This is a genomic window from Pedobacter sp. UYP30, assembly GCF_040547165.1.
Taxonomy (GTDB): domain Bacteria; phylum Bacteroidota; class Bacteroidia; order Sphingobacteriales; family Sphingobacteriaceae; genus Pedobacter.
This window is the reverse complement of sequence record NZ_JBEPPD010000005.1, coordinates 57,672-114,641: the sequence shown is the minus strand read 5'-3', so window position 1 is coordinate 114,641 and position 56,970 is coordinate 57,672. Positions and strand designations below refer to the sequence as shown.

Sequence of the window (56,970 nt, the reverse complement as noted above, 5' to 3'; positions counted from 1 at the left end):
TGGGTTATGAATTATCAATTATGGGTTTCGGGAGCTTTAGTCTTTGGTCTTTCTGCTTTAGTTTTCCTTACCCCTTAAACCAAAACCATTTGGCCATTTCTTTAAAGCTTGCTTTTTTGCCATACATCAAAATACCCACACGATAAATTCTTGCAGCAAGCCAAACAGTAAATATAAACCCGAGGATTAGAATGCCCATAGATAAGGCAAGTTGCCAACCCGGAACCCCATAAGGTAAGCGTACCACCATGGCAATTGGAGAGGTAAAAGGAATCATCGAAAGCCAAAAGGCAATGTTTCCATACGGATCGTTGGTTACCACACTTAGAGAAAGTGCGTAGCCTAACAAGAGCGGCATCATTACTGGCAACATAAACTGCTGCGTTTCTGTTTCGCTATCTACCGCAGATCCTATTGCGGCATACAATGCGCTATAAAACAAATATCCCGCAAGGAAATAAAAAATAAATACGGCGGTTATTTTTCCCACATCCAGACCAGCTAAGCCAGCTTTAAAATCGCCCATTGGTCCAGCGCTTGCCTGTAAATTTTGTGCCGCCGGGTTTACGCTACTTACCTGTGCAGAAGTGGCAATTTTTTGAACATCATTCTTATCTACAAAAACGCTTACCGCTAAAGCAGAAATGGAAATGGTTAATATAATCCACAGCAGAAATTGGGTCAAGCCAACCAAGGCAATGCCTATTATTTTCCCCATCATTAGTTGAAAAGGTTTTACGGAAGAAATGATAATCTCTACAATTCTGCTGGTTTTTTCTTCAATAATGCCCCTCATTACCTGCACGCCATAAAGTGTAATGAACATAAACATAAGCACACCTGCCACAAACGCAATAATGGTACTAGCGCCAGCGCTGCTGCTTTGTTCTTTGCCGCCCTCGCCAATTTTCTTTGTGTCGATGCTGATGTTGCTTTTTAGATTGTCTAAGGTTTTTTGAGAAATGCCCGATTGTTTTAATTTGTAGTTTCTAATTAAGCCCGCAATGGCATCTTCTACATTGCCATTTAAAGAAAGTCCACCTTGTTTTATGCCAATAAGCTGTATGCCTGTTGGTTTGTTAACATCGAAATTTGGCAGGTACAAAATATAATCAAAACCACTTTTCTTTATGTTTTTTTTTAATGTTTCAAAAGGCTCATCTACATAGATAAACTGTAGGTTGTTGGTCGAAGTTAAATGTTCTGTCAGTGTTTTGTTCTGGTTTATTACCCCAATTTTGTCGGTTTTATCTTTAATGCCTGTGTAAGAGAAATAGATAATCATTCCGTAGAAGGACGCAAAAATCAAGGGCGTTAAAAACGTCATAATAATGAAGGATTTTTTCTTCACTCTCGACAGGTATTCTCTTTGTATAATGAGGGAAATTTTGCTCATGACTTAGTTTTTTACACGTTCAATAAAAATATCATTCATACTCGGCACTATTTCTTGTAACCTGTTTATGCTAACCTTGTCTATCATTACCTCGAGTAAGTTATTTGCGGTGTAATTTTCGTGCAGTTGTAGTTTTACTCTCGTGCCAACGGGCAATGGCAACTCTTCCAATACGTCGAAAACAGCGTTGTTCTCGAAATGGAAACTTCCAGAATATTCTACAAAATAAGTATTGTTGCGGTACGTGGCCTTAATTTCATCCACATTTCCATCTAAAATCTTTTTAGCGTTATGGATCAATGCAATGTTGTCGCAAAGTTCTTCTACACTTTCCATTCTATGGGTAGAAAAAATAAAGGTGGTTCCTTGTTTGTTTAATTCTAGAATTTCGTTCTTAATCAACTCGGCATTTACAGGGTCGAAACCAGAAAAAGGCTCATCTAAAATTATAAGTTCGGGGTTATGCACTACGGTTGCCACAAATTGCACCTTTTGTTGCATGCCCTTGCTCAGGTCTTCCACCTTTTTGTGCCACCAATTGCCCATATCAAGTTTTCCAAACCAATATTTAATCCTTTTTGTCGCTTCCGCGGATGAAAGACCTTTCAATTTGGCCAGATAAAGCGCTTGTTCGCCAATTTCCATTTTTTTATAGAGTCCTCTTTCTTCTGGCAGATAGCCAATTTTGTTTATGTGGGCTGAGGTTAAGGGATCTCCGTTAAAAAAAACAGTGCCGCTATCTGGTGCAGTGATTTGTGTAATTACTCTAATAAGAGAAGTTTTGCCTGCTCCATTGGGGCCGAGCAGGCCGAAAATTTTGCCCGTTTCTACCTTTAAACTAACATCGTCTAAAGCGGTGTGATTGGCATACTTTTTTACAATGTTGTTTACTTCTAACATAAATTTTTCTCTGCTAAATGCTGATATTAATAAAGCCGAAACTTAAATCAACCTAAACTTTTATTCCCCTTAACATTTCTCTTTTTCCTGGCGCTCCCGCCAGTTTTTCAATGGTAAGTCCATTCCGTTTCAACGCTCTTTTTAGATTGCCAGTAATGGCATAAGTTACAAAAATACCGCCTGGTTTCAAAAAATTGCAGGCTTTGTCAATCAATTCGTCTGTCCACATTTCGGGTTGGTGCTGCACCGAAAAGGCATCATAATAAATTAGGTCATATTTATCTATGGTATTATAATCTTGCAGTTTGCCTGCAAAAATAGATAGGCTACAGTTTTGGCTGAGTTGCTGTTTATCAGTTAATGCTAAAGGATAGGCTTTGAGGAAAGCGTTCCAAATCTCGTTAGAAAAATACTGATCATATTCGGTCTTTTTAATGAGTTCTATGGGAAGGGGATAGGCCTCCAAACTCGTAAAATTTAGTTTTTTTTCAGCTGCTTCAGCGCTGGCCATGCTCAACAAAAAGTTTAAGCCCGTTCCAAAGCCTACTTCCAAAATAGAAATATCTTCTAATTTTTTCATTGCCAATGCTAAACCTGCTTCTATAAAAACATGTTTACTTTCTTGCAGCGCACCATGTTTGCTGTGGTAGTTTTCGCCAATAGAATCGTTAAAGATGGTGTTTGATCCGTCTGCCGTTTGGATAATGGTGTTCATTTAATCTGTTGTTTAATTTTTTCACAAGATACGTGTTGCTCTGCTAGCTGTTCAGCAAATCATGCTAATTTTTTATATTTGATTTAAAATACAAATACGATGAATATTGAAACACTAAGGGAGTTTTGTCTAAACATGCCCGGTACAACCGAAGATGTAAAATGGGGCAACTTATGTTTTATGGTAGAAGATAAGATTTTTATCATGATAAACTTAGAGGAAGGAAGCCGGTTTTCGATAAAATGTGATGTGGAAGATTTTGACGGATTAACGGAGCATCCTGCAATCAATCAGGCTTATCATCTCGCGAAACGGCACTGGGTCCAGGTAGAGCATTTTGAGGAGTTTGATGACAGAAGAATAAAACAGTTAATTTTGCAATCTAGGCAATTGGTTCTGGCAAAACTTTCGAAAAAAGTGCAAGAGAAATACGCGGGCTTATAAGAAGCGTTTTTGTTAAACGATAGTTTTATAAAATTACTGATTTTGGAGTAATTAGTCTTTCCTGTATGGGCCTAGAAATTTGTCTCCGTTAAAGTGTACTAAGTGATCAGGGTTGTCTGCTATCCAAACTTCCGTTTCCCAAGCTATTTCCGTCATAAATTGTCTAAATTTTGAACGATTTAAAAATGCAGTAACATATACAATGTCAGCTAGACAATTTTTAGTAAGCTGTTGAAGTTGCAACAGTCGGATTTCATTTATAGGACCGGAAGAATGAACTGCTTCAATTAGGTATAGCCAATTTTTTTTCTTTGAGTATGCAATAACGTCTGGTAATTCTTCGTGTGAAATTTCAAAGAAATTTAATTTTTCTAATTCTTCTTTTTCGAGATACAAATATTTATCAGCAGTGTCGCCAACATACAAAACATTTGCTCCAAATCCATAACGGGGAAGGAAGTCTTCAATAATGGCTTTTTGTAAATCATTATGCTCTCCAGCCGAAAATGTGAGTTGACCGCCAACTGGTAATGTAACTTTAACTTTAGAAATTTGTCGTTCTCTTTTTAGTTTTACATTTAGTGGTTCAATATTTTTTAATCGGTCAGCTACGGATTTTTCCCAGTTCTTTTCCCCAAACTGTCTTATCAATTCTGCGTAGGTTGGGTTTATTGAGTAACCACGAGTTGAATCATTTGTAGCCGAATTTGGACTTGATTGTAGAACCACCTCCGCAATAGTTAATAGCTTCAAATCTTTTCTTCTAATGTCATCATAAGAACCAGGGCTAATATTTTCGCTAAAATATTTGTTTACGAAATTGATAATTTCTCTTGTTTTTAGAGCATACCCACTATTTAAATCTTTTGCAGAAACAAAGTCCCTCAAATTTTTAATATCTCCACTTGCCAAAAAAGAAATAGCCATTTTTTCTAATCTACGAGCCGTGTTGTCTAAAGGAATACCGAATTTATCGAGAATATATAAGGCCGTGTTTATGAGCTCTTGAACTTTTTTTGTTTTTTCTCTAAAAGTTTTTGAATTATCTGGGTTGATATATTGTTTCATTCTCGAAAAATCTAAGTTGTTCAAATTCAGCTATCGGATAGCTCTCGACAGCTGTTCCCATAATATGGTTTTTTATGTTTTTTGCTAAATGGAAAGCAAAATTCGGTGCGACTGCATTTCCAATTTGCGTATATTGATGTGTTTCAGTTCCTTGGAATTCATACCAATCTGGAAAACTCTGTAGTCGTGCCGCTTCACGAACCGTAATTCTCCTTCTCCTTCCATCATTAAGCCTTACTCTGTGCATATCTCCAGTAGCTCCGGCTAAATTTCTACAGGTAAGTGTTCTTGCAGGTCGGTCTAAATACAAATCTCTTGGATTAACGCATTTTGAAGCCTTCTCGTAGTTCGCGACATACCTGTCCATTGATTCTGTGAAGAATTTTGAATTTTCATCAAACTCAAACGCAAATTCCCCTAAAGCTTCGCCTGCTGAAACGACTTTACGAATTGGATTGGGTAATTTTATTTTTTGTTTTGAACCAATCACAATGACACGTTCTCTATTTTGCGGAACTTCATAATTTACGGCATTCAATAAACCATAGTCAATATGGTAATCTAAACTTTCAAGTTCTCCAATAACTTCCCTCAAGTACCATTTATTTTTATACAACATACCACGAACATTCTCAAATAGAAATACTTCGGGGTTGAGTTGTTTTACTGCCGATAAAAAAATCGGGAAGCCATCTCTTGAATCTTCTAATCCAAGTTGCTTTCCACCTACACTGAAGGGTTGACAAGGCGGTCCTCCAATAACGATGTCCGCTTTTGGATAGCTTGATTCAGGTGTTAGTTTGCCTGTTACGCATTTACCTAAAAGATTTTTGTTATAAGTTTTCGATGCATTTTCGTTCATTTCATAGCCAATAGTTTTGAATCCGTTCGCTTCAAAACCAAGAGACAAACCTCCGCAACCAGCAAAAAGGTCAACCACCGTCTTATCTAAATCGGTATCCACCCAAGGTTTAAGTTTATTATTTATCTCTTTCCAATATTCCATAGGGTAAATTTACTAACTTTTATTTTAGCTGTAAGTTTCGATAGTTATGTTTTTTAACTATCGGCTGAGCGCTTTTAATTAGAAACATCATTCCGCATCTCTACTTGCCAGCTCTTTTTTTATCTTGCTTAACGTACTGAAATTTATAATTAAAATGGGCAGCAAAGCAATTGGCAGTACGCTTAACGCAGTAAAGCCTTTCTTAATGGTGTTGTACGTATTTAAGCAAAATAAAAGAAGTAATACACCAGCAAAAATATAAGTTACAGATTTTATAGATTGCTGATATTTTAGCAACTCTTCGTGGCTCATTTGGCTAAGTTTGTCAGTTGGCATTTTCTTTGTTTTTTGTAAGCTCTTCATGTTTGGCAATATTAAACTTGTACATCGCTTCTACATCTACCAATTTCCTTGTGCATTCATCAATTGGTTTTCTGTCTTTAGCCCAAAGATATGGACGAAAGCTGTAAACCTTGTTTCCGTCTAGTTTAGAGATAAATTCGCTCCAAGTCGCCCATCGAAGGTCTTTGTAGAACTTTGAAAGGTTTGAGTTGAAGCAAAACAGCAAGAATTCTCCATAACCAGTACCAAGTGGCTCCCAGTTTAAACTGTTGGGAGCGAGGTAATAGAGGTTTTTTAGGTCTTTGCCAAGTGCGCCATAATTTATGGCAAAAAAGCCGCCAACAGCATCGTCTGCAACAAGTAGAAACCCAGGCTCATCTCCAAAAGTTTTTAAAGTCTTACCTTTATTCCAGCCAGGAACGGTACGAGTTAGCCGCTCATTTCCAGAACCCAGAATGCGTACCCAGCCACTGTCTATTAAAATACCGCCAGTATTAAATACTACGCCGCCTAAGGTAGAATAGGTGCTTATTTGCAGTTGGTAGAGCGCTGCTTTTGCTTCTAAAGAATCTACCGGTAAAACCTGAACTTTGTTTTTAGCAGTAGTAATCCAACGCTGTACAATAGACCATGCAGGATCCTTTGTGTCGACCAAACTATCTAGCCCGAGCATTTTATGCTGGCTAAAGGCACCTGTAGACAAGCTTATTAAGCAAAGTGTAAACAAAAGTTTTGGCATCAAATATCGAACTTTAAAAAAAGAGACGATCGAGAAGCGGGTTTTTAGAGTTTTCATGAACCTGTACAAAGACAAAATTAAGTACACAATCTACAAATAAAAACTAAAAACCCGCATTTCAAAAAAAATCAGCTCAGTTTTACCACATCCTTATGCGGTCTTCTGGCTTTTTATACAACTTGTCGCCGGGCTTTACATCAAAAGCCTTATACCAAGCATCCATGTTTACCGGTGCACCAATGGTGCGATAAGGGCCTGGCGAATGTGGATCGGTTTTGATCATTTGTGCTGCGATTTCTGGTAAAATGTTGCCGCGCCAAACCTGTGCCCAAGCCAAAAAGAAACGTTGGTCTGGTGTAAAACCATCAATTTTTGTCGTGCTTTGCCCTTCTTTGGTTAGCTTAAACGCAGTATATGCTGCGTTAAGCCCTCCTAAATCGCCTATGTTTTCTCCCATGGTTAATTTACCCTGCACATGGATGGTATCTAAAACGGTATAGGCATCAAATTGCTCGCCTATTGCTTTAGTTTTTTCTTCGAATTTTTTTCTGTCTCCTGGAGTCCACCAGTTTTTCAAGTTGCCTTTTGCATCATATTGGCTTCCGGTGTCGTCAAATCCATGACTCATTTCATGACCAATTACAGCGCCAATACCGCCATAGTTTACCGCATCATCGGCATTTGGATCAAAGAATGGGAATTGCAAAATGCCAGCTGGAAAAACAATTTCATTTAGAGTAGGACTGTAATAGGCATTAACCGTAGGTGGCGTCATGCCGAAAAGTGTGCGGTCTACAGGTTTACCCAGTTTGCTTACCATATCATTATACTGCCAAACACTCGCATTTTTGATGTTCTGGAAATACGTATTTTTATTGATGGTTAACCCTTTGTAATCTTTCCATTTGTTTGGATAGCCTACTTTTGGCGTAAAAGCATCCAGTTTGGCTAGCGCTTTTTGCTTGGTTTCTTCACTCATCCAATCTAAACCTTTAATTCTAATGGCAAATGCTTTTCTAAGGTTTACAATCATCTGGTTCATCCGCTCTTTAGCTTCTGGCTTAAAGTATTTGGCAACATAAAGTTGACCAAGCAGTTCGCCAATAGTGCGGTCAGTTTGCGAAGACATTCGTTGCCAACGCGGCGTTTCTATTTTTTGGCCAGTTTGCGCTTGTGTAAAAGTGAAATTGGCGTTAACAAATGGGGAACTTAAAAGTGGGGCAGCATTTTTCAGCACATTCCAACTCAGGTATATTTTCCAGTCTTTAACCGGCACAACATTTAACAAGCTGTCCATACTCGAAAAAAATTTAGGCGTAGAAACCAATACAGTATCTTGCCCGTTGATGTTAAATTGATGCAGATAGCTTTCCCATTTAATGGTTGGCGTTCTTTTGTCAAAGTCTGCTACAGTATATTTATTGTAGGTTTTATAAGGGTCGCGCCTTTCTAGGCGGCTCATCTGGGCAGCTGCAAAATCGGTCTCGATTTTGAGTACAGTTGCAGCTTTTTCCTCAGCAGTTTTCTGGTTACTTCCAGTAAGTTTAAACAGCGTTACCATATAAGTGTTGTACGCTTCTCTAATTTTTTTGCTGCGTGCGTCGTCTTTCAAATAGTAATCTCTATCGGGCAAAGTGGTGCCGCCTTGTCCAAGATTTACCATATTCTTGTTTGCATTTTTTCGGTCTTGGCCAACACTCAAGCTAAAAATACCACTACCAACTCCATCAGTGCGCATATACGCCAGTTGATTTAGAACTCCTTGTAAACTTTTTATTTGATTAATTTTTGCTAAATCGGCTTTGATGGGTGTGTACCCGAGTTTCTCGATGGTTAAACTGTCCATGCCCGCGTTGTAAAAATCGCCAACCCTCCGCTTTAAAGATCCGGCTGGTGTATTTTTTTCTGCTGCTGCTTCAGTTAGTAGTGTTTTTACTGCATTAATGTTAAAATCTCTAAGCTCATTAAAGCTTCCCCATCTAGTTTCTTTTGCCGGTACCGGATTGTTTTTTATCCAATTACCGCTGGCATATTCATAAAAATCATCGCCCGGCTTTACGCTCAGGTCCATGTTGTTTCTGTCAATAAATTTTCTGTTTATCTGCGCACTTGCCGCCGCACAAATAAAAATGATGCCTGCAACTGCTAGGAAGCGTTTTAAATTGTTAAATATCATGTTCGCATTTTAAGTTAGTTTTACTAGCGAAATTTAACAATTTAACGGAACTAATAAGTCAATACAATCTTAAATGTTACTTATTAAACCAATAATAGAGTTTAGAAAGGCCAAGCCTTCTTAGCATCTCTGCTGGGGAAAATAAAGATTTGATAGTTTTCATATCTGTTTTATACCTTTTAGTAACATTAACATTTTTTAACACTTTTTATTGTGCTAATAAGTTTTTGGTTGCTATTTTATATGGTGATTTTGACTTAAAAAAGATAAATATTTTTGGCTTAACTGATAGGTAACTTCGGTAGATGTTCTGTCGAGTTTGTGGATAAATGCAATAAAAAAGCGATCAAATTTGTTTTAACACATTTGATCGCTTTTTATCTTTTTTTGTTCGTTATTATTGTGGAGTGGTTGGCCTAACCTCAATTTTACTTGGTAGTGTACGTGGGTTCATCTTTAGCAAATCTGAAACCATTTGCCCAATATCCTCCGGCTGGATTTTCCAAGCATCGCTAGCTGCATTAGGCTCATGGTCATTAAAGTACGTTGCTACGCTTCCCGGCATAATAGTACTTACCTTAACTCCAAATTTCCTTAAATCTAGCATAATGGATTGTGTAAAACCAGTAAGGCCAAATTTGCTAGCGTTATAGGCAGATCCTTTCTCGAAGAAATTGGTTCCAGCCAAACTAGAAATGGTAATAATATAGCCTTTTGATTTTTTTATTTCCTCTACGGCAGCTTTTACGCTGTAAAATACGCCAGTTAAATTGGTGTCTATAGTGTCTTTCCAAATGTCGACATCCATATCTAAGATAGAGGAAAAATAACCTACACCTGCATTTGCAACTAGCACGTCTATTTGTCCCCATTTTTTTAACACTTTGGCTACGGCATCTTTTTGAGATTGAAAGTCTTTCACATCTGCCGCTAAGGCAAGCACATTTTCGCCGTCGTTTAATTCTTTTGCCGCGCTGTCTGCACTTTCTTGGCTTCTACTAGTTATCGCAACCTTAAATCCATCTTTTAACAATGCTTCGGCAATGCCGAAACCAATTCCTTTACTTCCTCCGGTAATGAGGGCAACTTTATTGTTCATAATCTTTTTTTTTGGATAACAATTGATTCGCGTTTTTGTGTTTTGTAAATGCTTCTATAAAATTAATTACTTAACTGGTTTTAAATGTTATGATTTAAAACCAGCCTTGATTGACAGGTTGTGCTTTTTGATTTTTAAATCGAACACACGTTTTACGTACCTTTGCCGCATGGCTAAAGTTGCTAAACATCGAACCAAAAAAAAGTCACTGTTGCAAAGAATAATAGGTGTTGTTACTAAGATTTTCGTCTATTTTTTGTTGGTGTCCGTTATTTGGGTTTTTGCACTAATGTTTATCAATCCTCCCATTACGTTATTGATGGTTTTGCGAAATATTGAAAGAAAATCGCAAGGAAAACCTTTTAAGTTAGAAAAGCATTGGGTAAAGGTCGGCGATATTTCTGATAACATGAAGCGCGCTGCAGTTTCTGCGGAGGACCAATTGTTTTTAAAACACAATGGTTTCGATGTTAAGGCGCTGGAAAGAGCTTATGAAAATAATGCAAAGGGAAAGAAAATTAAAGGAGGGAGCACCATTTCCCAACAAACTGCAAAAAACGTTTTCTTGTGGCCCGGCAGATCGTATATTAGAAAAGGTTTCGAAGCTTATTTTACGGTTTTGATAGAGCTTTTTTGGAGCAAAGAAAGAATTTTGGAGGTTTATTTAAATGTGATAGAAATGGGCGACGGCATTTATGGCGCAGAAGCTGCTTCGCAGGCCTATTATCACAAAAGTTGTGCTGATTTAACTAAGAATCAGGCGGCTTTGATTGCTGCCTGTTTCCCAAATCCAATTCGGTGGTCGCCAAACAATGCAACACCGTATATCCGCCACAGGCAATATTTAATATTGAGAAATATGAGGAGATTGGGGCCGTTGGGTTTTTAAGGGAAAGTGTTACGAGTTACGGGTTGAGTGTTAGGGGGCTTACCTTTGCTACCTAGCATTTTTGCGCAATATTGATAGATCATGCTTTTGCCAGGTAACCCGAAACTCGTAACCCGTCGGCCTAATCGTGGTCTTTGTTCCATTTTACCTTCACTTTTCCATCTTCATCAATTGCTTTTAAGTGTAGTACAATTCCCCGCATCCTATTTTCTTTTTTTTCTCCTTTTGATAAACCCTTGTCTTTTTTTGGATTTCTAAGTGGCACATCCATCTGAATATTGGTGCCAGAAGTATACCCATAAATGCCCTTCAGATTAACGTTGAGAACACTCGAGTTTATTTGCATCGGCTTTATTTCTACCGTGTTTCCTTTCAATAAAAATGTTCCATCCAAATTCTTCAACTCAATATTAGATAGATTTCGACCGGGAAAAGCAAACTGCGCTACATCTGCAATGGGCGCAAAATCTACCAAGGCTGCGTTGGTTAAGTTGAATACCACACTACCATAAATAGATTTTGGCAAGATTTTTCCGCTGTGCGAAATTTTGCCAGTTATGTTGGCCAATGCAGAAAGATATCCTTTCAGGTTTTTATTGGTAATTGTCTTCTGCCCAAAATTATCAAAAGAATAAAAGAAATCTTTAACATTTACATGGCTAATGGTAGAGTTTAACTTAAAATCATTATACGTCGAGTTTTGAATCAAGTTCCCTTTTACGGCCAATTTTCCACCCGCATGGTTTACGGTAATTCTATTAAAATAGATGCCCAAACCTCTCAGTGCTATGTCGGCATCTAGGTTTGTTGCTGCAAAGTGCTGGTAAATAGCTTTGTCTACTTTAAGGTGTAAATCCATTTGAGACACTTCCAATACGTTGCTTAACTGTTTAGAAACGGAGTTTTTCGATTTCCCCTTGCTAGCCGACTTACGGGCAGTTCTTGGCCCTAAAAGCGGTAAAAATTCATTCAAATACAACTGCGGACTATTAATGTTTAGCTTAACCAATATCTTGTCTGGGTCATTATAGTACAATTTAAGGAAGTTGTCTATCGTGCAATTTAAATTAAGCACGCTCTTTCCAAGTTGCAGTCTACCGTTTGTAATACTTAAGTTATTCTGATTGAAATTTAGGTTGAGGGCACTATTTACGAGGTGTAATTTTCTTGGGACGTAAGTGATATCGGCATTGCTGATATTAATTTTTCCAGAAACTACCGGCTTTGTAAATTTCAAGCTATCTATGTCTGCACGGCAATATAAAAAAAGGTCTGCATCGCCGTTTTTAAATTCAAAATCGTTTGTTCCTAAAGAATTGTTAAGATTTGTTAATGGAAATTTAGAAGTAACCAAACCGGTTGCAATAGGTTTAGTTAAATTTGTTACCAAAAAAGTATCAATTTTAAGAGGTGCGTTAAAATAATTCGCTCGGAAAGCCAATAATTTTATTACCGAATTTTCATCGCCAATAATGCCAGCTGTTGTATCTTTATTGGTGAAATACCCATCAAAATTACAATCAGTTACCTTACCAGACGGGAAAGTTAAAATATTGTTTCTAACCGTTATGGCAACCTTTATAAGCGGGTCTCTGTATTTCCCAGATCCATCATCTACTATATCACCTTTCACGGCAATCGGTTTTTTTATATCAAATTTTAAAAGTTTTTTAGTAATGTTTGGAGAAAGTAAATTCGCTAGATGCTTAAAGAGTACTTGGTCTGCGGTAATATTAATTGCGAAGGAAGGAGTTTTTTCAGCAACACTTATTTTTGCGCCAATTTTAAAATCATCACCACCAATTGTTAAAACTTTTGGCTCTACAGTTAATAATCCTTTTGCCTTACTATAATTGAAAACGATATTCCCTTTTACATCCTTGCCTTGAACAAAGCTGCCTTTTTTAGTGTTAAAAGCCAAAGAATTTATTTTTGTATCAATTTTTAAAGTACCATTCACGCCAGTATCCGGATAGTTTAATTTGCCCTGAAGCTTGTTTACGGCAAAATTAAAAAGTTTATGGTGTTGCTGGTTTTCTATGACGAAGTTTACGTTGTTAAAATCTATATGTTTTATTTCTGGCGATTTAGAGTTTGAGGTGCTGGCATTTACTGGTTTTTTTTTGAAAACATTTGTATTACTGTAGCCATTGCTATCGGTGTAAAGGTAAATTTTAGCATTGTTTAGGGTAATTTTGTTGATTGTTACTTTGCCTCTAATCAAAGAAAAGAGGCCTAATGAAACGCCAATATCTCCTGCATTTATTACGTCATGGTGGTGTTGCTCAATTAAACTGTCACTCAAAACCACTTGTTTAAGAGAAAGAGAGATGCTTGGAAAGTCATCTAGCAAAGTGGGTGTCATACTTGCTACGGTAATTTTTCCGCTAAGAGATTGATTTGCTTTGGCAATTACAGATTTTAGGATAGACGCTTTATTGGCACTAATATAAAATGCGCCGCCAACCCAAATCAAAATAATTAAACCAACAAAAACAGAAATAATAACTAGAGAAACCTTCAGCCAGCGCGCCATTTTTAAACAAATTATACGAAGCAAGATAATACTTTTCTCGCAGTTTTATTTTGATAAAAAAAAATAATTTTAAAGGTGTGGGATTAAGCCAAGGGCATAACCATGTTAAAGACTTTTGTGTGCCAACTGTTTCTAAATGGAACTTTCCAGCTGTTATTTAATTCTTTTAGCGTTTGCACCAAATTGTTAAACACAATAGTTTCGGCGTTTACTTTGCCCTGGTTTATCAAATCTTCAAACTCGCTTCTACCTACCAAAGCTACTTGGTCTCCGTCTAAATAGGCAATGTTTAGTCTATTAAAAAGGTCTACCTTCAACTCTTTTTCAATTTCCTTTATCAGCCTTACCGAGCTGTCTATAGAACATCCGGTAACGTTTGCCTGTGTTTCGTCAACAATAAGCACAATAAAAAAGCCATGCATAATTTCTGCCGATGCAAGCAGTTCACTTCCGTGGGCCTGCCATTGCTTGGTAAAAACAGCTAGTTTCTCTGCTATTACTTTTTCTTCTGATAGCGTGAATTGTCTGTCGCTTTGATAAATCCAAACGCGAGATTGTGGAGAAAAACTCATGTACAAATTTAACATTTTATTTATGTTAGTACTACCGAAAATTCTTTACATGAAAAAGATTACAAAAGCCTTAATAATTGCTGTTTTTGCAATGATGGCTTCGCTTTTTTGTGCTTTTTCCAATCCAATGCTCTTAGAAGAATACCTTAATTATCTTCAGAAAACACTTGTAGACCATTACGATGGTAGCCAAGAAAAAAATCTGATTAAACGTTACGAACTAAATGTTACCAACACTGGTTTTTGCAGGTATCGACGTTTTTATAACTCGGGTAAAACAGAATATTTTTCTTTTAAGCTCTCAAAGTTCAAAGATATAGACTACCTCGGAACAACTAAACAGGGGAAACTTATATTGCGTACCGTGGGCGATGACGTAATTCTGCAAACCTACAACGATAAGGCCGGCGATATCGATAGCATGGCAAGTTCGGTTATTATCCCGATGAAAGACATGGAGGTAGACGATTTGAATAAAATTAAAAGTACCATCATAAAAATTAACACCGAGTTGAACTAGGCTTTCGTACAGGGTGGGTTCGTTAAAGGTGAGGTCTTTAGGTTATTATACATATCAATTTATCCCTATCATATTTAAATATTGGATCATTTGGGCGCTTTAATCCCGAATCAAAATCGGGACAGGCTCGCCATCCACTATATTTTTCGGGCAGAAAAAGCCCAAAAAGATGCCGTTTCTGTCGTTAGCGCAGATTTAACTGGTGCAAAATTTATTTCGCACTGCGTATTCTAGGTCTTAAAATAGTTAAACTTTCGGGAAAGCTCGATAGCAATTTTCGGCCTTTTTTTAGGTATTACCGAAAAGTTTATTAGAAAAGAATCAAGCACCTCAACGAAAAAAAAATATGCTTAACTAATAATTAATACAGGAATCGCAACCTTATGCCGAACCGCATCAACGGTTGTGCCAAGCACAATGTCTTTTAAACCCTTATGGCCGTGGGCACCTAGGATGAGGAAATCTATTCCTTTTTCATTAATTATTTTGGCAATCTCATACGCCGGGCTTCCAAAGCCAATTTCGGTAGTTGCCTGGTAACCCAAATCTATTAGGGTTTGGGCATATTTTGTTAAATTCTCTTGATCTAACTGCGTTTCGTAATCGCGTGTATTGGTCTTTAAATAACGTGCTGCGGCACTTTCTACCACATGTATAAATGTATAGTGGGCATCTTTTCCGCCTTGTTTTAAGGCATTTTGAATAATCTTTTGTTCGTTTCCAGAAAAATCGATCGCAATGCCAATGTGGTGGTACTGCACATCTGTTTCTAATGACAATGCAGTGGCAGCGCCATGTGGCACTTGCTTCCTAATCGAGTCAGCTTTTGTAAAAAATGGGTGAAAAAATACGTACGCAAGCAATAGCAAACAAGCAAGCGCGACAGGAATAACTATTGCATAAACCCAAACTTTTGCATCGCCTGCTTCTCCCGCCCATTCCTGTATTTGTTGAACAACCAATTGGATGTTTAAATAAACGATGATTGCAGCACTTAACCAAGCCAAAACTTTTACCCAGGTTTTTATGGCAAATTCCTTCATTTTCAATTTATCAGAAGTAAAATGAATAAGTGGGATAACTGCGAAACCCAGCTGTAAACTTAGCACTACTTGGCTTAATACCAATAATTTACCCAACGCATCTGGTCCGAAATATAAAATGGTAAACAAAGCCGGGATGATGGCCAGTAACCTCGTAATCAATCGTCTTAACCAAGGTTGGATACGTAAATTTAAGTGTCCTTCCATTACAATTTGCCCAGCAAGGGTTCCAGTAATGGTAGAGCTCTGTCCGGCTGCTATTAAAGCAATAGCAAAGAATGTTGGGGCCGATTTGCCAAACATTTTGTTAAGCATAGCAGAAGCGTCTTGAATTTCGGCAATGTTATAATGTCCATTTACATAAAATGCTGCGGCTGCTAAAATAAGAATGGCTGCGTTTACAAAGAAGGCCAAGTTGAGGGCAATTACGGTATCGAAAAAGTTAAATTTTATGGCCTTTTTCATGCCTAAAAAAGTTTTATCGAACTTTCGAGTTTGTACCAAAGAAGAGTGTAGGTATAGATTGTGTGGCATTACGGTCGCGCCGATAATCCCGATGGAAATATATAAGGCATCTCCACTGAGTTTGCTAGGAATAAACCCTTTAAAAACATCGTTATATACAGGTTGTACGATGAACATTTCTACCACAAAGGAAATGCCGATGATGGCAACTAAACAGATAATAAATGTTTCCATTCGCCGCATGCCCTTTTTTAGTAAAAACAATAAAAGCAAGGTATCTAAAGCAGTTACAGAAATTCCCCAAATAAGTGGCAATCCAAAAAGTAGATTTAGTCCGATGGCCATGCCAACAATCTCAGCAAGATCGCAGGCGGCAATGGCTATTTCTGCCAAAATATACAGCGGAATGTTTGCCCATTTTGGGTAGGCATTTTTAGAAGCTTGGGCAAGATCTAGCCCTCTAACAATTCCTAAACGAGCGCTTAAGGTTTGTAGCAAAACCGCAATCAGGTTGCTCATTAGCAAAACCCAAATGAGTTTATACCCAAACTGTGATCCACCGGCAATATCTGTTGCCCAATTGCCCGGATCCATATACCCAACACTAACCAAATAGGCGGGGCCTAAGAAAGCAAGTAACCCGCGCCAGCCTGGCTTCTTGGTGACAACCGAGGAGTGTACTTCGCTTAAAGACGCTGACGGGAAATCTTTCATGGTACGCAATGCAAATTATATGAAGCGGTTATATTTCACAAATATACAAAGTTAGATTAGTCTAAGAAATATTTTTTGATTATTATATAAATCCTATAGTTTTAGCAAAAGTAAATGTTTGATTAGGGTTTTTAAATTGCGCGAGTAGGTTGATGAAGCCAATTTCTATTGTTGGCTAGTTTTATTAAGGCACGGCGAATTGAAACCTACAGCTATTATTTCGGCCGATGCGCTGCATCTTTGATGTTTCGTTCGACGTTAACACCTGAATTGTAGCATCTGTTGTTTTTATTTTTCTGTAGGTTGAAACCCGCAGCTATTATTTCGGCCGATGCGCTGCATCTTAAATGTTTCGTTCGACGTTAACATCTGAATTGTAGCATCTGTTATTTTTATTTTGCTGTAGGTTGAAACCTAAAGCTATTATTTCGGCCGATGCGCTGGGTTCTTAATGTTTTGTTTGACGTCACATCTTAAATGTAGCGTCTGTTGCTTTTATTTTGCTGTAGGTTGAAACCCACAGCTATTATTTCGGCCGATGCGCTGCATCTTTGATGTTTCGTTCGGCATTAACACCTGGAATGTAGCGGCTGTTATTTTTATTTTGCTGTAGGTTGAAACCCACAGCTATTATTTCGGCCGATGCGCTGCATCTACAATAGAAATGTTTCAAAATTTCTCTCCGGTTGAACACCTCGGAAGGAATTTAAACTTTAGTTTTTAGAAAATGACATGCTTTTCATGGATGCTAAAAACACGCTTTACCTCTAACCAACTAACCAACTAACCCGCTAACCAACTAACCAACTAACCAACTAACCTCTAACCAAATAACCCTCAACTTCTCACAATCCATTCGCTATAGCTGTAATCTCTGCAATATCTAACACCTTTACCTCTTGCTCCTTCTCTTTCATTTTTACGCCGTCGCTAAGCATTGTCATGCAAAAAGGACAACCCGCCGCTATAATAGTAGATTTTGTCCCTATGGCTTCCTCTATACGTTCTATGTTGATGTCTTTATTGCCTTTTTCGGGTTCTTTAAACATTTGTGCACCACCAGCGCCGCAACAAAGGCCATTGCTTTTGCAACGTTTCATCTCTACGAGGTCTGCATCTAAAGCTTCGAGCGCTTTTCTAGGCGCTTCATAAACGCCGTTTCCGCGTCCTAAATAACAAGGGTCGTGGTAGGTTATTTTTTTGCCTTTAAAACTTTCGCCATTTTCTGCCTTTAACTTGCCAGCTTCGATTAAATCTTGAATAAGTTGGGTATGGTGAATGACTTCATAAGTGCCGCCCAAACCTGGATATTCGTTTTTTATGGTGTTAAAACAATGCGGACAACCAGTTACTATTTTTTTTATGCTGTAACCATTTAGTACTTCAATATTGCCCATAGCCTGCATTTGGAACAAAAATTCGTTTCCCGCACGCTTAGCCGGGTCGCCGGTACAGCTTTCTTCAGTGCCTAAAACGGCATATTTTATACCCACAAAGTGGAGGATTTTACAAATATCGCGGGTAACTTTTTGAGCGCGCTCATCGTAACTTCCGGCGCAGCCCACCCAGAATAGTATTTCTGGCTCTTCTCCTTTTGCCGTTAACTCGGCCATGGTAGGTACTTTGAATTGCATATCTTTTTGTTTAGTCGTTTTTAAATTTGTTTAGAGGTTAGAAGGTTAGGGGTTAGTTGGTAAGTTGCTATCCTTTGTTTCGCTCAACGTCTACTTCAACCTCAATCTTCCGCTTGTCGTTATTTGTTAAGTTGTTTAGTCGTTTGTCGTTAAGGCGTTTGTCGTTAAGTCGTTATTCGTCTCACATCTCACTTCTCACGGTTTGCAACCTCAATTTCTTATCCTTCCCTGCGTTTCTAAACCCGATTGCAGCGGCAGCCTGCGAAGCATGAGCAGCTATAGCAGAAAGCGGGGCAAAACTTTAAAAATTGCTTGGTGCTTGCTTTACCAAAAAAAATGGTTTAGTCGTTTATCCCCAAACTCCAAAGGGGCTTTGAATAACATATTGACTTTTTTGCAGCCTTTTTTTTCCCATTTACTCGTTTTCGTTACCGTCATCTCTCACATCTCACATCTCACATCTCACATCTCACATCTCAATTCTCACATCTCGCCATCTGCCCAATTAAACCGATCTGCTGGAGGATATTTCCAAGGCGCTTGGTTATTTTCTATGTTGCCAAGCATAGCATTAATTGGTGCAGGTGCCTGTGATTCTTCCATAACGGCATATTGGCGCAGCTCCATAATAATTTGCAACGGATCTATATTTACCGGGCAAGCCTGTACGCAAGCGTTGCAAGTGGTGCAAGCCCAAATTTCTTCGCGGGTAATATAATCGTCTAACAACGATTTTCCATCGGTAAAATCTTTTCCGTTTTTATCTATGCCCTTGCCAATTTCGGTAATCCTATCGCGCGTATCCATCATTATTTTGCGTGGCGATAAGAGTTTACCGGTAATGTTTGCCGGACAAACCGAAGTGCAACGTCCACACTCGGTGCAGGTATAGGCATTCATTAGATTTATGCGAGATAGATCGGTTGCATCTTTAGCGCCAAATTTACTTACAGGCAATTCTAAAGGCGTATAAGTTGGATCTAACATGGCTTTTACCTCATTGGTTACCGAAGGCATATTTTCAAATTGTCCTTTTGGGTTTAAGTTTGACCGATAGGTATTTGGGAATGCAAAAAGGATGTGGAAATGTTTGGAATAGGGTAGGTAGTTTAGAAAAGCAAAAATACCAACGATGTGAAACCACCAACAACTGCGTTCTATCGCAATTAATGTTGTCTCGCTGCTTGGTAATAAATTTATTAGATGGCTGCTTACCGGGAACGAACCTGCTTGTACATAATGAGACAAGCCCATGGTTTGCAACTTGGCATCAGAGCCGTTCATCAACAAGAAAGCCGACATTAATAAAATTTCTATAATGAGGATATAATTGGCATCAGATTTTGGCCAAGTGGTCATTTCCGTACCAAAAAAGCGTTTTATTTTTAGCACGTTTCTGCGGATAAGGAAAATAACGCAGGAGACGAGAACCAAAATTGCTAATATTTCGAAAGCACCAATAAGTACGTTGTAAGTAACTCCAATGCCGCTAAAAATTCTGTGCGTGCCCAAAAGTCCGTCGATTACAATTTCTAAAACTTCTATGTTAATGATAACGAAGCCTGCGTAAACGAAGAAATGTAGGATGGCAGGAATGGGCCGCACAATCATTTTAGATTGCCCGAATGCTACGCGAAGCATGGTTGTCCATCTTTTGGCAGGCTGATCGCTGCGGTTTGTTGGTATGCCAAGGTTGATGTTTCTCAAAATTTTCCGCAAATTTAGGCTGAAAAGCACAATGGCAACCAAGGCAACAATTAAAAAAATGAGTTGAGCTAACATGTTCGTTTGGTTGTTTTAGGCTAAATTAAGGTATTTAATTGTGAAAAAAATCTACTCTTGCATAAAAAGACGCTAAAACTAGAATATTTTTAGCTCGCTGGCTTTATGTGATTACAGATTTAGCCTAGCCCAAAAAAGTAAGCGATTGATAATCAGCGAGCACGGTGATTTTTGTTAAAAAAGTTCGTAGTTTTAAAAAAGAACGCTACATTTGCAACCACAAAACGGTTGGTGCCTTAGCTCAGTCGGTAGAGCAAAGGACTGAAAATCCTTGTGTCGCTGGTTCGATTCCAGCAGGCACCACAATTGTAGCCCTTTAGAGATAATCTAGAGGGCTTTTTTTTGGTTAAAGATTTCGATGGAATACTTTATTTTGGTGATAATTTATTGAACTTCCGCTGTTTCCTTAGTCTCACTATAAACACAAAATTAAATTAGGATATTTTGTACTATACCCACTATAATTGCATTTATAATTTCGTAGTTTACAGTGTGTTTTGTGAATAGTTCGAGGATCTAACATAAATTAAAAAAATGGGCGACTGTTTTTTGCAGTGAAATTACAGTCATCGTTTCGGTAACTTCCAAATATTATTTTTACACCACCAACCCATAAGTTGTATTTTTTCCTCCTTCTCCATTTCTTTCCAAAACCCCTTTTGCTAGCAGATCTTGAATATCTCGCAGCGCCGTATCAGAAGATACCTTGTTTATTTTTGCCCATTTGCTGGAGGTTAGGTTTCCAAAGAAGTCGTCTAAAAGTAAATGAATGGTTTCTTGCTGGCGCTCATTAAAAGTGGTTTCCCGGTGAGTTTCCCAGAATTTGTTTCTAGCATTGACACTTTCAAGGGTCTGTTCACTATCGTCCATTGCAGAAAACAAACAATCTAGAAACCAACGAAGCCAAGATGTAATGTCTAAGCTGCCTTTTTGTGTATAGGCGAGCATATCGTAATAAGAAGATTTTTCTTTTAATATTCGGGCAGACATGCTATAAAACCGTTTTCTCGAACCGTCTGCACGCGCTAAAAGCATATCAGTAAGCGCCCGAGTAATGCGTCCGTTGCCGTCATCAAAAGGGTGTATGATTACAAACCATAAATGCGCTATTCCTGCTTTAAGTACCGGGTCGGTTTCTGCCGGTGCGTTAAACCAATTTATAAAGGTCCCCATTTCTTCTGCGACACCCTCTGATTTTGGTGCTTCGAAATGTACCGTTTCTTTTCCCATTGCGCCAGAGAACACTTGCATAGGCCCAGCTTCTGGCGTCCGCCACGCGCCGACTGTTATTTTTTGCAATGCACTTCTTCCTGTTGGAAACAATGCCGCATGCCAGCTAAACAATCGCTCTTGAGATAGCTTTTCGGTATAATTTTGAGTTGCATCTAACATCATTTCCACAACTCCGTCAACATCCCGTTCTGATGGGATTGTACCTGCTATTTCAATCCCAAGCCGTCGGGCTATCGATGACCTTACCTGTTGATCGTTTAACTTCTCGCCTTCTATCTCGCTCGATTTAGTGACATCTAAAGTTAGCGTATCAACTAAAGCGGTTTCCTGCGTAGTAAATCCCGCTTGACTCATTAAACCCAAAATAGTGCCTTGGCGATGCCGAACTTCACCAAGTTTAGTAAGCAATGCATCGGTGTCCCAGATAAAATTTGGCCAGTTTGCTAATTGATGGATGTACATTACAGAAACATTTAGAACGAATGTAAGTGTATTTTATTTAAAATAAGAACATTCGCTGCATAATACGCGGTGAAAATCGCCATATTCGCCGCAAAAATTATTACTCGCCGCGATATGTGCGACGAACTTATGTCAATTATACAAAATACGCGCAAGGAATTAATAGGGCTAAATTTTATGCAAATCGGTGCTCTGTCGCTGTGGCTCAATTTGCAATTTTATCACACAACAACAGAGACTGCACCATTAATTATGATGCAGTCTCTGTTGTTATTCTGAGTGTTAATTAAAATCCTTTTTGCTCCAGCGTTGCTAACCTAGAAATCATTTCTAAACAAGCACCTTGATGCAGGATGTCAAAATTAGTTTGCGTAGTTCCGCCTCTTAGGTCTTCGTTTATTAAACCAGTGGTTTTATTGCGGGCATTAGAAAGCCAAGCGTTAGCCATTGTTTTTTGGTAGGCTCTAACATAAGTTTTGTCGCCATCAATCTTATAAAGTTCTATAAATCCTCTAAACATTACTGCTTGAAACCAAACACTACCTGGTTCTAAGATTTTGAAGGACTCTCCGGTTGCATAAGAATGGAAGGGAATAAACCATTTTTTGTAGGCCGATTTGGCGATATTCTGAGCATCGGTTAAATACTGGTTTTCGCCAGTTATTTTGTACAACAAGGCAGCGGCTTGCATAGGCTGTCCAGAATTATAAGTGTATTTTTGCTTGGCGATAAGTAAAGGTGAGTTAGGGTCATTCTCATCAGACAAAGTCACATTATCCCAATAAAGATAATCTGAGGGGTCTTGAAGATGTGTCTTTACCCATGCATATAACTCTTTTGCACTTTTTAAGTACGCAGGATCATTGGTTGCCAAATACAGCTTAGCTGCCAACACAGCCGCGGGAGCATTAGAGACTGTGTTTTTTGAGTTCCCGTATTCTTTCCAATAAACGCCGCCTCCCATCTTATCATCTGTACCTTCTAAAATGAAGCGCCAAACCATTTTAGACCGATTAAGGTATTCCTGGTTTTTTGTTAGATTATACAAATCAACCATATCTAGTCCAACCCAAAGGTTGTCATCATAGTATCGTTCGTCTCCGCTACCGGGATAAACAGCGTAAGCTTCAGCCCTGTTGTTGGCGGTGTTCCTAAATTTATCAATACCTGTAAGTAGCCTTGCATCGTATAAATTAGCTACCTTATTTTTATAGGCAGGAAATGCTTCCGAAGCCTCTTTAAAAGCAGCATAGCCAGAAAAAGCACTTCCATGGCCCCAAATTACGGCTGCGCCATTCCAAAATCCATCCTTAAAAGGATAAGTCGAAGTCCAAATGTCTCGCTCTTTGCCATCAAGATATAGTTTTACAAGTGAGGTCATCATCGTATCTGCGCGCTTTAAAAAAACAGGCGTAAGATCTGGGGCACTAGCCGAATATGGAGTGGCCTCTACCTTACTTTCAACAGACTTTGCGCCAGCTTTATTAATAGCAAATACGCGAATTATATATTTACCAGCCGAAGGCACCAAAATAGAGGCCTTTTGATCAGTTCCTTTTGACGCATTTACAATGAGTGGATTAGGAGTTGTATTCACTCCTCCGGTAGTTGGCGAGAATGCGATGGAAACTTTAATCAGCGCATCATCATCTGGATTAGTCCAACTCACTTCCAATTCATTTTCTTCATCTGTTGGCATTGCAACCAATTTGGTAACGGGTGCTATCTCAGAGCCAACTGTATCTTCTGGTACTTTAACCTCAGTTTTTTTGCAGGATAAAACGATTAGACAGCAGACTAAACAAAGGGTAAGTATTTTTGATGTTATCTTCATTTCAATGATATATAGGTATGAAAAATTATAGGATAGTAATTCTAATTAGGACAGCCTTTGCTAACAAATACACTTTGCGGAGCTTTAACCGGGGTATAGTTTCCACCGAGCTTCGCATTCGCGATAATTAGATTGGTTTCATATTTACCTCCATTGCTGTCTTGAATGTAGTCTGTTTCCGCTCCTGCGGTAAAATTCCAACGACTAAGCAATCCAGTATTCGTCTCTGCCGTTAATGCACACATATTGTCTTTAATCTGTTGTGCTGTACGCGCAACCGTCCACACCCTAGCTTCGGATACAATGCCTTTCATTGCCCTGAAGTCTTGCCCGAAAGCTCGCCCAATTTCAAACCGATTACCGTCGCTACTTGATGCCAAGTTAATCGACGTATGTGTGTCTTCCTGTCTGGATACAATTAAAGCATCTTGAACGCCATTAATATACAGTTTGTATTTTTCGCTAATATCTTGTTTGCTGCAATCTACAACCAGCGCAATATTCATCCATTCATTCAACTTAAAGCTTTTTGTGCTTTCCAAGGTAATTTTATCGCCCAAACCAACAATCTGTAATGGATGGGTTGGTTGGAAATCGTCATTTTTACCTCTAATGATTAAATTCCCTTCTAACCCCATAAAAGTTTGCAGCCCACGGTAGCCATCAATTTTGCAGGTCATCTCAAAAGTGACTTGCTTTAATGATTTTATGGTTTGATCAACAATAGCGATATCATTGAAGTTGGCGTAACCAAAATATTGGTCGCTTAAATTCATTGCGAATGCTGCTCCTTCTACCTTAACATTAACCGTTGCTTTTTGTCCTTTTTTATCTTCGATAACTACGGACGTACTTCCGTTAACCTTACCTTTTATGGTAATTACATTTCCTTTAGCGTATGCTTTGGCAATGAATGAGTTTGCTACCGAAACTTTGTAATCGCCATTACCCGAAGTTACCGTGATGTCTTCACGCCCCTGCACGGCAGATAAGGTTACATCATTTTTAGAAAGTGCTAGTGTGGATGGCGCAGTAATGGTAAGCTTTACCATCGCCTCTTTTCCTTTCGCATCTGTTATTTTAACTTTTGCAATACCGGCCGCAATAGCCTTTATGGTAAGTTTAGCGTGCGATTCTAATTTAGTTGTATTAAGTTCTACAAACTGACTTGAGTTTTCCACCAGCTCGGTCTTGTAACCGCCGTTACCTGTATTTATATCTACAGTAAGTTCATTTTTTCCTGGTACGCCTACTTCTAAAGAAGCTTCTGTTTTGCTTAAAGTCATCTCAAATAGTTTTGAAATAACTACGTCGATACTTTGTCTTTTAAACATTTTGTCGGTTACCACAATTACTGCATTTGCCTTGTCTTCTTTGGAGGTGGCTTTAATGGTAATTACATTGTCGGTTATACTAGCAGTGGCAACCTTTACGTCAGATGATATAGCTGTATACTCGCCATTGCCTGTCGAAATGTTAACACTGACACTGTTGTTTGGCGTTAAAAATACCGCTGATTTATCTAGCGTCAGCTCGACGGTATTTAAAGCCACTTCTTTTTTGGCGCAGCTTTGCATGGCTAGCTGCAACCCAAAAAGGGAAATTAGGACTAAAAGGTAATTTTTTTTAAACATAATAAAGGGGACATTTGGTTAGAAAAAGACAAGACATTGCCAAAGAATTGATGGCGTAATTGGAGAGCGCTTTCATTGAATTTAGTATTTGGTTCCTGCCAAAATAGAAAATATTTTACAACAATCAAATAGTGGCCGCAAAAAGATGCTAAATCGATTAATCTATTAAAGTGTCGGTGGCTTTAATCTACCCAAGTTGTTGTTTGAAATGTGTACGCTAACATGATTGTTGTTTGGCTTAATTAACAGCAATTTTGTTTCCTCAGGCATTAAAAACAGTATTTTCTCTTTAGACTTGGGCACGTTCCAAACTTATGTGCTTCTTTGTGCCAAAAGAACATAGCGGAGATGTAAGACCCGGCTGGTTGTTTGCCGATTAAATTATCGTTCAATAAATAGTTGGATTTAAAATTTAGCTTGTTATATTTATCACATTATAGATAACAACAGGCCTAGCCAATTGATATGTTAATGGCTAACCAAAGGAATGAGGCTAGTTAAACATAAAAAAATCTTTCCAAATACATGAAAAATATTTTTAGACTACAGGTTAAAGGGCTTCGCCCATTGTTGATTTTATTTTCATACTCTGCCGCCGCGTTAGCGCAAAGCATTACCATACCCATAGAAACAAAAGACAATGCTTTAGTAATACAAGCCAACAGCGATAAAGATTTAAACGTGATATATTTCGGTAAGAAGCTGGCAGAAACCGATGAATACGACAAAGTATCTGACCTTTACAAACAGCGGAATGATAACAGCGGAGTTTTCAGATCGGTCTACACATCGTCTGGTTCTAGAAATTTGTTGGAGCCCGCCATTACGGTAACCCATGCAGATGGCGACAATTCGCTGGATTTAAAATATGTTGGCCATGCTGTTGAAAAGATAAGCGATAATGTAAGCCTGCTTAGCGTTGTTTTAAAAGATCCGGTGTATAAATTTGAGGTTACGCTCTTTTACAAAACTTATTTTAAGGAAAATGTTGTTGAACAATGGTCTGAAATTAAACATCAAGAAAAGGGAAATGTAGTGCTACATAAATTTGCATCTGCTAATTTATACCTCAAATCTGAGAGCTATTGGTTAACGCATTATCATGGCAATTGGGCGCGAGAAATGCAGCCCGAAGAAGCCAAACTTACGTATGGAATTAAAACACTCGATTCTAAACTTGGCACTAGGGCCAATTTGTATATGCCATCTGTTTTTATGGTATCCTTAAATAAACCTGCGACTGAAAATGAGGGGGATGTGCTTTTTGGTGCTTTAGAATACAGCGGTAACTTTAAGGTAGATTTAGAGCTTGATGCACAAAATGGTTTAAGGCTTATTGCAGGTATAAATAACTACGCTTCTGAATACACCTTAAAACCCAACAAAACATTTACCACGCCAAAATTTCTGTACACTTTCTCTAGCAAGGGCAAAGGCGAGGCAAGCCGAAATATGCAGCGCTGGGCAAGAGATTATAAACTGTTAGATGGAAATGGAGAAAGGCTAACGCTTTTAAACAATTGGGAATCTACCTTCTTCGATTTTAACGAAAATAAACTTTTCGGTTTATTAAAAGATACTAAGAACTTGGGCGTAGATCTTTTTCTACTGGATGATGGTTGGTTTGCCAATAAATATCCGCGCAATGGAGATAACGCTGGCTTGGGAGATTGGGAGCCAAATAAGAAAAAATTGCCAAACGGCGTTGCTTCGCTCGTAAAACAAGCAGGTGCCGAAGGCGTAAAATTTGGCATTTGGATTGAGCCAGAAATGGTAAATCCCAAAAGTGAGTTGTGTGAAAATCATCCCGACTGGGTGATAAAAGAACCAGCTCGTGCTGAGAAATATTTTAGAAATCAATTGGTGCTAGACCTGAGCAATCCAAAAGTACAGGATTTTGTATTCGGCGTGGTTGATCATCTATTTTCAGAAAACCCTAAATTGGCTTTTATAAAATGGGATTGTAACGCGGTAATTTATAACGCACACTCTGCATACCTCAAAAATCAATCGCATTTTTACATAGATTATATGCGTGGGCTTTACAATGTATTGGCAAAGGTTAGGGCAAAATATCCAAAAGTGCCGATGATGTTGTGTTCTGGCGGCGGCGGTAGGGTAGATTACGCAGCCCTGCAATATTTTACAGAGTTTTGGCCAAGTGACAATACCGATCCAATGGAGCGCATCTTCATCCAATGGGAATATTCTTATTTTTATCCCGCCATTACTTCTGCAAACCACGTTACAGACTGGGGCAAACAACCCATAAAATTTCGCACCGACGTAGCCATGATGGGTAAATTGGGTTTCGATCTTAACGTAAAAACCTTATCGCCGACTGATTTACAGTTTTGTAAAGCTGCTGTGCAAGCTTATAATGGGATTAAAGATGTTGTGTGGCACGGAGACCAGTTTCGATTGGCCAATCCAACAGAAGGTGATGTAGCTTCGCTGCTTTATTTGACGGAGGATAAAAGTACAGGCGTTATTTTCAATTACCTCGTCAACAACCGTTATGCCGCCGGTAGCCAATTCCCTATAAAATTGCAGGGGTTAAAAGCCAATAAAAAGTATAAGCTCAGCGAGATAAATCTATATCCTGGCACAAAATCAACCGTCGACGAAGAGAAAACATATACAGGAGAATTTTTGATGAATGTTGGTTTTAACCCAGATGTACGGGCTGGCCGGAATAGTGTGATTTTAAAATTGGAAGCGATGTAAATTGATTTTGGTTCTCAAGAAGTAGTTCAGATTTAAAAAGCCAAACTAAACTGCCAATAATATACCTATATTCATTCTTGCCTTACTTCCTTCTTATTTTAGTAAGGCGGGGAATGGTAAAACAATTAATGCAAACATTCCAAAAAAAAATCTGCGTAAATCAGCGAGGTCAGCGGGAAAAGACAGTAGAATAGCTCGCAGATGATACAGACAAGCGCAGAAAAAGACCTCTGCGTAAAGTCGGCGAGATCAGCGGGAAGTATTAAAACAGCTTTGAAAACATTTAAAGTAGGCGATCATGTAAAATGGAACTCAGAAGCAGGGCGCGTTTCTGGAAAAATAATAAAAGTTCATCATGCAGATTTTCAGTACAAAGACTACACGCATCACGCAAGCAAAGAAGATCCGCAGTACGAAATAGAGAGTGATAAATCAGATCATATTGCCGCGCACAAAGGCTCTGCACTTTCAAAAGTTTAAAGTTTTCGATAGCTAAGCTTGCAGAAATAGTGTCGGGGTAAAGTTTAGATATCCAAAATAACCAACGCTTCTAGTATAACATTTAAAGGGATTTTACGCTTTAATCTGATAGATAATTCTACTAATTATTCCATGTCGCACAAGTACATGTACATACGAGATTTACATGCGGGATAAACATTCCGCAAATTTTGAAAAAAGCAGGGTGGCTTTTCAAAAACGACAATGTCAGAGATTCTATTTTTTACGTTTTATCTACAAACTTAAATTGCTATTTATTCGTATGTTAAAATACACGCACAAAGGTTTTTATACCTTTTGTTTTTATCTTAAAATTATGAGACTTATAAAAAATAGTTTGCTCGCCGCCTCGTTAATGCTCGCTATGGGCTGTGCCGATGCGCAGAACGGAAGCCAGAGCACAGATTTTGCAAAGTTGCCTAAACCTGCAACCAACGAAAAAGTAGCCACCTTTGCCGGTGGATGTTTCTGGAGCCTGTCAGAAGGTTTATCAGAGTTAAAAGGGGTAGATAAGGTGGTTTCTGGCTATGCAGGTGGAACTACCAAAAACCCAACTTACCAGCAGGTGAGCAGTCGAAATACTGGGCATGCAGAATCGGTACAGGTGTATTACGACCCAAAAGTGGTGAGTTATGCCGAGCTGGCTAAATCTTTTTTCTACGCCCACAATCCTACAGAATTGAACAGGCAAGGGCCAGATGAGGGAACGGATTATCGTTCGATTGCCTTTTACAGAACGCCAGAAGAAAAGGCAACGTTAGATAAGATAATTCAAGAAATCAATCAATCTCATCATTATCCAGATAAGATTGTAACTCAGGTTGTGCCATATAAAGTTCTATATCCAGCCGAAAAATACCATCAAGGATATTATAGAGTGCATCCCGAAAGTCGGTACATTCAAGGTGTTTCTGAACCGAAGGTAGAAAAGCTTAGAGCGAATAGACAAGCTTATTTAAAGCCTCAATTTAAGAATAAATAACTGGCTGTATATTGCGTTTTGCTTAGTCGCAGAATATTTTTACTTTTAGCTTTCGAAAATAACATACTCGATATTTGCAGTCTGTTGATAGAGAGAAAGTTATTAAGCCAATCTAACTATTTAAATTGGTTCACAGATAAATCATACATGAAATCATCAAAAGTATTCTTGGCAGTTATGGCTATTGGTTTTAGCTTAGGTTTAGCTTCTTGCAAAAAGTCCAAACCAATTTCAGAAAACCCTCCACCACCGGTTGTAGAACCAACGCAGCAAACCGGAACTCGTGGGCAATTAACGGCAGATTCTATTTTTCTATACGCTAAAGATTTATATTATTGGAGAAGTGATTTGCCAGATTATGCAACATTTAATCCAAGGCAATATACCGATAACGATAAAGAGCTATATGCGCTCAGCCAAATTTCAATAAATCCATCAACAGCACAACCGTATGAGCTTGGACCGGACGCTGGTTACCCAAAATATTCTTACATTGATTATGGTATTGACGGTGGCAAGAAAAGTGCACTAAAGGCTGATTTAAGTGGAAATGCAGATGATTACGGTTTTTCTGCGATCTTCAATACTCAGACAGATCTTCGTGTAAAATATGTCTATCCGAATTCTCCTGCGGCAAAGGCTGGCTTAACACGAGGGTGTAGAATTACGAGCGTGAACGGCCAAGGCGACGTAAGTTATACAAAGGATAATTTGATTTTTTTAAACAAGGCTTTATTTGGGGATAATGCATCGGTAGATTTAAAATTTACAGATTTGGCGGGAGCAAACAAGACGGTTACTGTAACACGAGCTACTTATACGGAAAATCCAATTTTATACACCCACGTTTTTACAGTTGGCACCAAAAAAGTTGGCTATTTCGTGTTCAATAGCTTTACAAATAACGCAAGCGCCCAAATTAATGCCGCTTTTGCAGATTTTGCATCTAAAGGGGTAACAGAGATGGTGGTAGATTTACGTTACAATGGCGGCGGCTTTGTTTCTACAGCCGCACAAATAATCAATTTACTTGGTCCTACTGCGCAAAATGGCAACACCATGTTTACCTATTATTACAGCCAATATCTGCAGAATTTGACTGCGGCTCAGAAAAAAAAATCAATTTTGATCCGTCAGCCAAATTTAGACAATCAAAGAAATTTGCAACTTTCTGATGGTTATCTTAATGGCAAATACGCAACGTTAGCAGACATAAACTATTCGCCCACTTTTGCAGATAACATAGAGAAATTCCAGACAGCCAGTTCGCACAATTTTTCGCGCGTTTACTTTTTAGTTACAGGTTCTACCGCTTCTGCTAGCGAGTTGACCATAAACAGTTTGAAACCCGTTATCGATGTCAAACTTATCGGTTCTACCACCTACGGCAAGCCAGTCGGGTTTTTCCCCGTACATATAGATAAGTTTGATTTATACATTCCCGAGTTCGAAACCAAAAACCAACAGAATGTAGGCGGTTATTATGCAGGTTTAAATGTGGATAAAGAAACATCAGAAGATCCTACCAAAAATTGGGGCGATTCTACCGAAACACTGTTGGGCTATGCATTGCAGTATGCAAAGGCAGGCAATTTTACGTTACCTCCAGCTAAATCTGGCAGTTTAAAACAGCAATCGGTTAAATTAGCGGCTAAATTATCGCCACAAGAATTAAGGGCAGTTTCTGCCTCGTTAGATCAAAATGCGTTTCAAGGCATGGTTAGAGATAGAAAGTAAACTAAAAGTAAGCAGCAAGTACTATAAAAGTATTTTGCTGCTTACTTCTTTACTGATGCTAATATAGCCAGGATACTTTATAGGCGTATTCCCGATCATAAAAGTTGGACGTATTTTTATAGTTAAAAGCCCTAAACTTTCTTCTTTGTTAGAGCCTTTCTTGGAGGCTTTCATCACATCGTTCAAAATATCTTGGTTGGTCAATAATTTGTAGACATTACTTCGTATGCTAACAGGAACTACTGTTTTTTGCCCCTGTACAATATTTACCACTTGATTTACAGTTCCTTCTGCCAAGTCTGTGTTATTTACCAATATTTTGTAATCGAATTGGTTAATGGCAGCGGCCACGCCAGATGGATTGGTAATTTCTAAGTTTACGGTAGCATCTAGCGGAATGTCTTTTCTTAATAAACCCAGCGCTACTCCAGGTAAATTGCTTAGGTTAAAGTTGCCATTGTCAAACAGCTTTTTTATGTCTGTTCCCGCAAGCCTTGCATTGTCTACGCTAGTTATTTTATATTGGCAGTCTTTTAATGCTTTAATTTGCTGCGCTTGTTTGTTCACACCACAGCTAGCCATTCCTAGCGTAAATAAAATCAACACAATATTTTTTCTCATACCTACCATAACGGCAAAGTACGCAAACTATTTTGCAGTTAGCAAAATGCTTTTTACCTTTAAAAAAAATGAATAGAATGGCTATTTTAATCAGAAAAATAGAGAAAAAAGATAACGAAGCAATCGCAAAACTTATTAGAGCAGTTTTTGTAGAATTTAAAATCGATAAACCAGGCACTGTTTACACTGATCCGACTACCGATTCGCTTTTCGAACTTTTTGAGAAAGATCAATCTGTTTTTTGGTTGGCAGAAAAAGACGGGGAATTGCTTGGTAGTTGCGGCATTTATCCAACAGATGGTTTACCTGCGGGTTGCGTAGAGTTGGTTAAGTTTTATGTATCGGCGTTGGCGAGAGGGGAAGGAGTGGGCAAGGCTTTATTAGAGAAAAGCATTACTTCCGCCCAACATTTTGGCTATAACGACATGTACTTAGAATCCTTTCCAGAGCTTTCTACCGCCGTTTCTATTTATAAAAAAGCCGGCTTTAAGCTGCTTTCAGCTCCTTTGGGAAATTCCGGTCATTTCGCCTGTAACCTTTGGATGTTGTTGGTGCTTTAGGCAAGGCATTTTCTGCATAAAGTCAAAGAAGTAATTATTTATCATCATCCAATTAATTAAATGTTTAACTAAGTTTGAAAAAAAAATAGAAAATGCAAGAGAGCAATTCACTAAACCAAGTAGCCGAATTTCATACCACGTTTAAACACCCTGTTTTAGATAAACCTCAAATTCCGTCAAAGCAGCGTGCAAATTTGCGTATCTCGCTATTGGCAGAAGAGCTGAAAGAACTAGAGGAAGCGGTAAATGCAGACGATTTAACTGAAGTTGCAGATGCGCTGTGCGATTTGCAATATGTGTTGGCAGGCGCCATTTTAGAATTTGGTATGGGCGAAAAATTTAAAGAATTATTTGATGAGGTACATCGTTCTAACATGAGCAAGGCTTGTAAAACCGTTGAGGAAGCAGAACAAACGATGAAGTTTTATCTCGACAAAGATAAAACTGAGGCTTATTTTAAAGAGGTAGACGGCTTATTTTTAGTTTTTCGAAAAGGCGATGATAAGACCTTAAAATCTGTAAATTATTCTCCGGCAGATTTGCCTACTATATTAAATAAATAGTCTTAAGTGGCAGAGCAAGCTATAATTTTTTTCGATGGTGTTTGTAATCTATGCAACGGATGGGTACAATTTGTGCTTGCCCGAGACGAGAAAAAGTATTTTAAGTTTGCCACTTTGCAAAGCGATTTCGCCAAGAACGAGCTGTCTAGATTTGAGGTTGATTTAGATGCATTGAAATCCGTTTTGTTGTTAGAAGACGGAAAGCTTTACAGTAAATCTACGGCAGCGCTGCGTATTACAAGGCACTTAGGTTCGGGATGGCCAATCTTATATGGTTTTTTAGTGGTCCCGAAGTTTATAAGAAATGGTGTTTATAATGTTGTCGCTAGGAATCGCTACAAATGGTTTGGAAAACAAGAAAGTTGCTGGATACCGACGCCAGAGTTGAAGAGTAGGTTTTTGTGAGTGAATTCAATAGGTAATAATTTAGTCCACGTTCTCTCACTAAAATCTCCATCTACTTACTCCATCGTCAACAGAATTTTGCCAATGTGCTCGCTGCTTTCCATTAATTTATGGGCCTCGGCCGCGTCCTTTAATGGGAAGGTTTTGTAAATAATCGGCTCTATCTTTTTATCACCGAACATCGGCCATATATTTTCACTCACTCCCTTAGCAATCTGGGTTTTTACGGCAGCAGATTGGGGCTTTAAATAGCTGCCTGTTAAGGTTAGGTTTTTGCTCATAATGGTACGGAGATCTATATGCACGTCGGTACTCGTCATTCCATTTATATAAATCAGACGACCTTTTTTATCAAGAATTTGCAGATTCTTTTGAGTGTAATCTCCACCGACCATATCTAAAACCACATCTATTTTTTCATCTTTAAAAACGTCTTCAAAAGCTTCTTTTTTGTAGTTTATTACTTTACCCAGATTCATTTGATTTATAAAATCTAGTTTTTTATCACTCCCAACGGTCGTATATGTCTCGCAACCCCACGCTTTAGCCATTTGTAAACCCATGGTACCAATGCCGCTAGTGCCACCATGTATTAGTAGTTTTTCACCAGGCTGCAGTTTCCCTAAATAAAAAACGTTAAACCAAACCGTAAAAACTGTTTCGGGAAGTGCAGCAGCATCTGTCAAACTTACTCCATCGGGCTTAGAAAGACAATGAGAACTGTCAACAGCGACAAATTCTGCATAACCGCCGCTTGCAATAAGCGCGCAGACTTGATCTCCAATTTTCTTATCGTTAACGCTTTCGCCAATTTCTATGATCTCACCAGAAACCTCTAAGCCGGGGATTAATAATTCATCAGATGATTTGCCATAAGCATCCGTATTTTGACGGGTAAGCACATCACTACGATTTACACCAGCAGCTTTCACTTTAATTAAAACTTGGTTCTTTTCTGGATTTGGCTTTGGAATTTCGATGAGTTTTAATACTTCTGGACCGCCTGCTTTGGTGATATGAATCGCTTTCATTTTATTTAATTTTTTGTGTTTTAATAAACAAAAGAATCTAAGATTAGTTTCAAAGAAATTATGTTGAATTGGGCTGACTAATAAGACCTTCTGACGAATTCAGCATTTATAAACAGAACTTTTTTATGTCTTTTAAGTTTATCTAAAAACTTGTCTTTTGAATTACTGGATCAAAATTTAGAAGCAAATTCGAGTGACTTCATTTTTTTAAAAAAAAGAAAATTTTTCAAATGGCAAAACGTGGTTTGGTTTGGTTTAAAAATGATTTACGGTTGCGCGATAACGAAGCACTAACCAATGCGCAAGAAGAATGTGTCGAGCTATTATTTTTCTATTGTGTTGAGAAAACAAATTTTGAGCTTCTTAAGCTTGGTTTCCGAAAAGCTGATGTTGTTAGGTTTAAGTTTTTAGAACAGTCTGTTCTTAATTTGCAAATTAATTTACAAAAGCTAAATGCGAATTTAATCATCGGCAAAAACTCCGCAGTGGAGACTTTGCCCAAACTTATCGAAGAATACGACATTACAGATGTTTATGCAGAAGAAGAATATGCAAGCGAAGAATTGAGCCTAATTGCGGCCGTTAAGGAAGCTTGCCCAAATACCCATTTTCATTATTTTTGGGGCAAAACACTTTATAATAAAGATGATATTCCATTCGAAATTGATAAACTTCCGCTTACTAGTAAAGCGTACCGAATCCCGACAGGGCAAAAATCCGAGCCTCGAAAAACCTCTGATGCGCCTACACAATTAAATTCCTCTGCAAAAGCGAAAAGCAATTCGTTTCCATCTTACGAAGTTTACGGTTTTAGCAAAACTGAATATGATAATGCGAATCCATTTGTAGAAGGTGGAGAAACCGCCGCACTCGAAAGGTTGCAATATTACACCTTTAAATCTGAGCTTTTAACTGGTTATAGATGGAGTAGAAATAGGTCTGATGGGTTGGATTACAGCTCCAAATTTTCTCCATATTTGGCTTTAGGTTGTATTTCGGCGCGAGAAATTTATGAAACTGTAAAAGACTACGAAGCAAACGTTAAGAAAAATCAAAGTACGTGGTGGTTGGTTTTCGAATTGGTATGGCGAGATTATTTTACTTTTAAAGGGATGCGTTTTGGAGATGAAATCTTTTACACCAAAGGCTATAAAAATAAGGAGATCGAATGGGAGAATGACCCAATAAAATTCGAAAAATGGTGCCTTGGTAAAACCGGAATTCCTTTCATCGATGCGCACATGCGGCAATTAAACGAGACAGGTTACATGAGTAACCGCGGCCGCGTAAATTGTTCGAGTTACTTTGTGCACGATTTAAAAATAAACTGGACATGGGGCGCTGCATATTTCGAAAGCAAATTGATAGATTACGATGTAACTTCTAATTGGATGAATTGGCACATGCAAGCTTTCGAAATTTGGTACACTAACCCAGTGCATCAATCCAATAAATATAAAGCACAAGATTTTATAAGAAAATGGATTCCCGAACTAAGCGGTAAAAACAACATCGAAGTGCTAATTCCTTGGGAATGCGATATCCCCGAGTATCCGAAGCCAATCGAAGTTTATAAAAAATGGACTAGGGCAATTAATTTGATAGAGAAATTGGAAGTGTAGAAACGAAATGGTGGCCTCTTGTTTCGTTTTTTTTAGGGGGAACGACGAAGCAATCTTTTAAAGAGAAAACTTCTAATCGAATAATGCTTTTATCGTATTCATCGGCAAAAACATTTTTCGGCTATCTGGAAGTTTAATAAATCCATACCTATCATAAAAGCGTTCCGCGTTTTCGTCAATTGGGTCAACTACAACCGCAAATGAGCCAATACTTTTAGAAATCTCGCAACTCCGCTTTAAAGCATCAACTAGCAATAGTTTTCCAACCCCTTGGTTCTGGAATTTAAGATCTATCGCCAATCGTCCTAGAAGAGTGGTAGGTATCGATTTGTATGAAGATGGTAGTTTCTTTTGGAATTCAATAGGAATTAATTCTTGAAATAAACTGTTATTCGCCAACGTATAATATCCTTTTAACAAGTCTGTTTCTTTATCTTTTAAAACGAAGCAGGTAGATAATTTTCTTTTAATGTCTTGATTTGCTTGTTTGTGTAGATAATCATCAAGCATAATATTTCCACACGAAAATTCTTTTTTCCGATGATCAGAATTTAGGTGCTCTGTTAAAACGCTCATTTTTTTAAAAGCGCATTGTATTCAATCGTTGCCTGAACTAGATTTTTGTTTGGTTTCGGCGCATTAGTAATGGCATCAAAAAATATTTCACTGTCTTTTTTTGATGCGATAATTTGTTCTCGTTCGGATATAATTTCTTTAGCTTTTTCTTGAACTGTGAGAACAACAAAATCAGTTAAACTTCTGTATCCGCCGATTAGAGCTGCGCGTTCAAAGAACTCTTTCTGTTCCTTAGATAGTCGAGTGTCAAATCTAGCTTTATCGTTATTCAATGCTATAGTTGCCATAGTTCAGAATTTTTATAATACAAATGTACGCTTAATTTCCGTACAAAATATATTTTTTGAAAAGTCGATCGAAATGTTTTTTGATTTTTATTTATCTACAACAATTTAAAATAGATGCGCTAAATTTTAATTTCTGCACAGCACCATGTGGGTAATCAATCCCGCTCTTATTTCCTTCTCTCCAAATACTTAAATATTGCAGAAAAATCCATTCTGCCCATGCGATCTTTATTGGCTGCTGCAAAGATTTCTTTGGTAAGATTTGCGATGTACAAAGGTTGATTCAATTCATAAGCCGTAAGTGTAACCAAATGCAAATCTTTATGCATCCACTCTAATGGAAATTGAACGTCGTAATTGTCATTTTTAATTGCTGCTGCTTTAGCTTTTGTAAATGGGGCAGATACTGGGAGGTTTGGCAAGAAATCAAGCAAGAAATCTTTATCAATTCCCATTTTTTCGCCTAACAGAACCGCTTCTGCAAAAATCAACATAGATTGGGCGAGCATCATATTAATCAACATTTTTAGCGAAGCACCCTTGCCGGTATCGCCAACGTGGGTAACCTTTTTTCCCATCATGTTCATAAATGGTTCTGCTTCTTTAAGTGTTTCTTTGTCGCCTCCAACTAAAAATAGCAATTCGGCATTTTGCGCAGGAATTTTTGAGCCCGAAACTGGCGCATCTAAAAATCGAATGTTGTATAATTTCGCTTCCGCGGATGCTTCCAAACTAAAAGACGGATTTACCGTAGAACAATCCGCCCAAATGGCATTTTTCTTCATAAAACTTAGCGTGCCATTTTCTCCAAAAAATACTTCGGTAACTGCTTTTGGGGTAGAAAGCATGCTAAAAACTATGTCTGCATCTTTAACAGCATCTTCTAGGGAATCTGCAACCATTACATTTTTGCCAAATGAACTATTTTCTATTTTGCTTCTATTATAAACCGTTAATTGTACGTTGTTCTTAGCTAAGTTGGAAGCCATTTCGGTTCCCATAATGCCTAATCCTATAAAGGTAATGTTCATGTTTTACGAATTGGAAATTATTATTTATACGCTGTTTTTTTGAATGCTAAGATAGCGTTTGGTTCTAATTCTCGCTGGTTTCATTGTCGAACAGTTCTTGTAATTTTTGTTGTAAAAGCTTTTTGTCAGGTAACTGTGTTTTATACTCTGCAACCATTGTTGGCGAAAGATTTCTACTTAGCGCATATTTAACAACTTCACTGTCCTTGTCTTTACACAACAAAACTCCGATACTCGGATTTTCATTAGGTTTCTTTACGTCTCGGTCTAACGCTTCTAAATAAAAGTTCAATTGGCCTAAGTGTTCTGGTTTAAACTTGTCTGCCTTTAATTCAAAACAACCAAACATTGTAATCCACGATGATAAAAAAGAAGGTCAATAAAAAAATCGCTGTTACTTGTAACTTGTATTCCTGGCCGATGAAAAGAAAATCCTTTCCAAGTTCGAGAATGAAATTTTTCATTTGTCTAACAAGGCCGCTTTGCAACTCATTTTCGCTATGAGGCTCAGTTAAGCTCAAAAACTCGAATACGTAACTGTCTCTAAAATTGTTTGTTAAGTCTCGGTTAAATTCTCTCAACACTGGTGAGAGTTTTGTATTCCCTATCATTGTCCGTTCAAAAAGGCTCGCGGAAATTTGTCTGTCAAGTTCTCTTTTACTGTAATTTTCTTGTTTTACAAGTTTTAGGTAAAATTCTCTTTCGTCAAAGGTCTTGCACCTAGAGAAAATCAACATATTATGTGTCCAACTTAATTCTCTCACCAGTGGTGAGAGTTTTGGAAAGTCTTTGTAAGTTTCGTAAAACTGTTTCATTCTCCAAATATTTTTGTCGGAGAATCCTTTTATGTCGGGCTCGTTTTGTTGAATATGTTTTGCCAGCTCCGTCACCACAGAGTCGCCCCATTCTGATTTTTCAAGTTTAATGCTAACATGTTCTCCTATGTTCCAATAAAGATTAATCAGCTCAGCATTTACGGCTCTAATAGCATTCGCCCGAGATTGTTTAATAAGTTGAATGATGTCCGTAAAACGGTTATCCATAGTTTTTTAGTGAGCCATAAATTTAACTCTTTTTTTTTTTTGATAGTTTAAAATGGCTTTTTAACATTAAGGCTAACATTAGTCTGTCTAAAAATAGCTTTTATTCTACAATAGCTTTTAAGGAGAGAAAATTAGCATATCATGCGTCTCACTAATGCTCTTACCGGTGGTGAGAGTTTAAGGATGGGCTATTACTGAAAGCCGGCTTATTTCCTCATATATTATCCAGCAGTCATTGCCGGAATTTTAGAACTCCTGAAATCTTTCTTGTTTTGAGTAATTATAATATCTGTTTCATTATCCATTGCGATAAAATATCAGCTTTCGTTTCTCTCTTTCATTTTAATAAAGTTTAAAGGCGTCATTACTGCAATCGCCGAGTTGCGATAATCCTTTACGTTTCGAGTAATAATTGCATCTAAATCTTTGACTTTTAATGCAGATGAATATTGGATAGAATCTTCATAATCTGAAAAATCATTTTTTAATGCTTGTACAATTTCAACTTTTGTCGTACCAATTATTTCTGTCATTTCAGTTAATTCCTGAATAACTTCGAGTGTCTTTTTTGTGCCTAAAAATCGTCGTACGATATAGTAAATATTATTAATGCTGACCGCAGATAAGTAAAGAGTTATAATTCCAAGTTCATTGAGCTCGAAAAGCTCGCTTGCTGAATTTGCATGCGGTTCTCGATCTGTAAAAAAATCGATAACCACGTCAGAGTCTATAAAAAGCTTATATGCCATATTTTTTTGAAAGTTCTTCCGTTAAAATTTGTTTGTAGTCAAACTTGTCGTCTGCCTTTATAATTCCTCTTAGCTTTCTAACATTAGGAGAAAGTTGTTTCTCTTTAATTTTATTTCGACTTAACGTAACAAATTTGAAGTAGTTTTCTACCATTTCAGATAGGCTTTGGCCTTTCTCTTTTGCATATACTTTTGCAACTTCTATTACTTTCTTTTCGATGGTTAAAGTTAATTTAGTATTCATCTCGCTTCATTTTCAATAAAGATACGTGTTTAGTTTTAAATTTTAGACACGTGTGTATTGAAAAGAATGAGGGTTGGCGTTTGGCGAGTTGGGTGTTATTTCACACGCGGCACGCGTGCGCCATTTGAGTTTTCAAGACAGTGTTATTGTTTTCACTTCCCATCCTTCGTCCAGTCTTCGATAATAATATGGTCTAGCCTGCTAAGATGTGCAGTATTGTTTGTTACCATTATCATCTTATTTTCAACGGCCGTTGCACCGATTAAAATGTCGAAGTCGTCAATCAGTAAGCCCGTTTTACGCAACTTAGCTTTTTCTAACGCATAAATGTTTAAGCAGTTATAGATTGGAATAATGGCAAATTTTGAGATAAAGTCTTCGACAACAGCTCTCATTTTTTCTGGTGTTTTACTGTTTGCAACTCCATATTTCAATTCAGCCACGGTCATTTCTGAAATGAAACAATTTTCTTGACCAATCTCTAAAATTTTTTTATTGAGGTCGAAAAGACCCTTAATAAAATAAATACAGATATTCGTGTCTAAAAGATATTTGTTCAAAGCAGTACAATATTTCGGTTTGAAACTCTCGATGAGCGAATTTCTGCTATGATTTCATCAGCACTATCGTCCGATTTATAAGCTCCAAATAAAGATTCCAATGAGGTAGTATGGGTTTTCTCAGTTTTCAAAGATTGGGAAAGTTGAGAAATAAGGTCAAGTTTGCTATCTGCATTTAGATTCTTTAGCACACCGAAATAATAATCAGCATAACTTATATTTTGAGTGTTGGAATTCATTTTTTTAAGTTTTATTAAAGTTACGAATTTTTGAATAAATCAACGGCTCATTGTTGAGACGATGTATAGCGCCTAAAAACTTCTACTAAAGCTAAAAACAGGTTTTACTAAGACAAAATAAATATATTATATCTCCAACTAATTGCGCTCAAGGGTGTTGCGATTTTTGGAAAGTCGAGAGTTTACTAGAAGTCGCTTTACTTCCTTAAATATTATCCAGCACTCATTGCCGGAATTTTAGCATTCTGGTTGTCTTTTTTGTTTCGAGTAATTATTATATCTGCTTCGTTATCCATTGCGATAAAATATCAGCTGTTAAGCATGCTTCTTGTCGATATAATTTCTGTACTCAATTCGCTCGTCGTAATCACTTGGAATTATTTCTGTTAAACTTTCAACTAAAGGGCTAACTGTCGACTTTGTTTTTGACGCTTTAGTTATAGAATTAAGGTAGTTTTCTATAAGTTTAGATAAGCTTACGCTATGACTTTTAGCATACGTTTTAGCTTCTTCTATTATTTCCTTATCAAGATTTAAAGTGAGTTTCGTGTTCATAATAAATTAATTTACGCTTGCACGTGTAAAGTTAATGGATTATCACGTGATATTTTGGCTATAAAGATTTTTTTGTGATTTCTCATGAAGGGTTGGTAGAAGTTTATGGTGTTAATTCACACTCGGCACGCGTGCGCTAATAGTCGCATATAATTTCCCGATATCTTTTGGTCTCACTAATTTATTTGCAATAGCTAAAAGCGCAATTGCCTGCACTTTAGTTACTGTAGGGAACTCATTTAAAAATTTAGCGAGCGAAACACCAACTTGCAAATGGTCAAATAAACTTTCTACAGGAACACGCGTACCCTTAAAGACAGGCTGCCCGCCTAAAATGTCATTGTCAACAGTTATGAGCTCTTTAACATTCATAAAACGAATTTACGAAATTATTATTTGAGAATATCTGGAGAGACTTCTTCTATTCTTCCGGGAAGCAAATCACATGCGGTACGCGTGTGCCGAGAGGGATATTTCATCAGAATTGACTTTTAACATCATTATTGCTCGTTTGCGTGTTATCTCACACCCGGCACGCGTGCGCCATTTGAGGTGTGTTCAATCATTTATAAATTCTTAATTACAAGTAGTTGTATGAAGTCATTTAAGCTGAGTATTTTTTGATTTCTAGCTAAAGATATTTGGTGAGTCGCCCTGTCAGTAAGTAGTTCAAGTGTTGGGCCGCTAAAGTAAATGTAAAAATCTCCATCTAAAGAAGGAACGTCATGTAAACCATATTCAACCAATTTGCAGCCAAGGCCTATATTAAAAGCCCATCCCAAAATACAGGCTACATTTTCCAATTCAATTTTTGGTAAATTTTGAAAATTATTCATTGCTATAGCCTTGGCAGTTCCAATCTCCAATATATGTGTTAGGTAAGTAACGATTAAAATATTCTGATCAGTACGGACACAGTTCTGTATTTCATGCTTATGAAAATTATCGAACAGCCTGCCGACCATGCTACTTATAAAAAAATCAATCTGGCTGAAATCAATCTGATGATTATAATTAGCAAATCCAGAAAGCTCAAGAAAAAAAAGCTTTTCACGTATTGTCATGGTTTTAAGATGTTAATATGATTAAAAGTATGCTCATCAAAGACTATCTTTCTGAGTACTATTAAAGTTTCAGGAAAGGTATCGTTTAGTTGAATGCGAATTTTATGGGCACCTCTTCTTTTGTTTTCAGTATTTAATAGATAAGCACCGTGTAAAACTTCGAATATAGAATCGAAGCTGAAAGAGCCGAAAGATTGAGATATGTTCTGATACTTTTCGATTTCTGTGAGAGTTTTAGCTCCAGCAGCATTATCTCCGGAGCGATATTCGCAATATCCTTTCAAAGACAGCAAGCTAAATTTTTCCAATAAATCGCAAGGTAATTTGATAATTTTATCAACATGTGTGGTTATGTTTTTATATGCTAGTACAATTTTAAATTGCTCAACTTGCTGAATTAGTCGCAACTTAGTGATTTTTTTAGCCTTTGTCGAACTGCGATATACATCTTCATTATTGAAGCCCTGGGAAAACTTCACAACAGAGTTGTGAAGTTTAATATCATCTGTAGTCAACGCTCTTTTTAAATATAGTCCATCCATATTTCTACACCTGCTCAAGGCCACATAAGCCTGTCCACTATCCCAGGTGCCGTTGCCCAAATCAACAATTATCTGGTCAAAACTTAGACCTTGACTTCTATGTATGGTTATAGCCCAACCAAGTGCGACAGGAAATTGGGTGAATCTACCACGTTCAATTGGGATAATTTTTTCTTCCTCTTTGTTATATTTGTATTCAGTATTCGTCCAAGAAACTCTTTCAACACTAACAACTTTACCTTTTTCGAGTAGCACGGATAATTCGTCTTTACCTAAATCTAAAATAGTTCCAATTGATCCATTGACCCATCTGCCTGATGGATCATTTTTAGTCAAAACTACTTTTGCTCCCCGCTTTAATTCAAGGTTGTGAAGTACAGGTAAATTTTTAAAAATTCCTAAAATATGTCCCAAATAACTTTGAAGTGGCGAAGCTAACTTAGCTAATTTTTCACTATTCAATTCCTGAACTTTAGATTTTTGAGTTGCTATCGTAATGATGTCTTCTGGTAAATTTTTCTTTAGCACCGTTCGCCCATTGATTATTGATAGCATTTGATTGTCTAACTTATTGAGGCGAATGGAATCGAGAATAGAGATGAACAGGGGGTCTTGTTGTCTGTATACCTTTAGGAGTTCTATTGTCAGTAACTCACATTTGCTAAAAACTAAGGCCTTAAAAAAGAAGAGACTGGAGTATATCTTTTCTAAGATTTCAAAGTCTTGTTCTTTGACAATTGGAGGTAATTGAAAACTATCTCCAACCAAAAGCAATTGAACGCCACCGAAGGGCAGAGATGATTTTCGGTAAAACCTTAATGTTCTATCAATACCATCAAGCAAGTCTGCCCTTACCATTGAAATCTCATCAATTATTAAAAGTTCAAGTTTATTTATTATTATCCTCTTACTCTCGCTAAGAGTAAAACTAATTGGAACAGAGGGTATTAATGGGCCGAAACCAAATTGAAAAAACGAATGAATTGTCGTGCCCGAGATATTGATGGCTGCGGCTGCGGTTGGTGCAAGCGCAATAAAACTTTTTTGGGTGGTTTCCATAACCTGCAATAATAGGCTTGTTTTGCCCGTACCCGCTCTGCCAGTGAGAAAAACATGATCATCCATTATTTCTAGAATATGAATTACATCCTGCGCTTCACTGTTTTCAGAAAAGTCAAATAGCATTTGTATTACAGAATAATATGTCCTTGACTAACTAATATTCTTTCTGGCACACTCATGGAAGAATAACGTAAAAATTTTTTGTAAAAATCTAGATGACCATTGAAACTGTCGAATATTGGTAGATCTAATTCAGATAGGACAATGGAGGCAGACTTCGTTAGGGAGTATAAATTTGGTTCGTTGTCCAGTATTTCCTTTTTAAAATTTTCGGTTAGCACTATAACTTTCCAAATTAGGGCTTGGTTAGGGATTCCTTTTTGAAGTTTTGAAATATCAACAGCATCAAGTAAGAATCTTAAACGTTCTTGGAGTGTCGTTTTATAAATTAGCATGTTATTGAATACAGAAATATCCCCATCGTATTTATCTGATTGTTTTTTAAGAGTTAAACTATCCATAGGAGCGCTAGTTTTAGAATTGCAATATAAGACTAATTAATTTGAATTTACAGAGGGCTAATGTGACGAAAGTCGTTTTACTTACTTTAATTCTGTGAGCTTAACTAATGAGGGTTTGGAAGTTAACGAAGACTTGCCAAGATTATCATAATGATGTACATATATAACCAATTGAAATGCTTTGTATGCACATTGCAGAAAAGTATCTCGAAGTTCTTGTCCTTGATTGTCTGTGAAGGGGACCATTTTGTCTGCATCAACTATTGCGCATGTCAAAATCAGCATGGTATCCAGATAGCTATCAAGATCATGATCTATAATTCTGTTAAATTTTTCAACATGCTTATCACAGGATGCTAAAAAAGCCTCTAACAATGATTCGGAGCTTAATGGTTTGTCTTTAAGAAAATTTATTTGGAATTCAATATCTTCAAAAAATTCTGAGGCTAGGATTGAGTTTGAAACTGTGCCAATATTAAGGGGTTTTCTAAATTTTGCTATGTTTAGCATGTCCGGCCGAGAATTATCATTTGGCACCTTAATTTTCAATACTCGGCCGTTTAATGTATATGTTTTTGTTTCCATCTTTCTTGATTAAATTATCCTGAATGCAATGATTCTTATTATAAAAACTTAAATACAAGAGACCTAAGTGGTACTCTAAATTAGTTTTCATCACAAATACTTATTTCTAGTCTTATTGTATCCACTCACCCCAACAATCCCCTCCAACTCACTTGCTCCCCAATAATCTTCCCTAAATCTGCAATGGCAACACGTTCTTGCGCCATGCTATCTCGGTGTCTAATTGTAACGGTATCGTCTTCTAAACTTTGATGATCTACGGTAACGCAAAAGGGAGTTCCAATGGCATCTTGTCTGCGGTAACGTTTTCCTATCGCATCTTTTTCTTCAAACGTACAATTGAAATTAAATTTTAGCGTATCCATAATTAAGCGGGCTTTTTCTGGTAAACTCTTACCCTTTCAGTTTTTTCATCGATTTACTTTCCATTAACGATTTCATTTGCGTAATGGCTATTTTATTGAGCTGAACAAGGCGCCCCTTAACAGACAAGCTTTGTTGAATAAGTAAAGCGTTGATGCCCTCCAAATTACTTAATACAACCAACTGTTCTAAGGTTGAAAAATCTCTAATATTGCCTTTTAGATTGGGATTACTTTCTCTCCATTCTTTTGCTGTAATTCCGAAAAGAGCAACATTTAAAAGGTCTGCTTCATTTGCATAAACAAAATTTGCTTGCTGCTTTGTAATTTCTTCAGGTATTAAATTTTCTTTAATTGCATCTGTATGTATTCGGTAATTAATTTTAGAAATAGTTCGTTGCAAGTTCCAATCTAGCTTCAAACGTTGATTTTCATCTTGTTTGAGTCGTTTGAATTCCGTAATCAAATACAGTTTGAACTCTGATGAAATCCAAGAGGCGAACTCGAAAGCAATGTCGATATGGGCAAAAGTTCCTCCATATCTTCCCGATTTCGAAATAATTCCTATTGCGTTTGTGCTTTCAATCCATCTTTGTGGAGACAGAACGAAATAATTGCTTCCTGCTTCATTTCTAAACCTATCGAATTCGAGAGGTTTAAAATCAGCGTTATTCAGCTTTTCCCATAGTCCTAAAAATTCGATGGAACTTCTGCTCCGCATCCAATTGTTGATGATCGAAAATGGCTCTTTCGGATTTCTATACTTTGCAATGTCGGTAAGTGAAATATATTCTCCTATTTCCTTATTAATGAAGGCGATTTCAGTTTCCTGAACGATTATTTTCGATGTTGATTTTGCCATACCTTATTACTTTTTTCGCTCATTATTACCCCAACAAATTCTTCCAACTCACTTGCTCCCCAATAATCCTCCCCAAATCTGCAATGGCTACACGTTCTTGAGCCATGCTGTCGCGGTGCCTAATCGTAACGGTATCGTCTTCTAAACTTTGATGATCTACGGTAACGCAAAAAGGAGTTCCAATAGCATCTTGTCTGCGGTAGCGTTTGCCAATGGCATCTTTTTCTTCAAACGTACAGTTGAAATCAAATTTCAAAGTATCCATAATTAAGCGGGCTTTCTCTGGCAAACCGTCTTTTTTGGTTAATGGGAAAATGGCCACTTTAACCGGCGCTAAAGCAGGGTGAAGATGTAATACGGTTCTGCTGTCTTGCTTCTCGTCGGTGCTTAAATCTTCCACCTCAAAAGCATTAATCATCGTAAGCAAAAACATACGGTCTAAACCTATAGAAGTTTCTATCACATAAGGAATGTAGTTTCCATAAGGTTTGCCCTCTTCGTTTAAGTCGTTGTCGAAATACTGCATCTTCTTGTTAGAAAACGCTTGGTGCTGACTTAAATCAAAATCTGTACGGCTGTGAATGCCTTCTACCTCTTTAAACCCAAACGGAAACTCAAATTCTATATCTGTTGCAGCATTTGCATAATGTGCTAGTTTCACATGGTCGTGGAAACGGTATTTCTCTGCGGGAGTTCCTAAAGCTTTGTGCCATTTAAGTCTGGCTTCCTTCCAATATTCAAACCACTTTTGGTCTTCACCAGGCCGAACAAAGAATTGCATTTCCATTTGCTCAAACTCGCGCATGCGCATAATAAACTGGCGTGCAATCACTTCATTTCTAAAGGCTTTTCCAATTTGGGCAATACCGAAAGGAATTTTCATCCTTCCCGATTTTTGCACATTTAAAAAGTTTACAAAAATTCCTTGTGCCGTTTCCGGACGAAGATAAATTTCGTCGCTACCTTCTGCCATTGCGCCAAATTGCGTGCTAAACATCAAATTAAACTGTCGTACATCTGTCCAATTTTTTGTGCCACTTACCGGACAAGCAATTTCATGCTCTTCAATTAAAGTTTTTAATTGCGGCAAGTCTTCTGCCTGCAAAGCCGTATCCATATCGCTTTGCAACTTTGCTGCTTTGTCAGTTTTGCCATCTTTTTCATATTTGGTAATCTTGTCTTCTAACAATTGATCTGCACGGTAACGTTTTTTAGAATCTTTGTTGTCAATCATCGGGTCGTTAAAACCATCAACGTGCCCGCTAGCTTTCCATATTTTTGGATGCATAAAGATTGCCGAATCAATTCCAACAATATTCTCGTGCATCTGCACCATTGCTTTCCACCAATAGGTTTTGATGTTGTTTTTTAATTCTGCGCCGTTTTGGCCGTAATCGTAAACAGCGCTAAGGCCGTCGTATATTTCGCTGCTCTGAAACACAAAACCGTATTCCTTGGCGTGCGATATTACATTCTTAAATTGTTCGTCGTTATTTTTCTGTGCCATATTAAGGGCAAAGATAATAAAAAGGCTATGATTACTTTAGTGTCTTTAAGGGCGTTTTAATTAATGTGGTTCAGCAAAAAAAGCGGTGGGGTTGTTTATAGAAATCTTAATTAAGTTGCTTTCTTTCTTAGTTTTAACCTCATTTAAAATTTTGAAAAATAAAAAAAAACATAATGGTTGTAAGCGTGTTTCTCTACTAAATGGCGCAATTGCACATAAAATTGGTTCGATTGTTGCTCAGATTGAAAAATTAACAATTATTTAAAAACCCTTAAAAAATTACATGATGAAAAAATTACTATTTACATTATTGGCAGCAGCTGGTATCGCTGGTGCTGCAAATGCACAAATCCAAAAAGGAAATGTATTGATCGGTTCAGACATTTCCAACATTAGCTTTCAGTTAGACAAACCTAATGCATTCAGTTTCAACATCAACCCCAAAGCCGCATGGTTTATACAAGATGGTTTAGCTATAGGTGGAGATGTGAACTTAGGAATTGAAGCTCCGGGAAAAGGCTTAGGAACGACTATTAATTATGGTATCGGCGCATTAGGTCGTTACTACGGCTCTAAAGGAGCTAACGAATTGGTTAAGCATTCTCGTTTTTTCGCTGAGGCTACAGTTGGTATCAATGGCAGAAATTTATCTGGCGGGGGTTCTACTAATGGTTTGGGTTTGAGTTTTGGCCCTGGTTTTGCGTATTTTATCACTCCAAACATTGGTTTAGAGACTTTACTAAAATATAACGGAACAGTTGGTTTCGGAAGCAGTGCTTATGCACATGGTTTAAACCTAGGCGTAGGTCTACAGATTTATCTTCCAGGCCGTGCAACTGCTAAGAAAGTTGCAAATGACATGAACTAAGCGATTCTAAAAATCTTTTTAAAAAGGATGTTCCATTTTTGGAGCATCCTTTTTTTGTTTAAACAGATTGAACTGAGCCATGAAAGTTTTTGATGCAGATAAAAATTTGCATCTTTGGATGTGAGTATCGTAGTAGAACATTTGTCTAAAAATTTTGCCAATCAAAAGGCAGTTGATGATGTGAGCTTTGAGGGAAGGACAGGGCGTATTTTAGGCTTTTTGGGGCCTAATGGCGCAGGGAAATCTACTACCATGCGCATGTTGACAGGCTATTTAGCGCCCAACAAAGGCAATATTAAAATTGCAGGCTTCGATATCCGTTCAGCGCAAATAGAAGCTAAGAAAAACATTGGTTATTTGCCCGAAAATACCCCACTTTATACAGAAATGTATGTTAAGGAGTTTTTAACGTTTGTAGGGCAAACCTATAAATTGCAAAATTTACCTCGCAGAATTGCTGAGGTAATAAAAATGGTGGGCTTAACGCCAGAACAACATAAAAAAATTGGGACGCTTTCTAAAGGCTATCGCCAGCGTGTTGGACTTGCGCAAGCCATTCTACATGACCCAAAAGTGTTAATTTTAGATGAGCCGACCACTGGTTTAGATCCTAACCAACTGGTAGACATTAGAAAGCTGATCAAAGATCTTGCTGTAAATAAAACGGTAATTCTAAGTACCCATATTATGCAAGAAGTAGAGGCCATTTGCGACGATGTAATCATCATTACCAAAGGAAAAATTGTAGCAAACGCTCCATTAGATGTCCTAAAGAAGCAATTTGCTCCATTAGGATTGGAAGAAATATTTAAGAAACTTACCTTGTGAGAAACATAATGAAAAAGACTTTAATTGTAGTATTTGCCGCATTACTGTTTTTTGGAACAGCGAAGGCACAAATTTTAAAACTAGGTGTTGGGCCAGAACTCGCTGTGCCGTCTGGCAATTCATCAAACATTTCTAGTATCGGTATTGGCGGATATGTGAAATTTGAACAAGAGGTTGCGGCAAAAGTTTCCATTACCGAAACGGCAGAGTTGGCTACTTTTTATGGAAAGAAGTTTTTAAATATCCGCTCGCAAAATCTTTCCTATTTGCCGGTTAAACTTGGGCTGAAATATTTTCCCAGCGAGAATTTTTATGCCGAAGGCCAGGGTGGTATGGCTTTTCCGGTTAACAACGGTGGGAAATCTAATTTCACTTGGGCACTGGGTATTGGCAGTTTTGTAAAAAGCAAAAGCAACGATGCGCAGTTTGATATCGGATTAAGGTATCAGGCGCTCACAAATACCATCCAACAGACTATTGAAACAAACAATAGAACCAATTTTAGTTACATTGCTTTGCATGTTGGTTACGTTTTTGGGTTTTAAGATAACACATTGGCCAGCTTGATAAAAAACTTACATGTTCGCAGTATTTAAGAGAGAGTTTTTTGGGTTTTTAAACGGCATGGTCGCTTATATGGCTATTGGCATTTTCTTACTGGTAAGTGGGTTATTGCTGTGGTTTTTTCCAGATAGCTCTTTATTAGAATACGGATACGCAGAATTGGGTGGGTTTTTTAGCTTGGTGCCGTATCTATTTATGTTCCTAATACCGGCGATAACCATGCGTTCTTTTGCCGAAGAACGAAGGGAAGGAACTTATGAGCTTCTCGTTACCAAACCCTTAACGCTTTGGCAAATTATTTGGGCAAAATATTTGGCCTGCTTTTCTCTGGTTATTCTGGCCTTGCTGCCTACATTGATCTATTATTATTCCCTTTATCAGCTCGGTTTTCCAAAAGGCAATATAGATGCCGGCGAGGTAATTGGCTCTTATCTAGGTTTAATTTTGCTTGGCGGATGCTTTACCGCCATTGGTATTTTTGCCTCTACGCTTACAAAAAATCAGGTGGTTGCCTTTGTTATTTGCGTTGCGCTTTGTGCATTTGCCTTTTTGGGTTTCGATTATAGTAGCGAGTTTTTGTCGCTCCAAAATGTGGGAGGTGCCATTAAGGCATTTGGCATCAATCAACATTATCAATCGGTAAGTAGGGGAGTCTTAGACACTAGAGATCTTACCTATTTTCTAAGTTTTATCGCTGTTTTTTTAATGGGCAGCAAACTGATTATGGGAGGGAAAGGATGAGGCGGCCAATAGTACAATTTTTAATTTTAATTGTTGCGCTTGTCGCGATAAATGTTTTTGGAAATCGCTTTTTCCATCGTTTTGATTTTACGGCCGATAAACGCTTCACCCTGAATGAAAAAACCAAGAAGCTGCTGCATGAGAACAAAAAGCCGATTACCATTACCGTTTTTTTAGATGGAGCCTTGCCACCTGCTTTTAAGCGGTTACAAACCAGTGTAAAAGATTTGCTTGCAGAGTATAAAAGCTACTCAACAGGTACTGTAAAGATTGTTTTTGTAGATCCACTAGCGGGTTTAAGCACCAAAGCGCAAGATACAGTAGTGAACAACCTCTATCAAAATGGAATAGAAGCTACCAATTTGAGTGTTAAGACAGAAAGTGGGCTTACCCAAAAATTGGTCTTTCCAATGGCCATGCTAGAGGCAGATGGAAAGCAGTATCCCGTTAGGTTATTCCAAAATTTTGATACCGGAAAAAGTTATGATGAAAACATTAACCAATCTATAGAAAACTTAGAATACACGTTTACCTCTGGCTTAAAAAAGTTGTTTAGCGGCGTTAATCCGCGTATTGGTTTTACAGAAAGCAATGGCGAGCTGAGCGATTTGCAACTTTATGACGCCCTTCATACGCTTTCTAACAGTTATGTAGTTGGCAGGGTAGATTTAAACACCATAACTAAAGCGGGTTTAGATGCGTTGAAAGTTTTGGTTATCGCAAAACCGAAAAAGCCGTTTAGCGAGGCCGAAAAATATAAAATAAATTATTTTGTGTTGAATGGTGGGCGCGTAATTTGGAGCATAGATCAGGTAAATGCCGAATTGGATAGCCTTAGAGGGCGAAATGGACAAATGGTGGCGGGCAACGACCTGAACCTAAACGACATGCTTTTTATATATGGAGCTAGAATAAATTATAATATCATTGCCGATGTAAACTGTGGCGAAATTCCGGTTGCCACGGGCAATGTTGGCGGGCAGAGCCAAATTCAATTGGTGCCCTGGCTATATTACCCTATTTTAATTCCAGATAGCTCAGTTGCCCTGGCAAAAAAACTCGATGGGATAAAGTCTGAGTTTCCAAGTACCGTAGATACCATCGGCGTTAAGGGAATTAGAAAGCGATTTCTATTAAACACATCTGAATATAATAGGGTGTTTGATGCACCTAAACTGTTTAGTTTAAACATGGTTGCAGAGCAACCAGATCCTAAAAAGTTTAGCCATATACCGCAACATGTGGCGGTTTTGTTAGAAGGTAGTTTCCCTTCTGTATTTGCAGGCAGGCCACTGCCCAATGGTATAAAGGCAGCTTACCCCATGCCGCTTAAAATTAAAGCTGCAAAAATGGTGGTTATTGGAGATGGCGATGTGTTTAAAAATCAGGTGGTAGAGAAAGACAATTCGCCATTGGCCCTAGGTTTTGATAGGTATACACAAAAAACCTATGGCAATAAAATTTTGCTTCAAAACATAGTCGATTATTTTACCGATGCCGATAATTTGATTACTTTAAGAAACAAAAAACTTAAGATTAGGTTGTTGGATAAAGAGAAAATTAGGACAGAAAAAGGGAAATGGCAGTTTATTAATGTTGTTGCGCCACTCTTGTTGTTAGTTTTATTCGCAATTTTTCAACATTATTACCGCAAATACAGGTACGCAAGATAATTTTTATATTTTTGAGGAAGACTAAACAAGATCATGAGATTTATAGTATCCACATCGACCCTTTTAAAGCATTTACAAACCGTTAATGGCGCTGCAAGTAGTAGTACCGTTTTACCGATATTAGAAAACTTTCTTTTCGAGATTAAAGAAGGCAATTTAACCATTTCTGCAACAGATCTACAAACCAGCATGACCACGGCTATGGCGGTAGACTCTAAAGAAGATGGCAAAGTTGCAGTGCCTTCTAAAATTTTGCTCGATACGTTAAAGACACTACCAGATCAACCTATTTCATTTAACATAGATGATACAACCTTTGCGATAGAAATTAGCGCGGGCGATGGAAAGTATAAGCTTAGCGGAGAAAACGGAGACGATTTTCCAAAAATACCCGTGGTAGAAAATGCATCATCGGTAAATTTACCCGCATCGGTACTAAACGAAGCCATTACAAAAACCATTTTTGCGGTAAGCAATGATGAGCTTAGACCTGCAATGACTGGTATATTTTGTCAGCTTTCTCCAGAAAACATCACATTTGTAGCAACCGATGCGCACAAGCTGGTTCGTTACCGTCGTATGGATGCGAAAGCAGAAAAAGCCACTTCGTTTATTTTGCCAAAAAAAGCATTAACGCTGTTAAAAGCCGCATTGCCTACTACAGATATTAATGTATCTGTAGATTATAATGCTACAAGTGCATTTTTCAAATTCGAAAACATCAACCTTATTTGTAGGTTGATAGATGAGCGTTATCCAGATTACGAAGCCGTTATCCCAACCAACAATCCAAATAAATTGGTTATTGATAGAAGTTTATTTTTAAACACCTTGCGTCGTGTAGTTATTTTTGCAAACAAAACAACGCACCAAGTGAGGTTGAAAATTAATGGTAGCGAGCTGAACATCTCTTCAGAGGATTTAGATTTTGCAAATGAGGCACACGAAAGGTTGAGTTGTCAATACGATGGCGAAGACATGGAAATTGGTTTTAACGCCCGTTTCTTGATAGAAATGTTGAGCAATATTAGCGGTGATGAAGTTACACTAGAACTTTCTACCTCTAACAGAGCAGGTTTATTGATCCCACAAAGCAACGACGAAAACGAAGATGTGTTAATGTTGGTAATGCCAGTAATGCTTAACAATAGCTACTAGAGCGTTATCATACAGTTTATAGAAAAAAGGATTCGAAAAACTCGAATCCTTTTTTATGGTCAAATTTTTCTAATCTTGAGCCTATTTAAATTCTTGTGTTATCTTTGTGCAGAATACTAGCTCATGTGAGATGAAAAATAAATTTGGCGTTGTTCTTGGCCTTCTGCTAATGGTGTTTTCTGCGCTTTTTATCTCCTCATGCATAAAAAACAGCGATTTTATTAAAGGCGATGCCAAAGTTAAATTCTATAACACAGTACAAAATAGCAAGTCACAAGATTTTTATTTAGGGGCGGATCGTTATGGCTCTCAAGTTGCTTATGGTGCAAATACGCCTTATGTAATAGTGCCCGGCGATTCCGCGATTAAGTATAATGTAACTGCTAAAAATACAGCATCTCCTGGAGCTGGGCCTAACGCCAGTATAGAATCTAGCTTTAACATTGGTAAAAACTATTCTGTTTTTTACACAAAAAGTTCGGCAAAAGATTCGTTGCTCTACATCAAACAAGATGATATAACGCCAGATCCTGATAAGGCAAAGGTTTTCATCATCAATTTAGGATATACCTTGGGCTCCAAAGTTTCGGTTAGAGACAGTTCAATGGTGCTTCCAACGACGAGTATTGGTTACGGTGAAAAAATTGGATATGTGAAACTAGATCCTGCACTTACTCGCTTGTATTTTCATCAGGTTGATTCTACAAGAGTAGACAGTGTGGCTGGCAGTAAATTATATAAGGGAAAGGTATACACTATTTTAATTGACGGATCTGTTACCGGAGCGATGCAAACTAGGTTAATCTCAGAAAATTAAATCTAATTTTTTTCGTTATCTACCCAAAATCTTAAACTAAAAATCAGAAATATTGGAACTATTAAGACAGCTACTAGACTTTATATTGCACATAGATGTGCATTTAGCAGAGATTGTGCGTAACTACCAAACATGGACTTACCTTATTTTGTTCCTTATCATTTTTGCAGAAACAGGATTTGTGGTTACTCCTTTCTTGCCTGGAGACTCTTTGCTATTTGCCATGGGCGCTCTAATTGCAGGTGGAAGCACCGGGTTAAACATTTGGCTTATGGCTGTTATTTTAATGGTTGCCGCCATACTTGGTAATTCTGTTAATTATAAATTAGGAACAGTGTTGGGCGCAGGCGTTTTTAAAGAGAAAAATAAAATCTTAAAATTAAAATACTACCACCAGTCTCACGAATTTTTCGAAAAGCACGGTGGAAAAGCAGTTATCTTAAGTAGGTTTCTCCCTATTTTTAGAACAATCGCACCTTTTGTTGCGGGAATTGCAAAGATGCCTTTTGGTAGATTTACGTTTTACAACGTAATAGGCGGTGTTACATGGATAATTCTTTTGCTGTTTAGTGGCTTTTTGCTAGGTCAGATTCCTTTTATAAAAAACAACTTCGAACTCGTAATTATTTTTATTGCCGTGGTAACCTTTGTTCCAGCTATATGGGCCGCAGTTAAAAGTAAGATGAAGCCAAAAAAAGTAGCGGCAATGATGGAAGAAGAACTCTAGTTGGTAATACTGCTTACTTCTCTTGTCTAATGAATTCGTTTAATTTTGGAAATGTTGGTATTGCTAGCTCTTCATCTTCGGTAAGCGGCGTTAGCACTAAATTTTTAAGTTCGGGCTGCCCGGCATCTACCCAAGCAGAAAACCAAAAGCTACCTACTTCTAAAATAGAAGCACGCATTTGTTTTTCTACCATGCCGGCCATTTTATCTTGGTATGCCTTTGAGTATGCCAATGAATATTGTTTAAGCACCACATTATTGCGCTCAGAATAATCATATTTTTGGTCGGATGGGAAAGTAGAATTTAGCCCTGCTTCTAACTTAAGCACACTATCTACCAAACTATGGCTGTGCTTTACAATTTTCCAAGCCTCTGCCAACGGATCTTCAATATAGTTGGCCTTGCCCACAAAAAGGTTATAATTTTTTGCAAAAAGTTCGGGTAAACGGCTCTCCCAAAAGCCATGAATGCCTACTTGATTTGTCAATTGGCCGTTGTGGTTGTTGGTAGTGTGCAACGGCACGTGCGCATCTGCAACATAGTGGCCTAAATCTGCCGAATACTTTAAAATCCGAGCAGAATCTAGCGTTTTAAAAGCATTAACCAAACGGTAATAGGTTTTCTGTATCTGCCAAGGCACTTCGCCATCCTCATGCAACTTCTCCCTGCCATATTTGGCAACAGCATCTTTCCACTTTTTGGGAATACTGTCTATGTTTTCCTCAAAATTTTCTACATCCAAATAATGCCTTGGCGCCTCTGCTGTATCAATGTACCTGCGTTTGTCAGGATCTACCGCATGTTCTGTCAGGTAAACAATGTTTCGTTTGTAGAATCCGATCATCCCGCTAGGTAGGGTAAAAACTGCGGTATGGTTAATCTTTTGATGCGCAAAAAATCCCCAAGAACTGAATAGGATAGAAGCGAAAACAGCCAAAAGGAGAAGAACAGGTTTCCTCATGCTTAAAGATAGTATTTTCGGGGTAAAATATAACTATCTGTTAAAGAATTATTTGGGCGCTTTAACACGCTGTCCGTTTTATCTTTTTTTGGCAAAAGAAGCCAAAAAAAGGATATCACTTCCATCGTTAGCGCTTTGCTCCGTTGTGCGATGGGTTGAAACCCACCGCTATTATTTCGGTCGCTCCTACAGAGCTTTTAAAGGAGGAGTTGGGGCAATGCTAGTAACTTAACGGTTTTGTCCTTTCGATGACAGCGGCATGGCCATCTCTCTGAGGATAATGTTTTTAAGTTTCATGCCGAACTCGTTTCGGTATCTACAATCATCGCTGCTAAACCTGGCTTTGAAGTTTTTCAGAGCCGTTGGCGAAGTTCTTTTTAATTCACCTAACCCAGTTATTTCCCCCGTTTCGCTCATTCTGCTTGTGCTTTATCATCTTGGAAAGTCCAAGCCACAAACCGACTTATTTTTTGCCCTTCCTCCATTTGCATGGTTCTAACCTATAAGGCGTTTATTTGGGTCGTTTTATTACTGCTATGAACATTTCTCTTCCAGTATCGTTAATTAAATCCAGATCCGGGGAACTCTCAATTGCTCTAGGTATTCCGCTACCCACACCTACAAATGGAAGGATATATCTGGCATTTGTAAACAATATTGGATTTCTCGGAATGGATGTCCCAACTTTTATGTTATCAATTGTTAACGTGTTAGGAAGTTTACCAGGACTAATAATTTCTATTCTATTATCAAATATGAAGACTTTAATGCTAGATAAAATAAAGTAATCTCTATGAATTAATGCATTAATTAGTAATTCTTCAATTGCCTCGACGGGTATTTCTAATTCGGCCAAAGAATTAAATCCTTTTTTTGACTGTATTTTCTTTAA

Annotated in this window: 58 protein-coding genes, 1 tRNA gene and 1 pseudogene (1 of these 60 cut by a window edge); 20 read left to right on the top strand and 40 right to left on the bottom strand. The window is 37.8% G+C overall.

What is annotated here, in order from left to right; translation table 11 throughout:
- Positions 1–67: 67 nt before the first annotated feature.
- From ABIB40_RS07845 to mnmC2, 3 genes are read right to left on the bottom strand one after another with little or no spacing between them, the layout of a single operon-like run.
- Positions 68–1,396: an ABC transporter permease gene (locus ABIB40_RS07845; protein ID WP_354357730.1), complete on the bottom strand. Its 1,329-nt coding sequence runs from the start codon at positions 1,394–1,396 to the stop codon at positions 68–70.
- A 3-nt stretch (positions 1,397–1,399) separates the two neighbouring features.
- Positions 1,400–2,296, bottom strand: a complete 897-nt coding sequence (locus ABIB40_RS07840; RefSeq protein WP_354357728.1) for an ABC transporter ATP-binding protein — start codon at positions 2,294–2,296, stop codon at positions 1,400–1,402.
- A 52-nt stretch (positions 2,297–2,348) separates the two neighbouring features.
- Positions 2,349–3,011 (bottom strand): tRNA (5-methylaminomethyl-2-thiouridine)(34)-methyltransferase MnmC2, encoded by a 663-nt coding sequence (mnmC2, locus tag ABIB40_RS07835; RefSeq protein ID WP_354357726.1) that lies wholly within the window; start codon positions 3,009–3,011, stop codon positions 2,349–2,351.
- 99 nt (positions 3,012–3,110) lie between these two features.
- Here mnmC2 and ABIB40_RS07830 point away from each other — a divergent pair, with 99 nt between their 5' ends.
- A complete protein-coding gene (locus tag ABIB40_RS07830) occupies positions 3,111–3,455 on the top strand; it encodes an MmcQ/YjbR family DNA-binding protein (RefSeq protein WP_354357724.1) in 345 nt (114 codons plus the stop codon).
- Positions 3,456–3,506: 51 nt separating this feature from the next.
- Here ABIB40_RS07830 and ABIB40_RS07825 read toward each other — a convergent pair whose 3' ends face one another.
- The 6 genes from ABIB40_RS07825 to ABIB40_RS07800 form a co-directional block, all read right to left on the bottom strand.
- Positions 3,507–4,523: a BsuBI/PstI family type II restriction endonuclease gene (locus ABIB40_RS07825; protein WP_354357722.1), complete on the bottom strand. Its 1,017-nt coding sequence runs from the start codon at positions 4,521–4,523 to the stop codon at positions 3,507–3,509.
- Positions 4,498–5,529, bottom strand: coding sequence for a DNA cytosine methyltransferase (locus ABIB40_RS07820; RefSeq protein ID WP_354357720.1), 1,032 nt, complete (start codon positions 5,527–5,529; stop codon positions 4,498–4,500). The genes ABIB40_RS07825 and ABIB40_RS07820 overlap by 26 nt, the downstream gene beginning before the upstream one ends.
- A gap of 87 nt (positions 5,530–5,616) precedes the next feature.
- Positions 5,617–5,865: a redox-active disulfide protein 2 gene (locus ABIB40_RS07815; protein ID WP_354357718.1), complete on the bottom strand. Its 249-nt coding sequence runs from the start codon at positions 5,863–5,865 to the stop codon at positions 5,617–5,619.
- Positions 5,855–6,610, bottom strand: a complete 756-nt coding sequence (locus ABIB40_RS07810) for a DUF2625 domain-containing protein (RefSeq protein WP_354357716.1) — start codon at positions 6,608–6,610, stop codon at positions 5,855–5,857. Before ABIB40_RS07810 ends, ABIB40_RS07815 begins: the two co-directional genes overlap by 11 nt.
- A gap of 139 nt (positions 6,611–6,749) precedes the next feature.
- The gene (locus ABIB40_RS07805) at positions 6,750–8,786 is read right to left on the bottom strand and encodes a M13 family metallopeptidase (RefSeq protein WP_354357714.1); all 2,037 of its coding nucleotides are present in this window, start codon (positions 8,784–8,786) and stop codon (positions 6,750–6,752) included.
- 397 nt (positions 8,787–9,183) lie between these two features.
- Positions 9,184–9,885, bottom strand: coding sequence for an SDR family oxidoreductase (locus ABIB40_RS07800; protein ID WP_354357712.1), 702 nt, complete (start codon positions 9,883–9,885; stop codon positions 9,184–9,186).
- A gap of 169 nt (positions 9,886–10,054) precedes the next feature.
- On the opposite strand from ABIB40_RS07800, the gene mtgA reads away from it, so the two are divergent.
- A complete protein-coding gene (gene mtgA, locus ABIB40_RS07795; RefSeq protein WP_354357710.1) occupies positions 10,055–10,774 on the top strand; it encodes a monofunctional biosynthetic peptidoglycan transglycosylase in 720 nt (239 codons plus the stop codon).
- A 121-nt stretch (positions 10,775–10,895) separates the two neighbouring features.
- Here mtgA and ABIB40_RS07790 read toward each other — a convergent pair whose 3' ends face one another.
- The gene (locus ABIB40_RS07790; protein ID WP_354357708.1) at positions 10,896–13,310 is read right to left on the bottom strand and encodes an AsmA family protein; all 2,415 of its coding nucleotides are present in this window, start codon (positions 13,308–13,310) and stop codon (positions 10,896–10,898) included.
- Between the two features lie 83 nt (positions 13,311–13,393).
- Complete coding sequence (locus ABIB40_RS07785) at positions 13,394–13,897, bottom strand: ABC transporter ATPase (protein ID WP_354357706.1); 504 nt, start codon at positions 13,895–13,897, stop codon at positions 13,394–13,396.
- A 34-nt stretch (positions 13,898–13,931) separates the two neighbouring features.
- Here ABIB40_RS07785 and ABIB40_RS07780 point away from each other — a divergent pair, with 34 nt between their 5' ends.
- The gene (locus tag ABIB40_RS07780) at positions 13,932–14,402 is read left to right on the top strand and encodes a hypothetical protein (protein WP_354357705.1); all 471 of its coding nucleotides are present in this window, start codon (positions 13,932–13,934) and stop codon (positions 14,400–14,402) included.
- A 350-nt stretch (positions 14,403–14,752) separates the two neighbouring features.
- Here the strand turns inward: ABIB40_RS07780 and ABIB40_RS07775 are convergent, their stop codons facing one another.
- From ABIB40_RS07775 to ABIB40_RS07765, 3 genes are all read right to left on the bottom strand, one after another.
- On the bottom strand, positions 14,753–16,624 hold the full coding sequence (locus ABIB40_RS07775; protein WP_354357704.1) for an Nramp family divalent metal transporter: 1,872 nt from the start codon (positions 16,622–16,624) through the stop codon (positions 14,753–14,755).
- An 845-nt stretch (positions 16,625–17,469) separates the two neighbouring features.
- Positions 17,470–18,258: a (Fe-S)-binding protein gene (locus ABIB40_RS07770; RefSeq protein WP_354357703.1), complete on the bottom strand. Its 789-nt coding sequence runs from the start codon at positions 18,256–18,258 to the stop codon at positions 17,470–17,472.
- Between the two features lie 483 nt (positions 18,259–18,741).
- Positions 18,742–20,040, bottom strand: a complete 1,299-nt coding sequence (locus ABIB40_RS07765; protein WP_354357701.1) for a 4Fe-4S dicluster domain-containing protein — start codon at positions 20,038–20,040, stop codon at positions 18,742–18,744.
- Between the two features lie 230 nt (positions 20,041–20,270).
- On the opposite strand from ABIB40_RS07765, the gene ABIB40_RS07760 reads away from it, so the two are divergent.
- A tRNA-Phe gene (locus tag ABIB40_RS07760) sits at positions 20,271–20,343 on the top strand.
- 294 nt (positions 20,344–20,637) lie between these two features.
- On the opposite strand, the gene ABIB40_RS07755 is transcribed toward ABIB40_RS07760, so the two are convergent.
- From ABIB40_RS07755 to ABIB40_RS07745, 3 genes are all read right to left on the bottom strand, one after another.
- On the bottom strand, positions 20,638–21,735 hold the full coding sequence (locus ABIB40_RS07755; protein ID WP_354357699.1) for a Fic family protein: 1,098 nt from the start codon (positions 21,733–21,735) through the stop codon (positions 20,638–20,640).
- 286 nt (positions 21,736–22,021) lie between these two features.
- On the bottom strand, positions 22,022–23,569 hold the full coding sequence (locus ABIB40_RS07750; protein ID WP_354357697.1) for a glycoside hydrolase family 76 protein: 1,548 nt from the start codon (positions 23,567–23,569) through the stop codon (positions 22,022–22,024).
- Between the two features lie 41 nt (positions 23,570–23,610).
- Positions 23,611–25,146 (bottom strand): LamG-like jellyroll fold domain-containing protein, encoded by a 1,536-nt coding sequence (locus ABIB40_RS07745; protein WP_354357695.1) that lies wholly within the window; start codon positions 25,144–25,146, stop codon positions 23,611–23,613.
- Positions 25,147–25,728: 582 nt separating this feature from the next.
- Between ABIB40_RS07745 and ABIB40_RS07740 the strand changes: the two genes are divergently transcribed.
- From ABIB40_RS07740 to ABIB40_RS07725, 4 genes are all read left to right on the top strand, one after another.
- Positions 25,729–27,930 (top strand): alpha-galactosidase, encoded by a 2,202-nt coding sequence (locus ABIB40_RS07740; protein ID WP_354357693.1) that lies wholly within the window; start codon positions 25,729–25,731, stop codon positions 27,928–27,930.
- 201 nt (positions 27,931–28,131) lie between these two features.
- Entirely contained in the window at positions 28,132–28,410 is a 279-nt protein-coding gene (locus ABIB40_RS07735; protein ID WP_354357691.1) for a hypervirulence associated TUDOR domain-containing protein, read from the top strand.
- A 337-nt stretch (positions 28,411–28,747) separates the two neighbouring features.
- The gene (gene msrA, locus ABIB40_RS07730) at positions 28,748–29,413 is read left to right on the top strand and encodes a peptide-methionine (S)-S-oxide reductase MsrA (protein WP_354357689.1); all 666 of its coding nucleotides are present in this window, start codon (positions 28,748–28,750) and stop codon (positions 29,411–29,413) included.
- Between the two features lie 147 nt (positions 29,414–29,560).
- A complete protein-coding gene (locus tag ABIB40_RS07725; RefSeq protein ID WP_354357687.1) occupies positions 29,561–31,150 on the top strand; it encodes a S41 family peptidase in 1,590 nt (529 codons plus the stop codon).
- Between the two features lie 21 nt (positions 31,151–31,171).
- Here ABIB40_RS07725 and ABIB40_RS07720 read toward each other — a convergent pair whose 3' ends face one another.
- Complete coding sequence (locus tag ABIB40_RS07720) at positions 31,172–31,771, bottom strand: LEA type 2 family protein (RefSeq protein WP_354357686.1); 600 nt, start codon at positions 31,769–31,771, stop codon at positions 31,172–31,174.
- A 77-nt stretch (positions 31,772–31,848) separates the two neighbouring features.
- Between ABIB40_RS07720 and ABIB40_RS07715 the strand changes: the two genes are divergently transcribed.
- From ABIB40_RS07715 to ABIB40_RS07705, 3 genes are all read left to right on the top strand, one after another.
- Positions 31,849–32,331 carry a GNAT family N-acetyltransferase gene (locus tag ABIB40_RS07715; RefSeq protein ID WP_354357684.1) on the top strand — a complete coding sequence of 161 codons (483 nt, stop codon included), beginning with the start codon at positions 31,849–31,851 and terminating at the stop codon, positions 32,329–32,331.
- Positions 32,332–32,423: 92 nt separating this feature from the next.
- Positions 32,424–32,894: a pyrophosphohydrolase domain-containing protein gene (locus tag ABIB40_RS07710; protein WP_354357682.1), complete on the top strand. Its 471-nt coding sequence runs from the start codon at positions 32,424–32,426 to the stop codon at positions 32,892–32,894.
- 6 nt (positions 32,895–32,900) lie between these two features.
- Positions 32,901–33,299, top strand: a complete 399-nt coding sequence (locus ABIB40_RS07705) for a thiol-disulfide oxidoreductase DCC family protein (RefSeq protein WP_354357680.1) — start codon at positions 32,901–32,903, stop codon at positions 33,297–33,299.
- Between the two features lie 56 nt (positions 33,300–33,355).
- Here the strand turns inward: ABIB40_RS07705 and ABIB40_RS07700 are convergent, their stop codons facing one another.
- Positions 33,356–34,330 carry an NAD(P)H-quinone oxidoreductase gene (locus ABIB40_RS07700; protein WP_354357678.1) on the bottom strand — a complete coding sequence of 325 codons (975 nt, stop codon included), beginning with the start codon at positions 34,328–34,330 and terminating at the stop codon, positions 33,356–33,358.
- 230 nt (positions 34,331–34,560) lie between these two features.
- Here ABIB40_RS07700 and ABIB40_RS07695 point away from each other — a divergent pair, with 230 nt between their 5' ends.
- Complete coding sequence (locus ABIB40_RS07695) at positions 34,561–35,952, top strand: DASH family cryptochrome (protein ID WP_354357676.1); 1,392 nt, start codon at positions 34,561–34,563, stop codon at positions 35,950–35,952.
- Between the two features lie 72 nt (positions 35,953–36,024).
- Here the strand turns inward: ABIB40_RS07695 and ABIB40_RS07690 are convergent, their stop codons facing one another.
- The 18 genes and pseudogenes from ABIB40_RS07690 to ABIB40_RS07605 all read right to left on the bottom strand — a co-directional run bounded on the left by ABIB40_RS07690 (position 36,025) and on the right by ABIB40_RS07605 (position 47,741).
- A complete protein-coding gene (locus ABIB40_RS07690) occupies positions 36,025–36,528 on the bottom strand; it encodes a GNAT family N-acetyltransferase (RefSeq protein ID WP_354357674.1) in 504 nt (167 codons plus the stop codon).
- Positions 36,525–36,815, bottom strand: coding sequence for a type II toxin-antitoxin system TacA family antitoxin (locus ABIB40_RS07685; RefSeq protein ID WP_354357672.1), 291 nt, complete (start codon positions 36,813–36,815; stop codon positions 36,525–36,527). Before ABIB40_RS07685 ends, ABIB40_RS07690 begins: the two co-directional genes overlap by 4 nt.
- A gap of 167 nt (positions 36,816–36,982) precedes the next feature.
- Positions 36,983–37,846 carry an NAD(P)-dependent oxidoreductase gene (locus ABIB40_RS07680; RefSeq protein ID WP_354357670.1) on the bottom strand — a complete coding sequence of 288 codons (864 nt, stop codon included), beginning with the start codon at positions 37,844–37,846 and terminating at the stop codon, positions 36,983–36,985.
- Positions 37,847–37,910: 64 nt separating this feature from the next.
- The gene (locus ABIB40_RS07675; RefSeq protein WP_354357668.1) at positions 37,911–38,195 is read right to left on the bottom strand and encodes a PDDEXK nuclease domain-containing protein; all 285 of its coding nucleotides are present in this window, start codon (positions 38,193–38,195) and stop codon (positions 37,911–37,913) included.
- Positions 38,179–38,889, bottom strand: a complete 711-nt coding sequence (locus ABIB40_RS07670) for a PDDEXK nuclease domain-containing protein (RefSeq protein ID WP_354357666.1) — start codon at positions 38,887–38,889, stop codon at positions 38,179–38,181. The genes ABIB40_RS07675 and ABIB40_RS07670 overlap by 17 nt, the downstream gene beginning before the upstream one ends.
- A gap of 317 nt (positions 38,890–39,206) precedes the next feature.
- Positions 39,207–39,638, bottom strand: coding sequence for a type II toxin-antitoxin system VapC family toxin (locus ABIB40_RS07665; protein ID WP_354357664.1), 432 nt, complete (start codon positions 39,636–39,638; stop codon positions 39,207–39,209).
- A complete protein-coding gene (locus ABIB40_RS07660; RefSeq protein WP_354357662.1) occupies positions 39,628–39,882 on the bottom strand; it encodes a DUF6364 family protein in 255 nt (84 codons plus the stop codon). The genes ABIB40_RS07665 and ABIB40_RS07660 overlap by 11 nt, the downstream gene beginning before the upstream one ends.
- A gap of 152 nt (positions 39,883–40,034) precedes the next feature.
- Positions 40,035–40,442 (bottom strand): type II toxin-antitoxin system VapC family toxin, encoded by a 408-nt coding sequence (locus ABIB40_RS07655; RefSeq protein ID WP_354357660.1) that lies wholly within the window; start codon positions 40,440–40,442, stop codon positions 40,035–40,037.
- Positions 40,439–40,681, bottom strand: a complete 243-nt coding sequence (locus ABIB40_RS07650) for a hypothetical protein (protein WP_354357658.1) — start codon at positions 40,679–40,681, stop codon at positions 40,439–40,441. Before ABIB40_RS07650 ends, ABIB40_RS07655 begins: the two co-directional genes overlap by 4 nt.
- Before the next feature lie 315 nt (positions 40,682–40,996).
- Entirely contained in the window at positions 40,997–41,236 is a 240-nt protein-coding gene (locus ABIB40_RS07645) for a DUF6364 family protein (protein WP_354357656.1), read from the bottom strand.
- Positions 41,237–41,347: 111 nt separating this feature from the next.
- Positions 41,348–41,608, bottom strand: a complete 261-nt coding sequence (locus ABIB40_RS07640; protein WP_354357654.1) for a DUF433 domain-containing protein — start codon at positions 41,606–41,608, stop codon at positions 41,348–41,350.
- A gap of 194 nt (positions 41,609–41,802) precedes the next feature.
- Entirely contained in the window at positions 41,803–42,300 is a 498-nt protein-coding gene (locus ABIB40_RS07635; RefSeq protein WP_354357652.1) for a hypothetical protein, read from the bottom strand.
- Positions 42,297–44,027, bottom strand: coding sequence for an ATP-dependent DNA helicase (locus ABIB40_RS07630; RefSeq protein WP_354357650.1), 1,731 nt, complete (start codon positions 44,025–44,027; stop codon positions 42,297–42,299). The genes ABIB40_RS07635 and ABIB40_RS07630 overlap by 4 nt, the downstream gene beginning before the upstream one ends.
- 5 nt (positions 44,028–44,032) lie before the next feature.
- Positions 44,033–44,425, bottom strand: a complete 393-nt coding sequence (locus tag ABIB40_RS07625; RefSeq protein WP_354357648.1) for a hypothetical protein — start codon at positions 44,423–44,425, stop codon at positions 44,033–44,035.
- Between the two features lie 81 nt (positions 44,426–44,506).
- Positions 44,507–45,010 carry a hypothetical protein gene (locus ABIB40_RS07620; RefSeq protein ID WP_354357646.1) on the bottom strand — a complete coding sequence of 168 codons (504 nt, stop codon included), beginning with the start codon at positions 45,008–45,010 and terminating at the stop codon, positions 44,507–44,509.
- A gap of 125 nt (positions 45,011–45,135) precedes the next feature.
- A pseudogene (locus ABIB40_RS07615) lies at positions 45,136–45,411 on the bottom strand (His/Gly/Thr/Pro-type tRNA ligase C-terminal domain-containing protein); the annotation flags it as partial.
- A complete protein-coding gene (locus ABIB40_RS07610; RefSeq protein ID WP_354357644.1) occupies positions 45,404–46,234 on the bottom strand; it encodes a KilA-N domain-containing protein in 831 nt (276 codons plus the stop codon). The pseudogene ABIB40_RS07615 and the gene ABIB40_RS07610, both read right to left, overlap by 8 nt.
- A gap of 25 nt (positions 46,235–46,259) precedes the next feature.
- On the bottom strand, positions 46,260–47,741 hold the full coding sequence (locus ABIB40_RS07605; RefSeq protein ID WP_354357642.1) for a glycine--tRNA ligase: 1,482 nt from the start codon (positions 47,739–47,741) through the stop codon (positions 46,260–46,262).
- A gap of 283 nt (positions 47,742–48,024) precedes the next feature.
- On the opposite strand from ABIB40_RS07605, the gene ABIB40_RS07600 reads away from it, so the two are divergent.
- The 8 genes from ABIB40_RS07600 to ABIB40_RS07565 all read left to right on the top strand — a co-directional run bounded on the left by ABIB40_RS07600 (position 48,025) and on the right by ABIB40_RS07565 (position 55,117).
- Positions 48,025–48,609, top strand: coding sequence for a hypothetical protein (locus ABIB40_RS07600; RefSeq protein WP_354357640.1), 585 nt, complete (start codon positions 48,025–48,027; stop codon positions 48,607–48,609).
- 120 nt (positions 48,610–48,729) lie between these two features.
- Complete coding sequence (locus ABIB40_RS07595) at positions 48,730–49,437, top strand: ATP-binding cassette domain-containing protein (RefSeq protein WP_354357638.1); 708 nt, start codon at positions 48,730–48,732, stop codon at positions 49,435–49,437.
- A gap of 8 nt (positions 49,438–49,445) precedes the next feature.
- Entirely contained in the window at positions 49,446–49,982 is a 537-nt protein-coding gene (locus ABIB40_RS07590; protein WP_354357636.1) for a hypothetical protein, read from the top strand.
- Between the two features lie 34 nt (positions 49,983–50,016).
- Positions 50,017–50,742 carry a gliding motility-associated ABC transporter permease subunit GldF gene (gene gldF, locus ABIB40_RS07585; protein ID WP_354357634.1) on the top strand — a complete coding sequence of 242 codons (726 nt, stop codon included), beginning with the start codon at positions 50,017–50,019 and terminating at the stop codon, positions 50,740–50,742.
- Positions 50,739–52,415: a gliding motility-associated ABC transporter substrate-binding protein GldG gene (gene gldG, locus ABIB40_RS07580; protein WP_354357632.1), complete on the top strand. Its 1,677-nt coding sequence runs from the start codon at positions 50,739–50,741 to the stop codon at positions 52,413–52,415. Before gldF ends, gldG begins: the two co-directional genes overlap by 4 nt.
- 33 nt (positions 52,416–52,448) lie before the next feature.
- Positions 52,449–53,573 carry a DNA polymerase III subunit beta gene (gene dnaN, locus ABIB40_RS07575; RefSeq protein WP_354357630.1) on the top strand — a complete coding sequence of 375 codons (1,125 nt, stop codon included), beginning with the start codon at positions 52,449–52,451 and terminating at the stop codon, positions 53,571–53,573.
- 130 nt (positions 53,574–53,703) lie between these two features.
- Positions 53,704–54,390, top strand: a complete 687-nt coding sequence (locus ABIB40_RS07570) for a DUF4397 domain-containing protein (RefSeq protein WP_354357628.1) — start codon at positions 53,704–53,706, stop codon at positions 54,388–54,390.
- 52 nt (positions 54,391–54,442) lie between these two features.
- The gene (locus ABIB40_RS07565) at positions 54,443–55,117 is read left to right on the top strand and encodes a DedA family protein (RefSeq protein WP_354357626.1); all 675 of its coding nucleotides are present in this window, start codon (positions 54,443–54,445) and stop codon (positions 55,115–55,117) included.
- A 13-nt stretch (positions 55,118–55,130) separates the two neighbouring features.
- On the opposite strand, the gene ABIB40_RS07560 is transcribed toward ABIB40_RS07565, so the two are convergent.
- From ABIB40_RS07560 to ABIB40_RS07550, 3 genes are all read right to left on the bottom strand, one after another.
- Positions 55,131–56,078, bottom strand: coding sequence for a zinc dependent phospholipase C family protein (locus tag ABIB40_RS07560; RefSeq protein WP_354357625.1), 948 nt, complete (start codon positions 56,076–56,078; stop codon positions 55,131–55,133).
- 228 nt (positions 56,079–56,306) lie between these two features.
- A complete protein-coding gene (locus ABIB40_RS07555) occupies positions 56,307–56,495 on the bottom strand; it encodes a hypothetical protein (protein WP_354357623.1) in 189 nt (62 codons plus the stop codon).
- Between the two features lie 94 nt (positions 56,496–56,589).
- On the bottom strand, positions 56,590–56,970 hold the end of the coding sequence (locus tag ABIB40_RS07550; RefSeq protein WP_354357621.1) for an RNA/DNA-binding domain-containing protein. 777 nt of this gene lie beyond the right edge of the window; the window shows 381 of its 1,158 coding nt (coding positions 778–1,158); the start codon falls outside the window, past its right edge; the stop codon is at positions 56,590–56,592.

Coding starts and splice junctions, on each gene's coding strand:
- ABIB40_RS07845 (WP_354357730.1), bottom strand. CDS start 1,396: ATGAGCAAAATTTCCCTCATTATACAAAGAGAATACCTGTCGAGAGTG.
- ABIB40_RS07840 (WP_354357728.1), bottom strand. CDS start 2,296: ATGTTAGAAGTAAACAACATTGTAAAAAAGTATGCCAATCACACCGCT.
- mnmC2 (WP_354357726.1), bottom strand. CDS start 3,011: ATGAACACCATTATCCAAACGGCAGACGGATCAAACACCATCTTTAAC.
- ABIB40_RS07830 (WP_354357724.1), top strand. CDS start 3,111: ATGAATATTGAAACACTAAGGGAGTTTTGTCTAAACATGCCCGGTACA.
- ABIB40_RS07825 (WP_354357722.1), bottom strand. CDS start 4,523: ATGAAACAATATATCAACCCAGATAATTCAAAAACTTTTAGAGAAAAA.
- ABIB40_RS07820 (WP_354357720.1), bottom strand. CDS start 5,529: ATGGAATATTGGAAAGAGATAAATAATAAACTTAAACCTTGGGTGGAT.
- ABIB40_RS07815 (WP_354357718.1), bottom strand. CDS start 5,865: ATGCCAACTGACAAACTTAGCCAAATGAGCCACGAAGAGTTGCTAAAA.
- ABIB40_RS07810 (WP_354357716.1), bottom strand. CDS start 6,610: ATGCCAAAACTTTTGTTTACACTTTGCTTAATAAGCTTGTCTACAGGT.
- ABIB40_RS07805 (WP_354357714.1), bottom strand. CDS start 8,786: ATGATATTTAACAATTTAAAACGCTTCCTAGCAGTTGCAGGCATCATT.
- ABIB40_RS07800 (WP_354357712.1), bottom strand. CDS start 9,885: ATGAACAATAAAGTTGCCCTCATTACCGGAGGAAGTAAAGGAATTGGT.
- mtgA (WP_354357710.1), top strand. CDS start 10,055: ATGGCTAAAGTTGCTAAACATCGAACCAAAAAAAAGTCACTGTTGCAA.
- ABIB40_RS07790 (WP_354357708.1), bottom strand. CDS start 13,310: ATGGCGCGCTGGCTGAAGGTTTCTCTAGTTATTATTTCTGTTTTTGTT.
- ABIB40_RS07785 (WP_354357706.1), bottom strand. CDS start 13,897: ATGTTAAATTTGTACATGAGTTTTTCTCCACAATCTCGCGTTTGGATT.
- ABIB40_RS07780 (WP_354357705.1), top strand. CDS start 13,932: ATGAAAAAGATTACAAAAGCCTTAATAATTGCTGTTTTTGCAATGATG.
- ABIB40_RS07775 (WP_354357704.1), bottom strand. CDS start 16,624: ATGAAAGATTTCCCGTCAGCGTCTTTAAGCGAAGTACACTCCTCGGTT.
- ABIB40_RS07770 (WP_354357703.1), bottom strand. CDS start 18,258: ATGCAATTCAAAGTACCTACCATGGCCGAGTTAACGGCAAAAGGAGAA.
- ABIB40_RS07765 (WP_354357701.1), bottom strand. CDS start 20,040: ATGTTAGCTCAACTCATTTTTTTAATTGTTGCCTTGGTTGCCATTGTG.
- ABIB40_RS07755 (WP_354357699.1), bottom strand. CDS start 21,735: ATGTACATCCATCAATTAGCAAACTGGCCAAATTTTATCTGGGACACC.
- ABIB40_RS07750 (WP_354357697.1), bottom strand. CDS start 23,569: ATGAAGATAACATCAAAAATACTTACCCTTTGTTTAGTCTGCTGTCTA.
- ABIB40_RS07745 (WP_354357695.1), bottom strand. CDS start 25,146: ATGCAAAGCTGCGCCAAAAAAGAAGTGGCTTTAAATACCGTCGAGCTG.
- ABIB40_RS07740 (WP_354357693.1), top strand. CDS start 25,729: ATGAAAAATATTTTTAGACTACAGGTTAAAGGGCTTCGCCCATTGTTG.
- ABIB40_RS07735 (WP_354357691.1), top strand. CDS start 28,132: ATGATACAGACAAGCGCAGAAAAAGACCTCTGCGTAAAGTCGGCGAGA.
- msrA (WP_354357689.1), top strand. CDS start 28,748: ATGAGACTTATAAAAAATAGTTTGCTCGCCGCCTCGTTAATGCTCGCT.
- ABIB40_RS07725 (WP_354357687.1), top strand. CDS start 29,561: ATGAAATCATCAAAAGTATTCTTGGCAGTTATGGCTATTGGTTTTAGC.
- ABIB40_RS07720 (WP_354357686.1), bottom strand. CDS start 31,771: ATGAGAAAAAATATTGTGTTGATTTTATTTACGCTAGGAATGGCTAGC.
- ABIB40_RS07715 (WP_354357684.1), top strand. CDS start 31,849: ATGGCTATTTTAATCAGAAAAATAGAGAAAAAAGATAACGAAGCAATC.
- ABIB40_RS07710 (WP_354357682.1), top strand. CDS start 32,424: ATGCAAGAGAGCAATTCACTAAACCAAGTAGCCGAATTTCATACCACG.
- ABIB40_RS07700 (WP_354357678.1), bottom strand. CDS start 34,330: ATGAAAGCGATTCATATCACCAAAGCAGGCGGTCCAGAAGTATTAAAA.
- ABIB40_RS07695 (WP_354357676.1), top strand. CDS start 34,561: ATGGCAAAACGTGGTTTGGTTTGGTTTAAAAATGATTTACGGTTGCGC.
- ABIB40_RS07690 (WP_354357674.1), bottom strand. CDS start 36,528: ATGAGCGTTTTAACAGAGCACCTAAATTCTGATCATCGGAAAAAAGAA.
- ABIB40_RS07685 (WP_354357672.1), bottom strand. CDS start 36,815: ATGGCAACTATAGCATTGAATAACGATAAAGCTAGATTTGACACTCGA.
- ABIB40_RS07680 (WP_354357670.1), bottom strand. CDS start 37,846: ATGAACATTACCTTTATAGGATTAGGCATTATGGGAACCGAAATGGCT.
- ABIB40_RS07675 (WP_354357668.1), bottom strand. CDS start 38,195: ATGTTTGGTTGTTTTGAATTAAAGGCAGACAAGTTTAAACCAGAACAC.
- ABIB40_RS07670 (WP_354357666.1), bottom strand. CDS start 38,889: ATGGATAACCGTTTTACGGACATCATTCAACTTATTAAACAATCTCGG.
- ABIB40_RS07665 (WP_354357664.1), bottom strand. CDS start 39,638: ATGGCATATAAGCTTTTTATAGACTCTGACGTGGTTATCGATTTTTTT.
- ABIB40_RS07660 (WP_354357662.1), bottom strand. CDS start 39,882: ATGAATACTAAATTAACTTTAACCATCGAAAAGAAAGTAATAGAAGTT.
- ABIB40_RS07650 (WP_354357658.1), bottom strand. CDS start 40,681: ATGAATTCCAACACTCAAAATATAAGTTATGCTGATTATTATTTCGGT.
- ABIB40_RS07645 (WP_354357656.1), bottom strand. CDS start 41,236: ATGAACACGAAACTCACTTTAAATCTTGATAAGGAAATAATAGAAGAA.
- ABIB40_RS07640 (WP_354357654.1), bottom strand. CDS start 41,608: ATGAATGTTAAAGAGCTCATAACTGTTGACAATGACATTTTAGGCGGG.
- ABIB40_RS07635 (WP_354357652.1), bottom strand. CDS start 42,300: ATGACAATACGTGAAAAGCTTTTTTTTCTTGAGCTTTCTGGATTTGCT.
- ABIB40_RS07630 (WP_354357650.1), bottom strand. CDS start 44,027: ATGCTATTTGACTTTTCTGAAAACAGTGAAGCGCAGGATGTAATTCAT.
- ABIB40_RS07625 (WP_354357648.1), bottom strand. CDS start 44,425: ATGGATAGTTTAACTCTTAAAAAACAATCAGATAAATACGATGGGGAT.
- ABIB40_RS07620 (WP_354357646.1), bottom strand. CDS start 45,010: ATGGAAACAAAAACATATACATTAAACGGCCGAGTATTGAAAATTAAG.
- ABIB40_RS07610 (WP_354357644.1), bottom strand. CDS start 46,234: ATGGCAAAATCAACATCGAAAATAATCGTTCAGGAAACTGAAATCGCC.
- ABIB40_RS07605 (WP_354357642.1), bottom strand. CDS start 47,741: ATGGCACAGAAAAATAACGACGAACAATTTAAGAATGTAATATCGCAC.
- ABIB40_RS07600 (WP_354357640.1), top strand. CDS start 48,025: ATGATGAAAAAATTACTATTTACATTATTGGCAGCAGCTGGTATCGCT.
- ABIB40_RS07590 (WP_354357636.1), top strand. CDS start 49,446: ATGAAAAAGACTTTAATTGTAGTATTTGCCGCATTACTGTTTTTTGGA.
- gldF (WP_354357634.1), top strand. CDS start 50,017: ATGTTCGCAGTATTTAAGAGAGAGTTTTTTGGGTTTTTAAACGGCATG.
- gldG (WP_354357632.1), top strand. CDS start 50,739: ATGAGGCGGCCAATAGTACAATTTTTAATTTTAATTGTTGCGCTTGTC.
- dnaN (WP_354357630.1), top strand. CDS start 52,449: ATGAGATTTATAGTATCCACATCGACCCTTTTAAAGCATTTACAAACC.
- ABIB40_RS07570 (WP_354357628.1), top strand. CDS start 53,704: ATGAAAAATAAATTTGGCGTTGTTCTTGGCCTTCTGCTAATGGTGTTT.
- ABIB40_RS07560 (WP_354357625.1), bottom strand. CDS start 56,078: ATGAGGAAACCTGTTCTTCTCCTTTTGGCTGTTTTCGCTTCTATCCTA.
- ABIB40_RS07555 (WP_354357623.1), bottom strand. CDS start 56,495: ATGAGCGAAACGGGGGAAATAACTGGGTTAGGTGAATTAAAAAGAACT.